Raw genomic sequence first — 46485 nt, forward strand, 5'->3', positions numbered from 1 at the left:
TGGGAACCCTTCGGACGTCGCGAGAAGGAGTCCGTCGGCGGAGACCACCACGGTGTGGGACACCCCTGGGGTGTTGTCCACGAAGTTGGTGATCAACCAGTTGAGATTCTGTGCCGCCTGGCTCATCGGACTCAACTAACGCTCCTGCTGGTAACTGGGGCCGAAGCCTTGGTGGTTGTTCCCGTGGTTGTCCGTGCCGGCCTGACGCCCCTGCTGGATGCCGCGCCGGAGATTGGTCAACCGCCCACGCACATCGTCGGGCGAGCGCGAGACCTGGGGGCCGCCGGCCTGGTTCGCCGGCTGCTGGGCGGCCGTGCCCGCCACGAGGTTCGCTCGCGGCACTCGGCGCGGCAGCCCGGAGGTGGTGACTCCGCCGGCTGCGGGCTGGCGCACCCGCTCGGCCTGCCGGCCGAGTTCGTCGTTGGGATTGGTCCGCCAGGGTGCGGAGGCACCGCCCTCGTTGCGGCCCTCTCCACGCCGCTGCTGCGGCGGTACGGAAGCCGCCGGGGCCCCGGTCGGCTGCTCGCCGCCGTGGGGACCCCGGAACCAGTCCGACTCCAGGGTGTCGAACAGCGGCGTACGGCCGTCACCGGGCGAGGACGCCGGCGGCAGCGGCTCCGAGCCGGCGCCGTACCCGTCGCTCTGTACGGCCGGGAACTGGGCCGTGTCCTGGGGCTGCTGGGGCCGAGGACCCTGTCCGGCGGGCGCCCCAGGCGGCTCCTGGCGCCGGAACTGCGCGGTGGTCTCCACGTCTTCGTGGCCGCGCGGCGCATCGGCGGCCTGGCGGTGGGCCTGGGCCGGCCAGTCGTCGCCCGAAGCGCCCGCTGCCCGCCGCGCGCCCCAACTGGTCCCCGGCTGCTGCGAGGTGGTGTCAGTGACCCCGGAACCGGGCCCGCCGGGCAGCTCGGCCGTGGGAGGACGGGGCGGGAGCTGTGGCTGGCGGCCACCCGCAGACGAGGCCCCCCTGGAGCCGCTGTCGCGGTGGGGCTGGGCGGGCCGGCCGTCGGCCTCACCGCGCGCCGGGGCGCTCTGGCCGCCGGTGGCCGGGGCTGGGCGACCCGCGTTGCCGGGGAGACCCGGGCCCCCTGCGGAACCGGACGGGCCGCCCGAGCGGAAGTCGTTACGGCCACCGGGGCCGCCGCCGCCCGGAAGGCCTGCGCTCCCCATGCCGGCTGCTGGGGCGCTGTCGCGGCTCGGCAGGGCGGGACGCGGGCCGCCGGGGACCTGGCCGCGCGGCGTCAGGCCCGCGAGCCGGCTCTGCGGAGTACCGGAGGCGCCACTGCCCGAGCCGCCCGCGGACGCACCCGCGCCCGGCTTGCCGCGACCCGGCTTGCCGCCGCCCTGGGCGACGTCCACCGGCAGCATGACGAGCGCGGTCGTACCGCCGGAGTCGGACGGCCGGAGCTGGATGCGGATGCCGTGCCGCAGGGAGAGCCGGCCGACCACGAACAGACCCATGCGCCGGGACACCGACACATCCACCGTCGGGGGGCTGGCCAGACGCTCGTTGATCGCCGCCAGGTCCTCGGGGGAGAGGCCGATACCCGTGTCGTGGATCTCGACCAGCACCCGCCCGTCGGGCAGCGCGTGACCGGTGACCTTGACCTTCGTCTGCGGCGAGGAGAAGGACGTTGCGTTCTCGAGCAGCTCGGCGAGCAGGTGTACAAGGTCGTTGACGACCCGGCCGGCCACCTCGGTCGCCGGGACGGCGCTCAGCTCGATCCGCTCGTACTGCTCCACCTCGGAGGCCGCGGCGCGCAGCACGTCGACCAGCGGGACCGGGCGGGTCCAGCGGCGGCCGGGCTCCTCGCCCGCGAGAACCAGGAGGTTCTCGCCGTTACGGCGCATACGGGTGGCCAGGTGGTCCAGCTTGAAGAGGCTGGAGAGCTGGTCCGGGTCGGCCTCGCGGCTCTCGAGTTCGGAGATGAGCGAGAGCTGACGCTGGATGAGGCCCTGGCTGCGGCGCGAGAGGTTGGTGAACATCGCGTTGACGTTGCCTCGCAGCAGCGCCTGCTCGGCGGCGAGGCGGACCGCTTCGCGGTGGACGTCGTCGAACGCCGCGGCCACCTGACCGATCTCGTCCCGGCTGTGCACACCGACGGATTCGACGGAGGTGTCCACATCCTGCGGGTCGGACTCCGAGAGCTGCTTGACCAGCTCGGGCAGTCGCTTCTGCGAGACCTCCTGCGCGGTGTCCTGCAGCCGGCGCAGCGAGCGGACCATGGAGCGGGCCACGACGAACGCGCCGACGAGCGAGACGCCGAGCACGAACAGGATCACAACACCGTTGAAGATCGCCTCGCGTTGGGCCTCGGAGCGCAGCTCGCGCGCCTTCTCCTCCATCTCGGAGAGAAGCGTCTGCTCGATGCGCGTCATCTCCTCGATCTTGGTGCTGTCCTGGTCGTACCAGTCCTTGTACGAGAGCTTCTCCGAGCCGATCGCGCCGTTGGTCCGCAGGACCCGGGCGGCATAGGTGTTCGCCTGGATGATGACGGCGTTGCCGTCCTCCAGACCGCGCAGCAGCTCATCCGAGCTGGACTTGCCCTTGTAGATCTGGGTGAACTGGGCGAGCGTCGAGTCCTCGCTCTGCTCGGCGGACCGGCCGAAGAGCCGGTCGTTGCGCGAGAGCTTCGGGCCCCCCTTGTGGGCCAGGCCCGCGCTGATGACCGCGCGCTGCATCGAGGCGTACTCCTTGGCGGAGGAGAACGCCGCGAGCGCGCGTGTGCTGCGGATCATCTCGGTGTTGCTCGTGGCCTGCGCCATGTCCTGGGAGAGCGACAGCAGCGAGGTGATCAGCTCGTTGTACTGGCTGACGGTCTGCGCGATGTACTCGCCGTCGTTGTACGCGCTCGCACGGATCGTCTTGATCTTCTCGAGCTGCCGCAGGATGTTGACCAGCGAGGAGTTCACACCCACCAGGGCCTCGCTGTCGGAGGCCTCGATCTCCTGGGTGGCCTCCCGGAACGCCTGCTTGGCGAGGTCGGTCTTCTCCCGCGGGTAGCCGACGTCGTCGTTCTTGACGTCCCCGGCGGCCAGCGGGCCGGCCGACTTGTCGCGTTCCTCCTGGAGCGCGGAGGCCAGCTCGGTCGCCTGCTTGGTCATCTCGGTCAGCAGCTTCATGTTGTCGAGCTGCTGCAGATCGTCCAGCGAGGTGCTGATACGCAGCGCGCCCAGCGTCGTCGCGGCGACGACGGGGAGGGCCAGCAGGGAGACCAGACGCGTGCTGATGCGCCAGTTGCGCAGGGCTACCCGGGAGCCCGGGCCGCTGGGCGTCTTGATCCTCGGCCGGTCCGCTGGCTCGCCGCTGCCCGATGCCGTGCCTGTGTGCGCGGCATGATCCGGGCCCTGGTCGGCCGGTGTGACACCGGTGCCCTGGACACGCTGGGGCGAGGAGCCGCGATCGGTTCCACCGCGCAGCTCCGGGTCCGCCGGAGCGCTGCCATCCCTCTTGAAACGTCCCTGCACTAGCGTCGCAACCTCTGGACCAGGCGTTCCTCCGCGTTCGCGGCGGAACGGTGTCGAGTCGTGGGGACAGCGCCCCCATGGCGGTCGTCAGTGACCGACGCGCCCCCCATGTGGTGTGGAGAGTGAATCCCCCGCCGCGCGGCGCTGCTCTGCGCCCCATGCGCGCCGGCTGAATCCTGCGGCGGTCCGTGGAATTCCAGCACAGTGGCGGATCTCCAACAAGGCCAGCGGGGTATGGCGTGAGGTATGTAACGCTATGTGTGGGGTGGATGACAGGACGTAGAAAGCAATGTCCGCGATAACGGACTTTTGAGGGCGAGTTGCGCACGGCGGAGGGGTGTCCCGGTCGCGGCAATCAGGCGTGGAACGTTCGCTTCAGTGCTGCAATGTCCGTTTCCGGTGTCCTGGGTGTGTGCCCGATATGGGCTTTATTTCAGGCGGTCCGTGATGAAACTCACACGTAGTAGGTGGCTTCTTCCATAACCCGGATGGGAAACGCGCGTCTAGCCTGACGCTTTACAGAAACCGTCAATACGACAACCACGAGGCTATTCACCGGTGAAGACGACGATGATGTTCCGCACCATAGCCAACCCACGCCGCACCACGCTGGCCCACCTCAAGGACGCCGAGGAGCTCCAGACCACTGGTGCCGAGGAGCTGGAGCACCGCGTCGATCTGCCCGTGCAGACCGCGAATCCGCGCCGCACCGTCCTCTCCGACGCTCCGCAGTAACCGCCCGGCGGCGCACGCGCCCCCCGGTGCCGGACGCAGGCAGGAGGCGCACGGGGGGGCTAGCCTGGAGTGTCAGTCTCCAGCAGTGATCAGTTAAGGCATCGCGTGCGCATCGCCAGGTTCTCCATCGACGGCAACGTCGCCTTCGGCGTCGTGGAAGGGGACGCTTCCACCGAAGGTGGTCCCGTCCTCGACATCATCAAGGGCCACCCCTTCGCGGACTTCGAGCGCTCCGGGCAGAAGGTCCCGCTGAGCAAGGTCCGGCTGCTCCCGCCCGTCCTGCCCAACAAGATCGTGGCCGTGGGGCGCAACTACGCCGAGCACGCCGCGGAGCTGGGCAACCAGGTACCTGACGTCCCGCTCATCTTCTTCAAGCCGTCCACCGCCGTGATCGGCCCTGGCGACCCCATCGCCTACCCGCCGTTCTCGAACGAGGTGCATTACGAGGCCGAGCTGGCCGTCGTGATCGGCCGGATGTGCCGGGATGTGCCGCGCGAGCGTGCCCAGGACGTGATCCTCGGGTACACCTGCGGCAACGACGTCACCGCACGCGACATCCAGCGCGCAGAGTCGCAGTGGGCGCGCGCCAAGGGCTTCGACACTTCGTGCCCGCTCGGTCCCTGGGTGGAGACCGAACTGGACCCCAGCGACCTGGGGATCATGTGCACCGTCAATGGCGACCAGCGTCAGCTGGGCCGTACCAGCGACATGGTCCACTCCATTGAAGACCTCATCGTGCACATCACCGAGGCGATGACCCTCCTGCCCGGCGACGTCATCCTCACGGGCACCCCGGCCGGGGTCGGCCCCCTCAGCGTCGGCGACGAGGTCGCCGTCACCATCGAAGGCATCGGCACTCTCACCAATAAGGTGATCAAGCGTGGCTAGCGCACCTGTACGCGTACGTTTCTGTCCCTCCCCGACCGGCAACCCCCACGTGGGTCTGGTCCGTACCGCCCTGTTCAACTGGGCGTTCGCCCGGCACCACGGCGGCACCCTCGTCTTCCGTATCGAGGACACCGACGTGGCCCGCGACTCGGAGGAGTCCTACCAGCAGCTGCTGGACGCGATGCGCTGGCTCGGATTCGACTGGGACGAGGGCCCCGAGGTCGGCGGCCCGCACGCGCCGTACCGCCAGTCGCAGCGGATGGACATCTACGCCGACGTCGCCCGCAAGCTCCAGGAGCACGGCTTCGCCTACGAGTGCTACTGCACCGCGGAGGAGCTGGAGGCCCGGCGTGAGGCGGCCCGTAAGGCGGGCAAGCCCTCCGGCTACGACGGCAAGTGCCGCGACCTCACCCCCGAGCAGATCGCGGCGTACAAGGCAGAAGGCCGCAGCCACATCGTGCGCTTCCGGATGCCCGACGAGCCGATCACCTTCACCGACCTGGTGCGCGGCGAGCTGACCTTCACGCCGGAGAACGTGCCGGACTACGGGCTCGTCCGGGCCAACGGCGCTCCGCTCTACACGCTGGTGAACCCCGTCGACGACGCGCTGATGGAGATCACGCATGTGCTGCGCGGTGAGGACCTGCTGTCCTCCACCCCGCGCCAGATCGCGCTGTACCGGGCCCTGGCCGAGATCGGCGTCGGTAACGGCACCATCCCGCGGTTCGCGCATCTGCCGTACGTCATGGGCGAGGGCAACAAGAAGCTCTCCAAGCGCGACCCGCAGTCCTCGCTCAACCTCTACCGCGAGCGCGGCTTCCTGCCCGAGGGTCTGCTCAACTACCTCTCGCTGCTCGGCTGGTCGCTCGCCGAGGACCGCGACATCTTCTCCATTGACGAGATGGTCGCCGCCTTCGACATCACCGATGTCAACGCCAACCCGGCGCGCTTCGACATCAAGAAGGCCGAGGCGATCAACGCGGTGCATCTGCGGAACCTGGAGCCCGAGGAGTTCGTACGCCGCCTGGTGCCGTACCTGCAGGCCGCTGACCTGCTCCCGGACGAGCCCACGGCCGAGCAGATGGAGCTGCTCGCCAAGGCCGCGCCGCTCACCCAGGAGCGGATGGTCGTGCTCGGTGAGGTCGTGGGCATGCTCGGCTTCCTCTTCGTCAAGCCGGAGGACTTCCGGATCGACGAGACCGACGCCGCCAAGGTCCTCACCGGCGACGCCAAGCCCGTGCTGGAGGCGAGTATCAAGGTTCTGGAGGCGCTGGACGACTACACGCCGGAGCCGATCCAGGCCGTGCTGCGCGAGGCCCTGGTCGACGGCCTGGGGCTCAAGCCCAAGCACGCCTTCACGCCGCTGCGGGTCGCCGTGACCGGCCGCCGGGTCTCCCCGCCGCTGTTTGAGTCGATGGAGCTGCTGGGCCGCGACGAGACGCTGCGCCGGCTGCGCGCCGCGCTGGCGTCCATCTCCGCGTAAGGTCCATGCCGCCTGGAGACCTCGTGGTCTCCAGGCGGCACGCGGCGATACCGGTTTTGGAGCGCCGTCCACCTTCGGGTAATGTTCTTCCTGCGCCGCCGAGCGGGCCGAAAGGCCGGCCGGGAGCGCGGGCCAAACAAAAACCCCCATGACGGGGTTGCGTTTTGGTGGGGTATGGTGTAATTGGCAGCACGACTGATTCTGGTTCAGTTAGTCTAGGTTCGAGTCCTGGTACCCCAGCAAGAGTCGCCGTTCGGCGGACTCTTGATCAAGAAGTGCCAAGCCCCCGTTGTGTAGCGGCCTAGCACGCTGCCCTCTCAAGGCAGTAGCGCCGGTTCGAATCCGGTCGGGGGTACTCTCTCGAGGACATGCGGCTTGATCGCATGGCTTCGAAAGATCAGGCCCCCGTTGTGTAGCGGCCTAGCACGCCGCCCTCTCAAGGCGGTAGCGCCGGTTCGAATCCGGTCGGGGGTACGGATCGTGGGAAGCCTCCCGAGCCACGCGACAGCAGTCGCACCGTGGCACTGTGCGGGAGGCTTTTTGCACGCCCCATGGGGTATGGGGTATTGGCAGCCTGGCTGATTCTGGCTCAGTTGGTCTAGGTTCGAGTCCTGGTACCCCAGCACAAGCCCCCGTTGTGTAGCGGCCTAGCACGCCGCCCTCTCAAGGCGGTAGCGCCGGTTCGAATCCGGTCGGGGGTACTCTCTGTCAACACACGGCTCCGCCGCGTGCACGTCAAAGCCTCTCTGCTCAGGCGAGGGGCTTTTCCGTTGTCCTCTTAGCTCTGTTCGCTCTGTTCGCGCTCGCTCGGTTCAGCGCCCCGGGTTGTCTGTGGCGGCTGATCCGCGGATGAGCCGCCACAGCCAACCCGGGCCTGTGTTCAGGAGCCGGCGCGGCGCAGGGCGTCCGTCAGCCGGGCAGCGGCGTCCATGACCGCCTGGGCGTGCATCCGGCCCGGGTGGCGGGTCAGCCGCTCGATCGGCCCGGAAACCGATACGGCGGCCACCACACGGTTCGACGGGCCGCGTACCGGCGCGGAGACCGAGGCCACGCCCGGCTCGCGCTCGCCGATCGACTGGGCCCAGCCACGGCGCCGTACGCCTGACAGTGCGGTCGCGGTGAAGCGGGCGCCCTGGAGGCCGCGGTGCAGCCGCTCAGGCTCCTCCCAGGCCATGAGGATCTGGGCCGAGGAGCCCGCCTTCATGGTCAGGGTGGAGCCGACCGGCACGGTGTCCCGCAGTCCGGACAGCCGTTCCGCTGCCGCCACACAGATGCGCATATCGCCCTGGCGCCGGTAGAGCTGGGCGCTCTCGCCGGTTACGTCGCGCAGATGCGTGAGAACGGGCCCGGCCGTGGCGAGCAGGCGGTCCTCGCCTGCCGCCGCTGCCAGTTCGGCGAGCCGGGGGCCCAGGATGAACCGGCCCTGCATGTCCCGCGCCACCATGCGGTGGTGCTCCAGGGCCACCGCGAGCCGGTGCGCCGTGGGACGGGCAAGACCGGTCGCGGCGACCAGACCGGCCAGGGTGGCCGGACCTGATTCGAGGGCGCTGAGAACCAGCGCTGCCTTGTCGAGTACGCCGACGCCGCTAGAGTTGTCCATGAAACGATACTCGCGTCTCACTTTGTGAAACGCAAGTTCAATTTTCCTGGAAAGCCGCCACCCTGTAGTGGCGGCCCCGCTCCCGGGACGGCATGCATGCGCCGCCTGGCACGGGGGGCCGGGCGGGGCCAGGACATTTCGAGCAGGGCCGGCGAAGCTGCCGGCCGGAGGGAAAGCGATGGGACGGACACTCGCGGAGAAGGTCTGGGACGATCATGTCGTCCGGCGCGCCGATGGCGAGCCTGACCTGCTCTTCATCGATCTGCACCTGCTGCATGAGGTGACCAGTCCGCAGGCTTTTGACGGGCTCCGTAAGAACGGTCGCCGGGTGCGGCGTACTGATCTCACCATCGCTACCGAGGATCACAACACCCCCACCCTTGACATCGACAAGCCGATCGCTGATCCCATCTCGCGTACGCAGTTGGAGACGCTGCGGAAGAACTGTGCGGAGTTCGGGGTGCGGCTGCATCCGCTGGGGGATGTGGAGCAGGGTGTGGTCCACGTGGTGGGACCGCAGCTGGGTCTGACCCAGCCCGGGACCACGGTGGTGTGCGGTGACAGCCACACCTCCACGCATGGCGCGTTCGGTGCGCTGGCCTTCGGTATCGGCACCAGTCAGGTCGAGCATGTGCTGGCGACCCAGACGCTGCCGATGGCGCCGTTCAAGACCATGGCGGTCACGGTGGAGGGTGAGCTGCCCGACGGGGTGACCGCGAAGGATCTGATTCTGGCGATCATCGCGCGGATCGGTACCGGTGGCGGTCAGGGCTATGTGATCGAGTACCGCGGCTCGGCGATTGAGAAGCTGTCGATGGAAGCGCGGATGACCATCTGCAACATGTCCATCGAGGCCGGCGCCCGGGCGGGCATGATCGCCCCGGACGAGACCACCTTCGCCTACCTCAAGGGCCGCGCCCACGCTCCCACGGGCCAGGACTGGGAGGAGGCTGTGGCGTACTGGAAGACGCTGCGCACCGATGAGGACGCGGTCTTCGACCACGAGGTGGTCATCGACGCCTCGACGCTTTCGCCGTTTGTGACCTGGGGCACCAACCCGGGCCAGGGCGCGCCGCTGTCGGCGTGCGTGCCCGACCCGGCCTCCTTTACTGATCCCAGTGAGCGGCTGGCGGCCGAGAAGGCCCTGGAATACATGGGTTTGACGGCGGGTCAGCCGCTGCGGGAGATCGGTGTCGACACCGTCTTCGTGGGCTCGTGCACCAACGGCCGGATCGAGGACCTGCGCTCCGCGGCCGCTGTGTTGCAGGGCCGCACGGTGGCCGAGGGGGTGCGGATGCTGGTCGTGCCCGGTTCGGTACGGGTGGCTCTGCAGGCTGTGGAGGAGGGCCTGGACAAAGTGTTCACCGACGCGGGCGCCGAATGGCGGCACGCCGGCTGCTCGATGTGCCTGGGCATGAACCCCGACCAGCTCGCCCCTGGTGAGCGCTCCGCCTCCACCTCCAACCGCAACTTCGAGGGCCGGCAGGGCAAGGGCGGCCGCACCCACCTGGTCTCCCCGCAGGTCGCCGCCGCAACCGCGGTCCTGGGACACCTGGCCTCCCCCGCCGACCTGTCCGACCTCGCTATCCCCGTGGGGGCCTGAAGATCATGGAAGCTTTCACCACACACACCGGCCGGGCCGTGCCTCTGCGCCGCAGCAATGTCGACACCGACCAGATCATCCCCGCGCACTGGCTGAAGAAGGTCACCCGCGACGGGTTCGAGGACGGTCTGTTCGAGGCCTGGCGCAAGGATCCGCAGTTCGTGCTGAACCGGCCCGAGCGCCAGGGGGCCACCGTCCTGGTCGCCGGCCCGGACTTCGGCACCGGCTCCTCGCGTGAGCACGCGGTGTGGGCGCTGCAGAACTACGGCTTCAAGGCCGTGATCTCCGCCCGCTTCGCCGACATCTTCCGCGGCAACTCACTCAAGAACGGCCTGCTCACAGTCGTCCTGCCGCAGGAGACCGTCGACCGGCTGTGGGAGCTGACCGAGGCCGACCCCACCGCACAGATCACCGTCGACCTGGTCGAACGCCAGGTCCGCGCCGAGGGCATCACCGCCGAGTTCGACCTCGACGAGAACGCCCGCTGGCGACTGCTGGAAGGCCTGGACGACATCAGCCTCACCCTGCAGAACGAAGACGCCATCGCGGCCTACGAAGCCGCCCGCCCCACCTTCAAACCACGCACCCAGCCAGTCTGAGCACCGGTACAGACCGGTTGAGGCCGGTCCCGCAAGACACTTGCATCACTGCGCCCCCCGCCGCACGGCAGGGGGCGCAGTGGCATATGGGGCTGGTGTTGAGACCCCATGAAGCGACAACTCGCCTCAGATGGCACAATCGGTGCATGGAACGCGATAGCCAACTCGAGCTCTATGAGGCCGTCGCGGACCGGCTCAAGGAGGCGCACAGCAGGGTGCGCTCCCTGCAAGTCCCGGAGGACGTGCGTATGGCGCTGTCCCGGAAGCTGCTGATCATCACCGCTGCTGCGAAGCACGATCTGGCCAGTGTGGCAAGGCGCCTGGAGCGCTTCATGAAGGACCTCGACGAAGGTCGTTTCCCCGAAGACGTCTGACGCCGACAGAACGTCGACTTCAGCTGCGCGACGGTCGAGTTCGTTGCGGCACAAGGGTGATTAGCCCGTTTCGTGTTTGATTTGCGGTATATATCCGCCTAGCGTGCGAAAACGCTTGAACACTGTGGTTCCGGCAATGTCTCCGAAGGGGAAGACGTGAACAAGGCGCAGCTCGTAGAAGCGATTGCCGACAAGATGGGCGGCCGCCAGCAAGCCGCCGAAGCCGTCGACGCGGTACTGGATGCGATCGTGCGTGCAGTTGTCGCCGGCGAACGGGTGTCGGTCACCGGTTTCGGTTCCTTCGAGAAGGTCGATCGTCCGGCGCGGTACGCCCGCAACCCGCAGACCGGTGAACGTGTCCGGGTGAGGAAGACCTCCGTACCCCGCTTCCGCGCGGGTCAGGGCTTCAAGGACCTGGTCAGCGGCACGAAGAAGCTCCCGCGGGGCGGCGAGGTCGCCGTCAAGAAGGCGCCCAAGGGCAGTCTGCAGGCAGCGGCTGCCAAGAAGGCGGCGAAGAAGGCCGCCAAGAAGGCGGCGCCCGCGCGGAAGGCGGCGGCCAAGAAGGTGGCCGCGAAGAAGGCCGCACCCGCCAAGAAGGCGGCGGCCAAGAAGGTGGCCGCGAAGAAGGCCGCACCCGCCAAGAAGGCCGCGGCGAAGAAGGCCACGGCCAAGAAGACGGCCCCGGCCAAGAAGGCTCCTGCGCGCAAGACGACCGCGCGCAAGACCACCGCCAAAAAGACGGCCGCGAAGAGGTGAGGCCTCACGCGCCGGGCCGGACTCCTCCAGGGAGCCCGGCCCGCGGTGTGTCCGGCCGCTGTTCTGCCTGAGCTGCCCGCAGAACTTCGCGGGTCACAGCGTCTGCAGCGTCACCAGGGCGATCCGGCGGGCCTCACCCTCGCCCTCCACCTCGATCCGTACCCGCTGCCCCGGCCGCAGCAGCCGCAGCCCGCCCGCGTCGAACGCGGCCGCGTCGAAGGGCAGCGGAGTTCCGTCGTCCAGCAGCACGCTGCCGGAGCGGGTCTCGGAGTCGTATGTGTAAGCGGTCGCCTGCATGGCCAGCAGCCTAGTCGCCTGTCCTGGACCTGCATTCTCGGCCTTGGGCCGTTCCGCGTGACTTATGCCCCTGAGTAGTGCGCAGGGTCCTCCAAGCCGGAGGCCCCACGCGCGAACGGCCCGTCCGCGCACAGCCGGGCCGTATAGGGGCCTACCCCCAGCGCCAGCGCCTCACGCAAGTCCTCGCCGGTGTCCACGTCCCGGCGTACGGAGCCGACCCCCTCCAACACGATCTCCCGCGCGCCCGAATCCCGGTGGCGCGCCCGCGACGCACCCCCGAAAGCAGGGGCCAGAAGCGCTCCCGGCAAAGCCGCCAGAAATGTCGTCCCGATTCTCGCGGCATCGGCCAGAAATGCCCGTGGGAAAGCGGATGACGCCGCCAGTACGCACTCCAGCTCGGCCGGCCGCAGCGCCGGCAGATCGGCCCCCAGAGCCGCGACTGCGGCCTCCGGGCGCTCGTTCCGTACGACCCGCGCCCCGTGTTCCAGCGCCGCGTTCAGCCCGGATTCGCCACGGTCTGTACGAGTGGGAGTCCCGGCCGGCCGCAGGTCAGGAGAGCGGCCCGCAGGCGTGCGCGGGATGGCGACAGGGGGAGCGTCCGACACGACACGCGCCCCCAGCGCCGCCAGTTCCGCCCCCGCCAGCGGGTCGTCCGTGACCACCACCACATCCCGCACGCCCGGGCAGGCCAGCGCGGCCGCCACCGTGTCCTGGGCGAACGCCAGGGCGAGGCCCGGCCGCAGGCCGTCCCCCACCGCCTGAGCCAGTCTGCTCTTGGCCCGCGCCAGGGGCTTGACCGGCACCACCAGGGACCACACCGGAGCCGCTTCTTCCCTTCGCATCGGCCTCATTCTCGCCCGCCACCACGGCTGCCCGGGACCTGCGGGGTTACGGTGTTCTCGACAGACCGGGGACCTGGGGCCACACTTGTGCGGCTGCCCGTCCGCAGCTCAGCAGGTCCCACAAGGAGGGTGTGCGAGTGTCCCGCCGCAGAATCGGCTTCTGGTACCGCCTGGCCGCGGTCATCGCGAAACCGCCGCTGGTGGTTCTGTTCAAGCGGGACTGGCGAGGAATGGAGCACATGCCAGCCGAGGGCGGATTTATCACCGCCGTCAACCACAACTCGTATCTCGATCCGCTCTCCTACGCGCATTTCCAGTACAACACCGGACGCGTCCCGCGATTCCTCGCGAAGGACGGCCTCTTCAAGGTGCCTGTCGCCGGCGCGATTCTCCGTGGCACCGGCCAGATCCCCGTCTACCGCGAGTCCAACGACGCCATAGACGCATTCCGGGCCGCGGTGCAGGCGATCGAGCGCGGCGAGTGCGTGGCCTTCTACCCCGAGGGCACCCTCACCCGCGACCCCGATCACTGGCCCATGCAGGGCAAGACGGGTGCGGCGCGGGTCGCGCTGCTCACCAAGGTGCCGGTGATCCCCGTCGCCCAGTGGGGCGCCAACCTCGCGGTGCCGCCGTACGCCAAGGAGAAGCGGCTGCGCCTGTTCCCCCGCAAGACGCTGCTGGTACAGGCCGGTCCGCCCGTGGATCTGTCCGAGTTCTACGGAATCGAGCCGACGGCGGAGGTGCTGCGCGCCGCCACCGACAAGATCATGGCGGCCGTTACCGAACTGCTTTCGGAGCTGCGGGGAGAGCCCGCGCCCGCGGTGCCGTACGACCACCGCCAGGCGCGCGCCGAGCAGCGCCGAAAGGCCCAGGAGGCCAAGCAGGCCGAGCAGCGGGGAGGCGCCAAGTGACGCGCTGCGCCGTGTACGGCACCGGGTCCTGGGGCACCGCGTTCGCGATGGTGCTTGCCGACGCCGGGTGCGAGGTGACCCTGTGGGGCCGCCGCGAGGAGCTGGCCGAGGCCATCAACACCGGCCGCACCAACCCCGACTATCTGCCGGGTGTCGAGCTGCCGGCCGCGGTACGGGCCACCACCGATCCCGCCGAGGCCGCCCGCGACGCCGAGTTCACCGTGCTCGCCGTGCCCTCCCAGACGCTGCGCGGCAACCTCGCCCAGTGGGCGCCGCTGTTGCCCGGGGACACCGTGCTCGTCAGCCTGATGAAGGGTGTCGAACTCGGCACCGCGAAGCGGATGAGCGAGGTCATCGAGGAGGTGGTGGTCAAACACGCCGCCCCTGGGAGCCCCCCTGACGATGTCAGGGAGCGGGTCGCGGTCCTCACCGGACCGAACCTCGCCAAGGAGATAGCCGCCCGGCAACCCGCCGCCGCAGTCGTCGCCTGCGCGGAGGAAGCCGTCGCCAAGCGACTCCAGACCGCCTGCCACACCCCGTACTTCCGCCCGTACACCAACACCGACGTTGTCGGCTGTGAGCTGGGCGGAGCGGTGAAGAACGTCATCGCCCTCGCGGTCGGTATCGCCGAAGGCATGGGCCTGGGGGACAACACCAAGGCCTCGCTCATGACCCGTGGTCTTGCCGAAACGACTCGCCTGGGGCTGGCGATGGGCGCGGACCCCCACACCTTCGCGGGCCTCGCGGGCATGGGCGACCTCATCGCCACCTGCTCCTCGCCGCTGTCCCGCAACCACACCTTCGGCACCAACCTCGGCCGCGGCATGACCCTGGAAGAGACCATCGCCGCCACCAAGCAGACCGCGGAAGGCGTCAAGTCCTGCCAGTCCGTGCTCGATCTGGCGCGCCGGCACGGGGTGGACATGCCGATCACCGAGACGGTCGTCAGCATTGTCCACGAGGGCAAGCCGCCGCTTGTCGCCGTCAAGGAGCTGATGTCGCGCAGCGCGAAGGCAGAGCGCCGGTGAACCCGGGGAACACCGCGGGCGGCTGCCGCACGGACGGTGCCGGGGCGAACTGCATCTTCCGGGGGACGACCCCCAAGACCCCCGCCGCAATGTTCGGTAGGGTCGACGCGACATGAGCAACGAGCCTTCTCCCCAGAGCCCTCAGCAGCGCCGCAAGCCGCGGGTCGCCGTCGTCTTCGGCGGCCGCAGCTCCGAGCACGCCATCTCCGTGGTCACCGCCGGTGCCGTGCTGCGTGCCATCGACCGCACCAAGTACGACGTGCTGCCGATCGGAATCACCGCCGAAGGCCGCTGGGCGCTGACCGCCGACGACCCCGACCGGATGGCGATCGCCGACCGGCAGCTGCCCAGCGTCGAGCATCTCGCCGATTCGGCCGAGGGCTCGGTGGTGCTCCCCTTCGATCCGGCCAACCGTGAGGTCGTCTACAGCGAGCCCGGCGCGGTGCCCAAGGCCCTGGGCGAGGTCGATGTGGTCTTCCCCGTGCTGCACGGCCCGTACGGCGAGGACGGCACCCTCCAGGGGCTCCTGGAGCTGGCCGGTGTGCCGTACGTCGGCTCCGGCGTGCTGGCGTCGGCTGTCGGCATGGACAAGGAGTACATGAAGCGGGTGTTCATCTCCTACGGGCTGCCCGTCGGCCCGTACGAGGTGATCCGGCCCCGCGAGTGGGAGCAGGGACCTGAAGGGGAGAAGGGGGCCGCTGCCCGTAAGAAGATCGTGGACTTCGCCGGCGAGCACGGCTGGCCGGTCTTCATCAAGCCCGCGCGCGCCGGATCGTCGATGGGCATCACCAAGGTCGACTCACTGGCGGGCCTGGACGCGGCGGTCGAGGAGGCCCGGCGCCACGACCCCAAGATCCTTGTGGAGTCGCTGCTGCGCGGCCGCGAGATCGAGTGCGGTGTGCTCGAGTTCGAGGACGGGCCGCGCGCGAGCGTCCCTGCCGAGATCCCGACCGTGACGAGTCACGACTTCTACGACTTCGAGGCCAAATACATCGACTCCGCCGCCGGGATCGTGCCCGCGCCGCTGACCCCGGAGCAGACGGCGCGCGTGCAGGAGCTGGCCGTCCGGGCCTTCGACGCGGCCTCCTGCGAGGGGCTGGTCCGTGCGGACTTCTTCCTGCTGGACAGCGGCGAGTTCGTGATCAACGAGATCAACACGATGCCGGGCTTCACGCCGATCTCGATGTACCCGCGGATGTGGCAGAAGAGCGGACTGAGCTACCCGGAGCTGGTGGACCGCCTCGTCGAGGCGGCCCTGCGCCGCTCCACGGGGCTGCGCTAGCCGGAGGCGAGCTCCAGACCCGCCCGGAGGCGGGCGAGCTCACAGAACGGTCGGCACGGTCTTCTTCACGGCGCCCGCGAGGTCGGTCAGCGCATCGACCTCGGGGGCGTATTTCCCGGGGACCGTCAGCTCGACGAACGCCTTGCGGTCGGTGGTCGTGAAGCGGTAGCCGTCATCCTGCTTCTCCAGCAGCCAGCTCACACCGTTCACTTCCGCCGCGTCCGCCGTCGGGTTGTAGTGTTCACTTCCGGGTGTCAGCACGTCCGGGCGCGGCACCCCGCAGCGCAGCCGTACGGGCGGATCGCCCCAGGCCGCGGTGAAGTCCGAGACGGGCCCCGCCTCATTGCGGCCGAGCCCGTCGACGGTCTTCGGCAGCTCCTTTACCAGCGCCCGGCACAGCGCCGCCGCCTGCGGCGAGGGCCCCGGAACCGGGCGATCGTCGCCGCCGTCCGTCATCGAGCAGCCGACAGCGGCCGCCGTGATCAGGACAGCGGCGGGCAGGCAGAGGAGCCGGCGAGGAAAAGCGCTCACCGGCCGAGCATAGACGGGGACTACAGATGCACCACCGGGCAGGTCAGGGTGCGTGTGATGCCGTCCACTTGCTGGACCTTGGCGACCACCATCCGACCCAGCTCGTCGACCGTGTCGGCCTGCGCGCGCACAATCACGTCGTATGGACCGGTCACGTCCTCCGCCTGGATCACCCCCGGGATCTTGGCAATCGTATCGGCGACGGTCGACGCTTTGCCGACCTCGGTCTGGATCAGGATGTACGCCTGTACCACGGAACCTCCAGGGCGGCCACGAGGATCATGTGGGGTGAAGAGACGCCACGGTACCGCGTTGTCGAGCGGCGCGGGGAGACCGCGCGGCCGATGGCGTTGCTCAGGGCGGCGTACCGGAACGACACGTTGACGGCAGTGCGAACGGCAGTGATACCGAAGTCGGCGCGCGAGCGCAGGCGCACCGGTTCGAGAGCACCGGTTCGAGATAGGGGCAGAGGATGAAGGGCACCGTGGGGGAGCTCGGCGAGTTCGGGCTCATCAGGGAGTTGACGTCCCGGCTCACCACCACCCCGGCCGTACGGCTCGGACCCGGTGACGACGCAGCGGTCGTGGCCGCACCGGACCGCAGGGTCGTGGCGAGTACGGATGTACTGCTGGAGGGACGGCACTTCCGTCGCGACTGGTCCACGGCCTATGACGTGGGCCGCAAGGCCGCCGCGCAGAACCTTGCCGACATCGCGGCCATGGGCGCCGTACCGACCGCGCTGCTGCTCGGCCTGGTGGTGCCCGCCGACCTCCCGGTGACCTGGGCGACCGAGCTGATGGACGGCATCCGGGACGAGTGCCAGGTGGCCGGCGCGGCAGTGGCCGGCGGCGATGTGGTGCGCGGTGACGCGATCACGGTGGCGATCACGGCGTTGGGCGACCTGCGCGACCAGGAGCCGGTCACCCGCTCCGGGGCTCAGCCGGGTGATGTGGTGGCGGTGACCGGCTGGCTCGGCTGGTCCGCGGCCGGGCATGCGGTGCTCTCGCGGGGCTTCCGCTCGCCGCGGGCCTTTGTGGAGGCACACCGGCGGCCCGAGCCGCCGTACGACGCGGGCCCCGCGGCCGCCCGGCTCGGCGCCACCGCGATGACGGATGTCAGCGACGGGCTCGTCGCCGACCTCGGGCACATCGCGGAGGCCGGCAAGGTCCGTATCGACATCCGTTCGGCCGCGATCGACATCCCCTCCCAGATGTCCGACATCGGGCAGGCGGTGGGCGTCGATCCGCTGACCTGGGTGCTGAACGGGGGCGAGGACCACGCGATCGTGGCGACGTTCCCGCCGGATGTGAAGCTTCCGGCGCGGTGGCGGGTGATCGGCGAGGTACGCAACCCGTCGGCGGCGCCGCAGGTGACGGTGGACGGCGCGCCCTGGGACAAGCCGGGCTGGGATCACTTCACGGCCGGCGAGGGCGGCCGGTAGCGCCTCGGCCGGCGTTGACCAGGTCGGCTAGATTCGGCGCCATGGCCATGTCCCAAGAGCCTTCCTCCGCCCCACCGCGCGTACTGACCGTCGCCGGATCCGACTCCGGTGGCGGCGCGGGCATCCAGGCCGATCTGAAGACGATGCTCGCTCTCGGCGTCCACGGCATGAGCGTGCTGACGGCTGTTACGGCGCAGAACTCGCGGGGTGTGCAGGGCGCGTGGCCGCTGCCCACGGATGCGGTACGGGCCCAGTTCCGCAGCGTCGTGGACGACATCGGCGTCCAGGCGGTGAAGACCGGCATGCTCGGCACGGCCGACCTCGTCGAGACCGTCGCGGAACTGCTGGCAGGGGTCCAGGTCCCGGTCGTGGTGGATCCGGTGGGCGTCTCCAAGCACGGTGACCCGCTCCTGGCTCCCTCGGCGCTCGACTCGGTCCGTACGAGGCTGCTGCCGGCCGCGACCGTGGCCACCCCGAACCTCGACGAGGTGATGCAGCTGACCGGGGTGCGGGTGCAGCGCGAGGAGGACATGCGCCGCGCCGCGGACGCGGTTTTGGGTTTCGGTCCGCGGTGGGCCCTGATCAAGGGCGGGCATCTGGCCGGGAACGCCGGCGGGGACAGCGCGGCGGACGCCGTGGATCTGCTGACGGACGGCAGCGAAGAGCACTGGCTGCGCGCCGCACGGTACGACAACCGGCACACCCACGGCACGGGCTGCACGCTGGCGAGCGCGATCGCCGCGCACATGGCGAAGGGGCAGGCGGTTCCGGAGGCGGTGGCCGCGGCCAAGGACTATGTGACGGGCGCGATCGCCGCGGGCTTTCCACTGGGCGGCGGGATCGGGCCGGTGGACCACGGCTGGCGATTCAGGCCCCAGGGCTCGTGATTCCGCACGTTCGGTCCGGGCTGCCGGCCGGGTGACCTCAAGGGTGGACAGCAGAAAACCGGCCCACCCAGAGATGGACCGGCTTCAGCAACCGACGGGCTGCGCTTAGCGCGAGACCTTGCCGGCCTTGATGCACGAGGTGCAGACGTTGAGCCGCTTCGGCGTCCGCCCGACCACAGCGCGCACCGTCTGGATGTTGGGGTTCCAACGACGGCGCGTGCGGCGGTGCGAGTGCGAAATGTTGTTGCCGAAGCCAGGGCCCTTGCCGCAGACGTCGCAGTTGGCAGCCACGGGTCACTCCAAAGACTTCAGATGCATTTACGGTGAGGCCCCGGTGTGCTGAGATCAATGGTGATCGGCGCTGTCAGGGGCGTGCCCGATTCTCGTCGGGCAACTGGAGCAGGATACAACGTCCGCTCACGTACAACGAAACTACCATGGCTGCCCAGGCCCCCATCCCGGGCCGCCCCGGGCCGGGGGACTACCCTGCGGGCATCCCGCCGCCACCCCCTGACCCGGTCCGAGGAGGACGTAGGTGCCGCACACCCTCGACGCCGCCACGGTACGCACCTGGTGCGGGCTGGCCCTCGAGGCGCTCGGGCAGAACCGCGAGGGGATCGACGCGATCAACGTCTATCCGGTCGCGGACGGGGACACCGGCACCAATCTGTACCTGACCGTGGAGTCGGCGGCCCGGGCGGTCGACGCGGTCTTCGCGGCCCATGACGCGGTCGCCGACGCCGTCGGCCCAACGCTCTCCGACGCCGTACGGGCCATGGCCCACGGCGCGCTGATCGGCGCCCGCGGCAACTCCGGCACCATCCTCGCCCAGCTGCTGCGCGGCATGGCGGAGATCCTGGCCGCCGGGGCGGAGGCGGACGGCTCGGACGAGGAACGCCTGCGGGCCGCGCTGCGGCGCGCGGCCGAGCTGGCGTACGAGGCTGTGGCGCATCCGGTCGAGGGCACGGTGCTGACCGTGGCGTCCGCCGCGGCGGACGCTGCCGAGCACGCGGCGGGCAGCGCCTCGGCGGTGGCGCACGCGGCACTCGAGGGGGCGCGCATCGCACTGGACGCGACCCCCGGCCAGCTGGCTGTCCTGCGCCGGGCGGGCGTGGTCGACGCGGGCGGCTGCGGGCTGGTGACGGTCCTGGGCGCCCTGGCCGAGGCGGTCTCGGGCAGGAGCCCGATGGGCCCTCTGACAGCCGCGCCCATGCGGCCCGCCCGAGGTGTCCACGGGCTGCTGATCAGCCCGTCGACGGGTGCGGACGGGGCGCAGAGCGACGGCGACGGCCTGTGTGCGGCAGCGGAGTCCACTACGCACGGCGTGGCCGCCGCGGTCGCCGCTGCCGCACATGGCGGGAGACCACCCGCATCGCGTACGGGCTCGCACCACCACGCCGTCGGGTCTCCCACGGCCGTCCGCCACGGCGTGCCCGGTGCATCAGGCGCCGGCCCCGGCGACCTCGGCGCCGCCTCCGGCCTTCCCGGCGAGGGAACAGGGCCCGCGTACGAGGTGATCTATCTCCTGGAGGCGGACGACGACTCCGTACGCGCCCTGCGCGAGCGGCTTGACGGGCTGGGGGACTCGCTCGTCGTCGTCGGGGGCGACGGGCTCTGGAACGTGCATGTGCACCTCGACGATGCGGGCGCGGCCGTCGAGGCGGGCATCGCGGCCGGTCGGCCGTACCGGATCCGTATCACGCACTTCGGGCACGCCGCCGCCCCTGAGACATGCGACGCCGGGGAGGCCTCGGAGGCACGTCCCGGCCAAGGTCCCGGGGAGGCCCGCCCGTACGCCCAGCGCGCCGTCGTCGCCGTCGTCCCCGGCGACGGGCTGGCCGAACTGTGCCGGGAGGCCGGCGCGACCGTGGTCACCGCGCGCCCCGGAGAGCCGCCCGCCAGCGGCGAGTTGGTGGAGGCGATCCGGCGCACCCACGCGCGCGAGGTGGTCCTGCTGCCGGGCGACGCCGACCTGCGGCACACGGCGGCAGCGGCGGCGGAGCAGGCGCGCACCGAGGGCGTACGGGTGGCGCTCATCCCGACCCGCTCCGCCGTACAAGGGATCGCCGCGCTCGCCGTGCACGAGCCCGACCGGCGGTTCGACGAGGACGTCGTCGCCATGACCTCGGCCGCCGGTGCCACCCGGCATGCGGAACTGGCCGTCGCCGAGCGGCAGTCCTGGACCATGGCCGGCGTCTGCCAGGCCGGGGATGTCCTCGGCCTGATCGACGGCGATGTCGCGGTGATCGGCTCCGACCTCGCCGAAACCGCGGCGACGGTGCTGGACCGGATGCTGGCCGCGGGCGGCGAGATGGTCACGCTGGTGCTCGGCGCGGGAGTCCCCGACAACATCGCGGAGCGCCTGGAGGCCCATGTGCGGGAAGGGCATCTGGCGGTCGACACGGTCGTCTACCGCGGCGGTCAGCCGTCCGTCCCGCTGATCATCGGCGTCGAGTGATCCGCTCATGTGAGTCGGGACACGCGTCATGTCACACCCATGGTGTGCAATGGAGTGCGTGCCCGCGCTGCATGAATCCCTGAAGAAGACGGTCGGCGGCAACACCGCGAAGGTGATGGCCGACCAGCTCGGCCTGCACACCGTGGGTGATCTGCTGCACCATTACCCGCGCCGGTACGCCGAGCGCGGCGAGCTGACGCGGCTCGCCGACCTCCCGCTGGACGAGCACGTCACCGTCGTCGCCCAGGTCGCCAAGGCGGCGAAGAAGACGTTCAACCGCGGCCAGGGCGTACGCCTGGAGGTCGTGGTCACCGACGGCAGCGGATCCCTGACCCTGGTCTTCTTCGGCCGCGCCGCCCACCACCACGAACGCGAGCTGCTGCCCGGCCGGCGCGGCATGTTCGCGGGCAAGGTCTCCGTCTTCAACCGCACCCGCCAGCTCGCCCACCCCGACTACGAGCTGCTGGACCGCGACAGCGGCGCGGATGCCGTGGACGCCTTCGCGGGCGCGCTGCTGCCGCTGTACCCCGCCTGCAAGCAGCTGCCGTCCTGGAAGATCGCCAAAGCGGTCGGCGCGCTCCTGGACACCTTCGAGGCCGACGGCTGGAAGGACCTGGTCGACCCGCTGCCGGACGGCCTGCGGGAAAACCGTGGGCTGGGCACCCTGCCGGAGGCGTTCCGCAAGGTGCACCGGCCGGGGACGAAGGCCGACATCGCCGATGCCCGCGCCCGGCTCAAGTGGGACGAGGCGTTCGTCCTCCAGGTCGCCCTGGCCCGGCGCCGGTACGCCGACGCGCAGCTGCCCGCCGTACCGCGCCGGCCGCGCCAGGGCGGCCTGCTGGACGCCTTCGACACCAAGCTGCCCTTCACCCTCACCGGGGGCCAGCAGAAGGTCTCCACCGAGATCTTCGACGACCTCGCCTCCGAGCACCCCATGCACCGCCTGCTGCAGGGCGAGGTCGGCTCGGGCAAGACCATGGTCGCCCTGCGCGCCATGCTGGCCGTCGTCGACGCGGGCGGCCAGGCCGCGATGCTCGCCCCGACCGAGGTGCTGGCCCAGCAGCACCACCGGTCGATCACCGAGATGATGGGCGAGCTCGCCGAGGGCGGCATGCTCGGCGGCGCGGAACAGGCCACCAAGGTGGTGCTGCTCACCGGCTCCATGGGCGTCGCGGCCCGCCGCAAGGCCCTGCTGGACCTGGCCACCGGCGAGGCCGGGATCGTCATCGGGACGCACGCCCTGATCGAGGACAAGGTCCAGTTCCACGATCTCGGCCTGGTCGTGGTCGACGAGCAGCACCGCTTCGGCGTCGAGCAGCGCGACGCCCTGCGGGCCAAGGCCGAGCGGCCCCCGCACCTGCTGGTGATGACGGCGACACCGATCCCGCGGACCGTCGCCATGACCGTCTTCGGCGATCTGGAGACCTCCGTCCTGGACCAACTGCCGGCCGGACGGTCCCCGATCGCCAGTCATGTCGTACCCGCCAAGGACAAGCCGCACTTCCTCACCAGGGCCTGGGAGCGGGTGCGCGAGGAGGTCGCCTCCGGCCACCAGGCGTACGTCGTATGCCCGCGCATCGGCGACGAGGAGGACGACAAGCCCGCCAAGAAGTCCGCGGAGGACGAGGCGGAGAAGCGGCCCCCGCTGGCCGTCCTGGACATCGCCGAGCAGCTCGCGAAGGGGCCGCTGCAGGGCCTGCGCGTCGAGGTCCTGCACGGCAGGATGCAGCCCGATGCCAAGGACGAGGTGATGCGCCGCTTCGCCGCGGGCGAGGTGGACGTCCTCGTCGCGACCACGGTCATCGAGGTCGGGGTGAACGTCCCCAACGCGACCGCGATGGTGATCATGGACGCGGACCGGTTCGGGGTCTCGCAGCTGCACCAGCTGCGCGGGCGCGTGGGCCGTGGCAGCGCCCCCGGACTGTGCCTGCTGGTCAGCGACATGCCCGCGGGGACCGCGGCCCGCGCCCGGCTGGACGCCGTCGCCGGCACCCTCGACGGCTTCGAGCTGTCGCGTATCGACCTGGAGCAGCGGCGCGAGGGCGATGTGCTGGGGCAGGCGCAGTCCGGCGTCCGCTCGTCCCTGCGGATGCTCGCCGTCATCGACGACGAGGACGTCATCGCGGCGGCGCGCGAGGAGGCCGCCGCGATCGTGGCCGCCGACCCCGAGCTGGCCGAACTCCCCGCTCTCCGTACGGCGTTGGACGCCCTTCTGGACGCCGGGCGCGAGCAGTACCTCGACAAGGGCTGAGCCCGCGTGGTTCCTCAGGCGTGCCGCATCAGGCCCGCACGCCGGGCGCGAGCAGTACCTCGACAAGGGCTGAGCCCGCGCGGTTCCTCAGGCGTGCCGCATCAGGCCCGCGCTCGCGGGTCCGCGCCACGTTGCGCATGTCGCAGACCAGGGGACAGTCGGCCCGGGACCGACGCCATATCGTGGGGAGCAGCGGGCCCTCACCCCCGGGCGCCCGCTGCTTCACCCCCACGACGAAGGACCGGATCCATGACCCGCCTGATCGCCGGAGCCGCCGGCGGACGCCGCCTGGCCGTCGCACCGGGCACCGGCACCCGGCCCACCTCCGACCGGGCGCGCGAGGGCCTCTTCTCCACCTGGGAGTCCCTTCTCGGCAGCCTGGCCGGGATGCGGGTGCTCGACCTGTACGGCGGTTCGGGCGCGGTCGGGCTGGAAGCGCTCTCCCGCGGCGCCGAGCACGTACTGCTTGTCGAGGCCGACGGCCGGGCCGCCCGGGTCATCCGGGACAACGTCCGCGCCATCGGCCTTCCGGGCGCCGAGCTCCGCACCGGCAAGGCCGAGCAGATCCTCGCCGGACCGGCCCCCGAAAAACCGTATGACGTGGTCTTTCTCGACCCGCCATATGCCGTGACCGACGACGATCTCCGCGAGATACTCCTCACACTCCGCGCCCAGGGCTGGCTCGCGGACGATGCCCTGGCCACCGTGGAGCGCAGCACCAGAGGCGGTGAATTCCGGTGGCCGGCCGGTTTCGAAGGACTGCGGGCGCGCCGCTACGGCGAGGGCACGCTTTGGTACGGTCGCGCCGCCTCGACGTGCACCGACGCGTCATGACCGGATCGGAGAGCGAGGAACCACTCTTGCGCCGCGCAGTCTGTCCGGGGTCCTTCGACCCTGTCACCAACGGACACCTCGACATCATCGCCCGCGCCTCCAAGCTGTACGACGTCGTGTACGTGGCGGTGATGATCAACACGTCCAAGCAGGGCCTGTTCACGGTCGAGGAGCGGATCGACCTCCTCCGTCAGGTCACCGCCGAGTACGGGAACGTTCAGGTGGAGGCCTTCCACGGCCTGCTCGTGGACTTCTGCAAGCAGCGGGACATCCCCGCCATCGTCAAGGGCCTGCGTGCGGTGAGCGACTTCGACTACGAACTCCAGATGGCCCAGATGAACAACGGCCTCTCCGGCGTCGAAACGCTGTTCGTTCCCACCAACCCCACCTACAGCTTCCTCTCCTCCAGCCTGGTCAAGGAAGTCGCGGCCTGGGGTGGCGACGTCTCCCACCTGGTGCCGCCGGTGGTGCTCGAAGCCCTCAACAAGCGCCTCACCCGCCCTGACGCTTCCTGATGGGCCGTCAGTAGGTGTCATGGCGGGGTCGACTGGCCGTACAGTCGACCCGACCGACCGATCCAGGTAGAGAGTGGCGAGCCAAGGTGGACGTGCAACAGAAGCTCGACGAGATCGTCGACACCGTCGGCAGTGCCCGGTCCATGCCCATGTCGGCCTCCTGCGTGGTCAATCGCGCGGAGCTGCTGGCCAAGCTGGAAGAGGTCCGGGCGGCGCTCCCCGGCTCGCTCGCCCAGGCCCAGCAGCTGCTTGGCGGGCGCGACCAGATGGTCGAGGAGGCGCAGCGCGAGGCCGGCCGGATCATCGAGACGGCGCGCGCCGAGCGCGAGACGCTGATCTCCGGCACCGAGATCGCCCGCCAGGCCCAGGAGGAGGCCGACCGGATCCTGGCCGAGGCCCGCCGCGAGGCCGAGGAGATCCGCGGCGAGGCCGACGACTACGTCGACAGCAAGCTCGCCAACTTCGAGGTGGTCCTCACCAAGACCCTTGGTTCGGTCGACCGGGGCCGCGAGAAGCTGCTCGGCCGGGGCCCGGGCCTGGACGAGCAGGGGTATGTGGACGAGGACGCCCCCGAGCGCAGCGGCGACCCCGAGACCCTGCGGCAGCGCGCGGACGCCTACGTCGACGCCAAGCTCAGCGCCTTCGAGGCCGTGCTCTCCAAGACCCTGGAAGCCGTCGGCCGCGGCCGGCAGAAGCTGCACGGCCGGCAGGCGACGGACGAGCTGGGTGTGCTGGCGGCCCAGGACGGCGCCATGCAGGCCACGCAGACCAGCGACGCCGAGTACCTCGCAGGCCTCGCCGACCCGCAGCAGCTCGTACCGCAGCAGCAGCCGGTCGTTCAGCAGCAGCCGGTCGTCCCTCAGCAGCAGCCCGAGGTGGTGGCGCAGCAGGACTACTACGCCCCCGGCATGCAGCCCGCGCACCTCCAGACCGCGAGCTACCAGCAGGACCCCTACGCCTACCAGGGGCACCCGCAGCAGGAGGCGTACTTCTACCAGCAGGACGCGTACGGCTACCAGATGGGGTACGACCCGAACGCCGGCTACGCGCCACATCAGCCTCACCAGCCACAGCAGCAGCAGCCGGGGGCCGCACTCGACGAGACCAGCCTCTTCGACACCAGCATGATCGACCTCGACCAGCTGCGAGTACCTCCCGGGCGAAGCTTCGGGGGAGAACAAGGCCGCTGACCGCAGCCCTGCCCAGGAGCGGATTGGGCCCACGGCGGCCCGTCCAGTATCCTGGCTCTTCGGTCGCGCGTACGTCCGCGATCGTGGCTGCCCGCTTCCTCTCGATGCCGGGCGGCCCGTACCGCAGCGTAGAAAGCAGGAAGCCCTGAACGCCCGCCTCGACCACCGCAACCCGCTCGTGTTCGACACGCACGAGCTGGGTCGGCGTCCTGGTGCGCTGCAGCGGCTTTCCCGCGTCGTCCCGGCGCCCGACCACCTCGGCATCGAGGTCATCGGGGTGTCCGCGGGCGCGACCGTGGAGCTGGAACTCCGCCTGGAGTCGGTCATGGAAGGGGTGCTCGTCACAGGCACCGCCCGTGCGCCGCTGACAGGTGAGTGCGTAAGGTGTCTGGAGCCGCTGGAGCGCGAGCTCGAAGCGGACTTCCAGGAGATGTTCTCCTACCCCGACGCCGATGACCGGAGCCGTCACGCGGAGTCCGGCGACGACGCCGAGGACGAGGACATGCTCTTCCTCGAGGACGACGGCCTGTTCGACCTCGAGCCCGTGCTGCGCGACGCGGTGGTGCTGTCGCTGCCGCTGCAGCCGGTGTGCCGGGAGGACTGCCCCGGACTGTGCTCCGAGTGCGGGGCGCGGCTCGCGGACGACCCGGACCACCACCACGAAGCCGTCGACACCCGTTGGGCGGCACTGCAGGGACTCGCCGATTCACTCAAGGGCGGCGAGAAGGACAACGTGAGCGGCGCCGAAGTGGGCGTCGACGAGAAGCAGGAGAAGTAGCCGTGGCCGTTCCGAAGCGGAAGATGTCGCGCAGCAACACGCGTCACCGCCGGTCGCAGTGGAAGGCTGCGGTCCCCACCCTGGTGGCGTGCGAGCGCTGCCACGAGCCCAAGCAGCAGCACATCGCGTGCCCGAGCTGCGGCACCTACAACCGCCGCCAGGTCCTCGAGGTCTGATCGGCGGGTGAGAGGCTCCATGTCAGACGCCAGCACGCCGAAGAAGTCGGCGCAGGCGGACAAGGCCTCGTCCCACACGCTCCTGGAAGGGCGGCTCGGGTACCAGCTCGAGTCCGCCCTTCTGGTGCGTGCGCTGACCCACCGCTCCTACGCGTACGAGAACGGCGGGCTGCCCACGAACGAGCGCCTGGAGTTCCTCGGGGACTCCGTGCTCGGTCTGGTGGTCACCGACACGCTGTACCGCACCCACCCCGACCTGCCCGAGGGCCAACTGGCCAAGCTGCGGGCCGCGGTGGTCAACTCGCGCGCGCTGGCGGAGGTCGGCCGCAGCCTCGACCTCGGCGCTTTCATCCGGCTCGGCCGGGGCGAAGAGGGCACGGGCGGCCGGGACAAGGCATCGATCCTGGCCGACACCCTGGAAGCGGTGATCGGCGCTGTCTACATCGACAAGGGTCTCGAGGCGGCCGCGGAACTGGTGCACCGGCTCTTCGACCCGCTGATCGAGAAGTCCTCGAACCTCGGTGCCGGCCTGGACTGGAAGACCAGCCTCCAGGAGTTGACCGCGACCGAAGGGCTGGGCGTGCCCGAGTATCTGGTCACCGAGACCGGACCGGACCACGAGAAGACCTTCACGGCTGCCGCCCGCGTCGGTGGTGTCGCGTACGGCACCGGCACCGGCCGCAGCAAGAAGGAAGCCGAGCAGCAGGCGGCGGAGGCCGCCTGGCGTGCGATCCGCTCAGCCGCCGACGCGGCTGCCGCGACCACGGCGGAAACAGCGGCCGCCGATGAGGCGGCCGGCGGCGCGTCCGCAACGACGGACAGCGCGTCCGCCGAGCGCGCGCCCCAGTAGCCGCGCGGCGCCGGGCGCGCGACACCGTAGTCCGGCGCCCGTGCGTGCGCCCCTGCGCCGCAGGTTCGCACCTGCGGCGTGTTTCCTTATCCGGGCCCGCCCCTGCGAAGGGGCGGTGCGGCGGGACAATGAACCCGCGCTGAGCGCGAGAGCCGAAGGGCGGTGCCCGCGCGCCCAGCACACCGAACCCTTCCGGAGGAGCCCGTGCCAGAACTGCCCGAGGTCGAGGTCGTACGGCGCGGTCTCGAGCGCTGGGTCAGCGGCCGTACCGTCGCCGAGGTCCAGGTCCTGCACACTCGCGCGGTCCGCCGCCACGTGGCCGGAGCCACCGACTTCGCCGACCGGCTCATCGGCCGTCGCTTTGGCCCCGCCTGCCGCCGCGGCAAGTACCTCTGGCTGCCGCTGGAGAGTCCGACCGGGTCGGCGTCTACGGTCCTCGCGGCCGCCACGCCCGGGCTCCCCGCTCCGGACGGGATCTCGCTGCTGGGCCACCTCGGCATGAGCGGTCAGCTGCTCGTCCAGCGGCACGACGCTCCCGACGAGCCGCACCTGCGGATCCGTGTCCGCTTCACCGACACGTTGACATCAGCTGACGGCCCGGCCGGCCACACCGAGCTGCGCTTCGTCGACCAGCGGACCTTCGGAGGGCTGTCGCTGCACGACCACGCGCCCGGTGACAAGGACGGCCTTCCGGACGCCATCGCGCACATCGCCCGCGACCCCCTGGACCCGCACTTCGACGAGGCGGCCTTCCACGCGGCGCTGCGCCGCCGGCGTACGACCGTCAAGCGAGCGCTGCTCGACCAGACGCTCATCAGCGGGGTCGGCAACATCTACGCCGACGAGGCGCTGTGGCGCTCGAGACTGCACTACGACCGGCCGACGGCGACCCTCACGCGCGCCCGCAGCGCCGAACTTCTCGAGCACATACGCGAGGTCATGGCCGCCGCGCTCGCCGTCGGCGGCACCAGCTTCGACAGCCTCTACGTCAATGTGAACGGCGAGTCCGGGTACTTCGAGCGGTCCCTGGACGTCTATGGCCGTGCGGACGAACCCTGCCGTCGCTGCGGTACCTCGATCAGGCGTCGCCCCTGGATGAACCGGTCCAGCTACTACTGCCCGCGCTGCCAGCGTCCTCCGGCGCGCCGCGTCCTGGCCGCTCGCTGAACGCGGCCCGGCGCGGGTAAGCCACACACCGGTCGTAATTGCATATATTCGTCGAGGTTTGTCCGTTAGGGGACTCCTTGTGTGTATATGCGGAGGCGATGGTGACGGAGGCGCCCACGGTGGCCGGTCTTGAGCAGCCGATGACGGCGGACAGCGTCGTGCCGCCGACGCCGCCGGCGAGTGCGGAGAGCCCGGCACCGGCCTCCGTCACGGGAGTGCTCAGTGCCCGCGTGTACTGGTCCCGGCCGCGGACCTGGCCCCGCGAGTTGCTGCTGCTCGCCGTCCACTGGGTGGCCTCCCGGCTGGTGATGCTCGCGCTGCTCCGCCAGGGCCACGGCGACATCGCCCGCGAGGTCCATGTGCTCTACAGCCGGTGGGACGGGCAGCTGCGCGACGGCAGCTTCCCGGTCGGCGATGTCACCTGGCAGTACCCGCCCGGCGCGGCGCTGGTGATGATGGCCCCCGGCCTGGTGCCCCTCCTCACCTATCTGCAGGGCTTCGTACTGCTCCTGCTGGTCGCCGACGCCGTGACGCTGGTGGCCCTGGCCCGGGCCGCGTACGGACGCCTGAACCGCTCTCTGGCGGGCGCCTGGGTCTGGGCGCTCGGCCTGCCGCTGCTGCTGAGCCTGCCGTACGCCCGCTACGACGTGCTTGTCACCGCCCTTGCGGTGATCGCCCTGCTCGCGCTCTCCGAGCGTCCCCGCCTCGGCGGCGCGCTGGCCGGCCTCGCCGCGGTGATCAAGGTGTGGCCGGTTCTGACCCTGCTGGGCTCCGCGCGCGGCCGGACCACCCGGCAGTCCTGGCTTGCGATGGCCGCTGCCGCCGGAGCCCTCCTCGTGCTGCTGGCCACGGCCTTCCGAGGTGCGTTCGACTTCCTCCTCGCGCAGCGCGGCCGTGGAGTGGAGATCGAGTCGATGGGCGGCGCCTTGCTGCATGTGGCGCGACTGCTCGGCTGGCCGGGGGAGATCAAGTTCCAGTACGGCTCACTGGAGTTCGTCGGCCCGTACGTCTCCTCGGTGGCGAGGGGATCACTGCTGCTCACCGGCGTGGCCTTCGCCTGGCTGCTGCTGTGGCGGCTGCGCGCCCGCCGCTGGACCGAGGCCACCCCGTACGACGCCGCGCTCGCCGCGGTATTGCTGTTCACCACCACCAGCCGGGTGATCAGCCCGCAGTACCTGGTCTGGCTGATCGGGCTGGCGGCGGTGTGCCTGACCGCCAGACGGACGACCCAGCGGCCGGTCGCGGGTCTGCTGCTGCTCGCGGCCGCGGTGACCACGGTCGACTATCCGCTGTTCTTCGGGGCGGTGCTCAACAGTTCCTGGCAGGGCACCGGGGTCGTGGTGCTGCGGAACCTGCTGCTGCTGGCGGCGACACTGGTGTCCTGCGCGCGGCTGTGGCGGGCCTCGGTGCCCCGCCGCCGTCCCCGGGCGGACGGCTCTGTGGCGACGCAGCCCGCGGCCGCCCTGGAGCAGCCGGCGGCCGGTCTGGAGCGGGCTTGAGGAACCGGCTCAGAAACCGAAGTCCTCCGTCCACCAGGGGCCGCCCTGGCCGAAGTGCACACCGATCCCCATGGTCCTGTAGTCGCAGTTGAGGATGTTGGCCCGGTGGCCCGGACTGCTCATCCAGGTGTCCATCACCTGCGCCGGGCTGCCCTGCCCGCGGGCGATGTTCTCCGCCGCGAGGCCGCTGATGCCCCGGTCCGAGGCGCGCTCCCAGGGGGTGGCGCCGTCCGGGGTGATGTGGCTGAAGAAGCCCCGCTCCGCCATGTCCTGGCTGAAGTCCTCCGCGAGGCCGGACAGTTCCGTATCGCGGGTCACAGGGCCGCAGCCCGCCTTCTTCCGCTCCTTGTTGACCAGGGCGAGCACCTTGTCCCCGGCGGCGGTCTCCGCGTCCGCGGGAGCCTTGGGGGCCTTGGGGGCCTTGGGCGCCTTGGTGGTCGGCGCCGGCTTCTGCGGCGCCGGGCCGGCCGTACGGGAGGGAGGTGGTGTGCTCTGGCCGCCCGCAGGCGCCGAGGGCTCTGCCGACGGTGTGGCGGAGCGCTGGGAGGGGAGGGCGGTGGGGGAGTGCGGAGGCTCCGTATTTCCGCCGACGGACGGTGAGCCGCTGCCTGCCGGGGTCGTCGAGGGCGTGCCCTGCGGCTGCAGGTCCGGCAGGTCGGCGGCCTTGGCCGGGCCGCCGGAACCGGCGCCCGGGGAGAGGTCGAAGTTGCCGCCGCCGCCGGGGAGCAGCCCGGAGGCCATCGCGACCGCTCCGAACGCCATGGCGGCCGACGCGCCCAGCAAACCCGTCCGGACGGGTGGCGCCTTGCGGCGCGGGGCCTTGTGCCTGCCCGTGGACGCCCAGGCCGGCAGTGGCTGGGGGGAAGAGCGTCGGTGGCGGCCCATCGCTGTGATCCTCCACATGCTCAACGCGCCTCACTCGGAAGGGTGAGGTTGCTCTGTGACTGGGACTGTACGCCATAACGCATGGGGCCGGAGTGATGCTTGAGCAATTGGCCAGTTAACGTGCACACATGAACGAGATCGTCCGGCTGACCGCCTGGGTGCGCGGCCGAGTGCAGGGCGTCGGCTTTCGATGGTTCACAAGAGCAAACGCACTGCAGATCGGCGGGCTGTCCGGCTTCGCCTCGAACCTGGACGACGGGCGGGTTCAGGTGGTCGCCGAGGGGCCCCGGCGCAACTGCGAGCGACTGCTGGAGTGGCTGTGCCACGGCGACACGCCCGGGCGGGTTGATGGTGTGACGGAGATCTGGAACACACCACGGGGCGGGTACGACAGCTTCGCCATCCGCTGAACGGGGGAACGCCCGGGCCGCGCGAACGGGTGACCGGCGGGGCCGTGGGTTTTGCCGCTGTCACATGCGCGACCGTGGCATGACCAGGTGGTTGCCAAGAACGCGGAGGCGTGCAAGGCTGCGGCACAGCAGTGATGATCTCCACGCCCCGCGGGATCACCTGGAGAGAGCAGCGCCGCGCATTCCTCGCGCCGCGCGCCCCCAGGTCGCCCGACGATACGGGGTGTGATCGTGTTGACCGTCCAACTTTTTGGTGAGACGCTGGAATCCCCGCGACACCCGCCCTGTTTGACATTGAGAACAACGGTGATGGCAGACACCGCGGGTGCGATATTCCCTCACGACCCACACCGCTTCGGTCGGTCACTCATTGTGGAGGACCATCCATCATGGCAAAGGCGCTTCTCGGTTACGTCGGTGGCTCCGACCCGCGACTTCTCGCCGAGATGCGACGGCTCCAGCAGCGTGTCCAAGACCTCGAGTCCGAGCTCGTACGGATTCAGGCCGAGAATGAGGCGCTGACAGCCGCCGCGCACCACGAGTCGCTTCTCGAAAGCATCGACATCGACGTACCCAAGGCGGAGCCTGCGCTCACCTGACCTCGCACGCCGGACGATCTTCGGCTCCACGCGGTCAGGCTGTACGTCAGCCGCTACGAGAATCTGCAAGGGACGCCTCGGCGTCCCTTTTTCTTGCCCGTCCACCCCGGTCCGTGGATCTCTCCTCCCTTACGACTGATGTGCCCTCCGTATCCCCGTGCGAAACGCTCGGTGAACGGCAGAAGGGGGCGGCGCGCCGGAGTCACGCGCGCCAAGGGCGGCGGCGGGCGAGGGGCGGGAGGTAGAGTCCCACGGCGTGCACCTCAAGAGCCTGACCCTGCGCGGGTTCAAATCCTTCGCCTCGGCGACGACGCTGCGCTTCGAGCCCGGTATCACCTGCGTCGTCGGCCCCAACGGCTCGGGCAAATCCAATGTCGTGGACGCGCTGTCCTGGGTGATGGGCGAGCAGGGTGCCAAGTCGCTGCGCGGCGGCAAGATGGAGGACGTCATCTTCGCCGGCACCACCGGGCGGCCACCGCTCGGCCGCGCAGAGGTGTCCCTGACCATCGACAACTCCGACGGCGCTCTGCCCATCGAGTACGCCGAGGTCACGATCACGCGGACCATGTTCCGCAACGGCGGCAGCGAGTACCAGCTCAACGGCGACACCTGCCGGCTCCTGGACATCCAGGAACTGCTGTCCGACTCCGGCATCGGCCGCGAGATGCACGTCATCGTCGGCCAGGGCCAGCTGGACTCCGTACTGCACGCCGACCCTCTGGGGCGCCGGGCCTTCATCGAGGAGGCCGCCGGGGTCCTCAAGCACCGCAAGCGCAAGGAGAAGGCGCTGCGGAAGCTGGACGCGATGCAGGCCAACCTCGCCCGGGTCCAGGACCTCACCGACGAGCTGCGGCGGCAGCTCAAGCCGCTGGGGCGGCAGGCGGCCGTGGCCCGGCGGGCCGCCGTCATCCAGGCCGATCTGCGCGACGCGCGGCTGCGGCTCCTCGCCGACGACCTGGTCACCCTGCGGGCGGCGCTGCGCGCCGAGGTTGCCGACGAGGCCGCGCTCAAGGAGCGCAAGGAGGTCGCGGAGGGAGAGCTGCGGGCAGCCCTGCAGCGCGAGGCCGCGCTGGAGGAGCAGGTGCGGGCCCTTACGCCGCGGCTTCAGCGAGCCCAGCAGACGTGGTACGAGCTGTCGCAGCTGGCGGAGCGTGTACGCGGCACGATCAGCCTCGCCGACGCCCGGGTCAAGAGCGCCACCGCCGCCCCGCCGGAGGATCGACGCGGCCGTGACCCCGAGGACATGGAGCGCGAGGCGGCTCGTATCCGCGAGCAGGAGGCGGAGCTGGAGGCCGCGCTGGAGGCCGCGCAGCGGGCGCTGGACGACACCGTCGCCCACCGGGCCGAACTGGAGCGCGAGTTGGCGCACGAGGAGCGGCGGCTGAAGGACGCCGCGCGCGCGATCGCCGACCGCCGCGAGAGCCTGGCGCGGCTGCACGGCCAGGTCAATGCGGCCCGCAGCCGGGCCGGTTCGGCCCAGGCCGAAATCGACCGGCTGGCACAGGCGCGTGACGAGGCGCAGGAGCGCGCCGTCACCGCGCAGGAGGAGTACGAACAGCTCAAGGCCGAGGTCGACGGACTCGACGCGGGTGACGCGGAGTTGGCGGAGCGGCTCGAGCAGGCGAAGCGCGAGCTGGCCGAGGCCGAGGGTGAACTGAGCGCCGCGCGGGAGGCCGCCACCGCTGTGGAGCGCAAGCGGGCTGCGACCTCCGCCCGCCATGACGCGCTGGCCCTGGGGCTGCGCCGCAAAGACGGCACGGGTGCCCTGCTCGGGGCCGCCGACCGGCTCACCGGCCTGCTCGGCCCCGCGGCCGAACTCCTCACGGTCGCTCCCGGCTTCGAGGCCCCGGTGGCCGCCGCGCTGGGGGTCGCCGCGGATGCGATCGCCGTCAGCGAGCCCGCCACCGCGGCCGACGCGCTGCGCCTGCTGCGCAAGCAGGATGCGGGCCGGGCGGCACTGCTGGTGGGTGGCGCGCCGTCGCAGCAGCAGGCGGGAGGGGACCGGTCCCGGGCTGCCGGGGCAGGAGCGGCGGCCGGGGGACACCCGTACGCCGCCGAGCTTGTGAGCGGGCCGGACGAGCTCATGCCCGCCGTACGCAGGCTCCTGCGCGACATCGTCGTCGTGGGGACCTTGGAGGATGCCGAAGACCTGGTCGCCGCGCACCCTGAGCTCACCGCCGTCACCGCCGAGGGCGATGTGCTGGGCGCGCACTTCGCTCACGGCGGCTCCGCCGGCGCGCCGAGCCTGCTGGAGGTGCACGCCTCGGTCGACGAGGCCGCCGCAGAGCTGGAGGAGCTGGCCGTACGGTGCGAGGAGCTGGCCGAGGCGCAGCACCGCGCGGCGGAGCGCCGTAGGGCGTGCGCGGCGCACGTGGAGGAGCTGGCGAAGCAGCGGAGCGCCGCCGACCGGGAGAAGTCCACGGTCGCCCAGTCACTCGGCCGGCTCGCCGGGCAGGCGCGCGCCGCCGCCGGCGAGGCCGAGCGGACGACAGCGGCCGCGGCGAAGGCGCAGGAGGCGCTGCTCCGGGCGACGGAAGAAGCCGAGGAGCTCGCCGAGCGGCTGCGGGTCGCCGAGGAGGCGCCCGTTGACGATGAGCCGGACACCCAGCTGCGCGACCGGCTCGCCGCCGACGGGGCCAACGCCCGGCAGACGGAGATGGAGGCGCGCCTTCAGCTGCGTACGCACGAGGAGCGTGCCAAGGCGCTCGCCGGACGGGCGGACTCGCTCGACCGGGCGGCGCGCGCGGAGCGCGAGGCGCGGGCGCGCGCCGAGCAGCGGCGCGCCCGGCTGCGGCACGAGGCGGCGGTCGCGTCGGCTGTCGCGGAGGGCGCCCGGCAGCTGCTCGCGCACGTCGAGGTGTCGCTCGTACGGGCCGAGGAGGAGCGGGCCGCCGCCGAGCTGGCCAAGGGGGAGCGGGAGGCCGAGCTGGTCGCCGAACGCAACCGCGGGCGGGAGCTGAAGGACGAGCTGGACAAGCTCACGGACTCGGTGCACCGGGGCGAGGTGCTGGGGGCGGAGAAGCGGCTGCGGATCGAGCAGCTGGAGACCAGGGCGCTGGAGGAGCTCGGCGTCGAGCCGTCGGTGCTGATCGCGGAGTACGGGCCGGACCAGCTCGTACCGCCCTCCCCGCCCGCCGAGGGTGAGGAACTGCCCGAGGACCCGGAACATCCGCGCAACCAGCCGGTGCCGTACGTGCGCGCCCAGCAGGAGAAGCGGCTCAAGGCGGCGGAGCGGGCGTACCAGCAGCTCGGCAAGGTCAATCCGCTCGCACTGGAGGAGTTCGCGGCACTGGAGGAGCGCCACAAGTTCCTGTCCGAGCAGCTCGAGGACCTGAAGAAGACCCGCGCCGACCTGCTGCGGGTCGTCAAGGAGGTCGACGAGCGGGTGGAGCAGGTGTTCACGGAGGCATACCGGGACACGGCCCGCGAGTTCGAGGGCGTGTTCTCCCGGCTCTTCCCGGGCGGCGAGGGGCGGCTGATTCTGACCGACCCCGACAACATGCTCACCACGGGCGTCGACGTGGAGGCCCGGCCGCCGGGCAAGAAGGTCAAGCGTCTGTCGCTGCTGTCGGGCGGCGAACGCTCCCTGACGGCCGTGGCCATGCTGGTGTCGATCTTCAAGGCGCGGCCGAGCCCGTTCTATGTGATGGACGAGGTCGAGGCGGCGCTGGACGACACCAACCTTCAGCGGCTGATCCGGATCATGCAGGAGCTCCAGGAGAGCTCGCAGCTGATCGTGATCACCCATCAGAAGCGGACCATGGAGGTCGCGGACGCCCTCTATGGCGTGTCCATGCAGGGAGACGGGGTCTCCAAGGTCATCAGCCAGCGCCTGCGCTAAGACCACCTTCATTTCAGCAACTTCAAGTCTTGAACTCTAGGTGAGATCCACTTGGGCGAAACAACTTCGTAACCCCCTATTGACTTCGGGATTTGAAGACATAGGCTCTGGCGCATTGCTTTTACCTTCACGTATCGCGGCTCTGACGTCGTACGACTACGCGAAGCGCCAACCCCCGAACGCCCGCCGTCGCGGCCGGGCCAAGGAGAACTCGATGAGCACCACCGTGCAGTCACCGGCGGCCGAGGGCCGCAAGGCAGGTCCGGAGCGCCTCGGCCACGTCATTTTCATTACGGCCGCCGCCGCGATGGGTGGCTTCCTCTTCGGCTACGACAGTTCCGTGATCAACGGCGCGGTCGAAGCCATCCGTGGCCGTTTCGAGATCGGCTCCTCCGCACTCGCCCAGGTCATCGCCGCCGCTCTGATCGGCTGCGCCGTCGGCGCCGCGACCGCCGGCCGCCTTGCCGACCGCATCGGCCGTATCCGCGTCATGCAGATAGCCGCTGTGCTCTTCACGCTCAGTGCGGTCGGGTCGGCGGTCCCGTTCGCCCTGTGGGACCTCGCCATGTGGCGCGTACTGGGCGGTGTCGCCATCGGTATGGCCTCGGTCATCGGCCCGGCCTACATCGCCGAGGTCGCCCCGCCCGCGTACCGCGGCCGCCTCGCGTCCTTCCAGCAGGCCGCGATCGTCATCGGCATCGCCGTCTCCCAGCTGGTCAACTGGGGCGTCCTCGAACTCGCCGGCGGCGACCAGCGCGGGCGGCTGGCCGGGCTCGAGGCCTGGCAGTGGATGCTCGGCGTCATGGTCGTCCCCGCCGTGCTGTACGGGGTGCTGTCGTACCTGATCCCCGAGTCGCCCCGCTACCTGATCTCCGTCGGTCGCGTCGACGCTGCCAAGCAGGTCCTCGCCGACGTCGAGGGCCCCAAGGTGGACCTCGACGTCCGCGTCAGCGAGATCGAGACCGCTATGCGCAGCGAGCACAAGTCGGCCTTCAAGGACCTGCTCGGCGGGCGGTTCGGGCTGCTCCCGATCGTCTGGGTCGGCATCGGCCTCTCGGTCTTCCAGCAGCTCGTCGGCATCAACGTGATCTTCTACTACTCGTCCTCGCTGTGGCAGTCCGTCGGCATCGACCCGAGCAGCTCGTTCTTCTACGCGTTCACCACCTCGATCATCAACATCGTCGGCACCGTGATCGCGATGATCTTCGTCGACCGCATCGGCCGCAAGCCGCTGGCCCTCATCGGCTCCGTCGGCATGGCGGTCTCCCTGGGCCTCGCCGCCTGGGCCTTCTCTGCCAAGACAGGCACCGGCCAGAACATCTCGATGCCCGACCTGCAGGCCACCGTCGCGCTCTTCGCCGCGCACGCCTTCGTGCTCTTCTTCGCCCTCTCCTGGGGCGTGGTGGTCTGGGTGCTGCTCGGCGAGATGTTCCCCAACCGGATCCGTGCCGCCGGTCTGGGCGTCGCCGCCTCGGCCCAGTGGGTCGCCAACTGGCTGATCACCGTCACCTTCCCGAGTCTGTCCGACTGGAACCTCTCCGGTGCCTACCTGATCTACACGATCTTCGCCGCGCTCTCGATCCCCTTCATCCTCAAGTGGGTGCCGGAGACCAAGGGCAAGGCGTTGGAGGAGATGGGCTAATCCCCCCGCTGCCCCGCTCCTCGCAGCAGGTCACTGCCCCGGCTCACCCGTCGAGCCGGGGCAGTACCTTTTGCGCGCATGGACGCGGGCTGCGCCGGCCCGCGCCGACCGGGATACCGCCGCAGAGGCCCGCAGTGGCCGCAGCGGGTCGTGCAGCGGCGTGCCGCGCAGTCGGCGCGACCGCGGCGCACGGCGGGAGGCACTGGCCATCCGGAGCCCGTGGCCGATACTGGGTCCGTTATGGAATTCGTCATCCTTGCTGTAGTCATCGCCCTGGTCGCGGTCGCCGCGATCAGCGGCCTCGTGGTCAGCGGCCGCCGCAAGAAGCAGCTGCCGCCCGAGCCGCCGAGCGCACCGACCATCACCGCTCCGCCCGCCGAGCCGCACGTCGGCGAGGAGGCCGAGGCGCCGAGCGACGAAGCCCGCCGCACCATCGAAGAAGTCGGCCTGCCCGAGACGGCGGCCGCCGAAGCTCCGCCTGCCGAGGCGGCCGCCGTACCGCCGCCCGCTCCCGCGATCGAGGTTCCCGAGCCGACGGCCGGCCGCCTCGTACGGCTGCGCGCCCGCCTCTCCCGTTCCCAGACGTCCCTGGGCAAGGGGCTGCTCACCCTGCTCTCCCGGGAGCACCTCGACGACGAGACCTGGGAGGAGATCGAGGACACGCTCCTCACCGCCGATGTCGGCGTCGCGCCGACGCAGGAGCTGGTCGAGAGCCTGCGCGAGCGCGTCCGGGTGCTCGGCACCCGAACCCCCGAGGAACTGCGCGGCCTGCTGCGCGAGGAACTGCTCCGGCTGGTCGGCACCGACCTCGACCGGTCCCTGCGGACCGACGGCGGCATGGAGGTGCCGGGCATCGTCATGGTCGTCGGCGTCAACGGCACCGGAAAGACCACCACGACCGGCAAGCTCGCGCGGGTGCTCGTCGCCGACGGGCGCAGCGTGGTGCTCGGCGCGGCCGACACCTTCCGCGCCGCCGCCACGGACCAGCTGCAGACCTGGGGCGACCGGGTCGGGGCGCGTACGGTCCGCGGGCCGGAGGGAGGCGACCCGGCGTCGGTCGCCTACGACGCGGTCAAGGAGGGCATCAGCGAGGGCGCGGACGTCGTCCTCATCGACACCGCCGGCCGGCTGCACACCAAGGCCGGGCTCATGGACGAGCTGGGCAAGGTCAAGCGGGTCGTGGAGAAGCACGGGCCGGTGGACGAGGTGCTGCTCGTCCTGGACGCGACCACGGGCCAGAACGGCCTGATCCAGGCGCGGGTGTTCGCGGAGGTCGTGGACATCACCGGCATCGTGCTGACGAAGCTGGACGGCACCGCGAAGGGCGGCATCGTCGTCTCGGTGCAGCGCGAGCTGGGCGTGCCGGTAAAGCTGGTCGGCCTCGGCGAGGGCGCGGACGACCTGGCGCCGTTCGAGCCGGAGGCCTTCGTCGACGCGCTCATCGGCGAGTAGGCGTAGCCACGTAACGCAGCCCCGCCGCGCACGGTGCGGCGGGGCTCGTGCCGTCGGCAGGCTCGAGGGGGCTGAAGGGCGTTCAGACAGCCGAGCGGTGACACACGTACGCGAGGGTGCCGAGCAGCAGCCGGGCCTGCGGGGGGCGCCCTGCCGCCTCCAGCGTGGGCGGCCGCAGCCAGCGCATCGGCCCGAGGCCGCCCAGATCCGAGGGCGGAGCGGCGATGTACGCACCGTCGCCGAGCCCCCGCAGATCGAGCTCGGCGTCGTCCCACCCCATGCGGTACAGCAGCTGGGGAAGCTCGGCGGCGGCTCCCGGGGCGACGAAGAACAGCGCGCGTGCGTTCGGGGCCGCGGCCACCGGGCCGAGGGGAACGCCCATCCGCTCCAGCCGGACGAGAGCGTGCCGGCCGGCGTTCTCGCCGACCTCGATCACATCGAAGGAACGGCCCACCGGCAGGAGCACCGCCGCCCCTGGAAGCTCGGCCCAGGCGGCCGCCACCTCGTCGAGCGTGGCCCCGGCCTTCACCTCGCACGCGAAGTCGAGCGGATGGGCACCGGGGGCCTGGCAGTCGGGCGTCCCGCAGGAGCACTCCCCGACGGCGCCACCGTCACCGGCGGCGCGCTTGGCCCGGGCTCCGGGGACCACATCCCAGCCCCACAGGCCCGTGTACTCCGCCACCACCGTGCACTCGGACTGACGGCCGCGCCTCCGTGAGCCGGACCGCATGTCGAGGATGCCGCCGATCGTGAAGCCCATGCCCCCTCCAACGGGTCGCTTCGCCGATGGTTACGTCATGGAGTCTGGCCGTAACCGTCCGTCGCCACCCAGTCACGCGAGTGGCGTAGTGTGGCGCTACGGGTGGCGCGCAGTGGCACGTGCGCCCTCGTACGCATCTCTCCGCTCATTGGCCGTTGTCCCGTGTCAAGTGAATCGCGAAGAGCCGTGGAGGAGTTCATTCGAAGGGGTGGCGAATGGTGGCGTTTCGCAGCACGGCCTCGCCGGAGCAGTGATCGTAGGATTACTTTCAGTGCACGAACCCTCGGATGCCGTAGCCGCTCATGGGTATGCCGGAGGCATGACGCATCGTCTGTTGGCCGGGCAGGGCGGCAGTTCACCGGACAGGAGCCGTAACGGACGGCATCCTGGAGGCGGTTCGCGCGCGGGCATTCAGTTCGGGAATGGGGGCGTTCCAGTGGGCGGCGACGTCGGTAGTGGTACCAACGCTGAGAAGCGCCGCAACGAGGAGTTGCGTTCGTGGTTCGTGCGCAGCGGTTGGTCCAAGGGCGAGCTGGCCCGCCAAGTGAACCGGCGCGCTCGCCAGATGGGCGCCCACCACATCAGCACGGACACCTCCCGGGTGCGCCGCTGGCTCGACGGTGAGCAGCCGCGTGAGCCGATCCCGCGCATCCTCTCCGAGCTGTTCTCCGAGCGCTTCGGCTGTGTCGTGGCGGTCGAGCAGCTCGGTCTGCGTCCCGCCCACCAGTCACCGTCGGTGTCCGGCGTCGACCTGCCCTGGGCGGGGCCGCAAACCGTCACCCTGATCAGCGAGTTCTCGCGCAGCGACCTGATGCTGGCGCGGCGCGGCTTCCTCGGTACCTCGCTGGCCCTCGCCGCCGGCCCCTCCCTCATCGAGCCGATGCAGCGGTGGCTGGTGCCGAACCCGGCGGCCGGCTCGTTGGAAGTCCCTCCGGTGCCGCCACAGGACCGCTCCCGGCGCGGCAGCCGGCTCTCCGGGCCGGAGTTGGAGCAGCTGGAGGTCACCACCGTGATGTTCCGGCGGTGGGACGCTCAGTGCGGTGGCGGCTTGCGCCGCAAGGCGGTCGTCGGCCAACTCCACGAGGTCACCGACCTGTTGCAGGAGTACCAGACGTCGGAGGTCACCAGGCGGCTGTTCAGGGTCGCCGCAGAGCTCGCCGAGCTGGCCGGCTGGATGAGCTACGACGTCGGTCTCCAGCCCACCGCGCAGAAGTACTTCGTCCTGGCCCTGCACGCGGCGAAGGAGGCCGGTGACAAGCCGCTCGGCTCGTACATCCTGTCCAATATGAGCCGCCAGATGATCCACCTGGGGCGGCCGGACGACGCCCTGGAGCTGATCCACCTCGCGCAGTACGGTGGCCGCGACTGCTCGACCCCGCGCACCCAGGCGATGCTGTATGCGATGGAGGCCCGCGCGTACGCCAACATGGGCCAGCCCAACAAGTGCCACCGGGCGGCGCGGATGGCCGAGGAGACCTTCGCCGAGCTCAGTGCCTCGGACGGCGACCCGGACTGGATCCGCTTCTTCTCCGAGGCCGAGCTGAACGGGGAGAACGCCCACTCGTACCGGGATCTCGCCTATGTGGCCGGGCGCAGCCCGACCTATGCCTCGCTCGCCGAGCCGGTGATGCGCAAGGCCGTCGACCTTTTCGGGCACGACGAGGAGCACCAGCGTTCGTATGCGCTGAATCTCATCGGCATGGCCACCGTCCATCTGCTCAAGAAGGAGCCCGAGCAGTGCGCGGCGCTGGCCGAGCAGGCACTCGGCGTCGCCAAGCGGGTGCGCTCGGAGCGGGTGAACAACCGGCTCCGCAAGACCGTGGACATTGCCGTACGCGATTTCGGCGGGGTGGCGGAGGTCGTCCACCTCACTGATCAACTGGCCCAGTCGCTGCCGGATTCCGCCGAGGTCGCGCACGCCGTCTGACCCGTGCCGGCACCGCCGCTGCGGGCGGCCCCCGTCCCCGGCTGTGGCGCCCTTCCATCAAGCCCCGACTCGGCTCCCCCGACTCCGGTCAACCGGAAGGACGCCGCGGCCGGTCCCCGTTGTCCACGGCAGAGTAGCCGGGCCCTGCGCGGCCCACCGGCCGTTCATCCGCGCGTAACACAGGAAGGCCGTTCGTCACTGCGGTGAAACACCGAGCGGCACCGACTGAAACTCCCCTGCGTCAATCTCGTGGCGAAAACCGGCCCACATCCACTACCCGCACGGGCCGTCGCTTTCGAGGAGACGTCGAATTGAATGGCGCAGATACCGCATTCGTATTGATCAGTGCCGCGCTCGTGATGCTCATGACACCGGGCCTGGCCTTCTTCTACGGCGGCATGGTGCGGGTGAAGAGCGCCCTCAACATGCTCATGATGTCCTTCGTCGCCCTCGGCATCGTCAGCGTCCTGTGGGTGCTGTACGGCTACTCGCTGGCCTTCGGCGATGACCTCGGCGGCGGGTTGCTCGGCAACCTCGATCACATCGGGTTCCAGGGCATCACCATCGAGACGCTGACGGGCGGCAAGGAAGGCATCCCGGTCTTCGCGTTCGCGCTCTTCCAGCTGATGTTCGCGGTGATCACTCCCGCGCTCATGAGCGGTGCGCTCGCGGACCGCGTGAAGTTCAGCGCCTGGGCCCTGTTCATCGCGCTGTGGGTCTCCGTCGTGTACTTCCCGGTGGCGCACTGGGTCTGGCAGGCCGATGGCTGGCTGTTCAAGCTCGGCGTGATCGACTTCGCGGGCGGTACGGCCGTGCACATCAACGCCGGCATCGGCGGGCTCGCCGCCGTCCTGGTCGTCGGCAAGCGGATCGGCTTCAAGAAGGACCCGATGCGGCCGCACAGCCTGCCGCTGGTGATGCTGGGCGCCGGTCTGCTGTGGTTCGGCTGGTTCGGTTTCAACGCCGGTTCTGCCCTCGCCGCCAACGGCACCGCCGCCAACATGGCCATGAACACCCAGGTCGCCACCGGTGCCGCGATGCTCGGCTGGCTGGCGTACGAGCGGATCCGGCACGGCGCGTTCACCACTCTGGGCGCCGCCTCCGGCGCGGTCGCCGGCCTGGTCGCCATCACCCCCTCCGGTGCGCAGGTCAACGCCCTCGGGGCGATCCTCATCGGTGTCGTCGCCGGTGTCGTCTGCTCCTGGGCGGTGGGCCTGAAGTACAAGCTCGGCTACGACGACTCCCTCGACGTGGTCGGTGTCCACCTCGTCGGCGGTGTCATCGGCACCCTGCTCGTGGGCGTCCTCGCCATCAACGGCGTCGGCGGCCTGGACCAGCTGACCAAGCAGGCCATCGGTGCCTTCTCGGTCATGGGCTTCTCCTTCGTCGCCTCCTGGATCCTGGCCAGGCTCGTTGACGTCACGATCGGCTTCCGGGCCAGCGAGGACGACGAGGTTTCGGGCGTCGACCAGGCCTTCCACGCCGAGACGGCGTACGACTTCAGCTCGGTGGGGGGCGCGTCGGCCGGCCGTAGTACGGCCCCGGCCCACGGCCGGGACGAGAGGACGGTCGCGGCCGCTCCGCAGACCGTGCAGAACAAGAAGGTGGACGCATGAAGCTCATCACGGCGGTCGTGAAGCCGCACCGGCTCGACGAGATCAAGGAGGCCCTGCAGGCCTTCGGCATCCAGGGCCTGACCGTCACCGAGGCCAGCGGCTACGGGCGGCAGCGCGGCCACACCGAGGTGTACCGCGGTGCCGAGTACACCGTCGACCTGGTGCCGAAGGTCCGGATCGAGGTGCTGGTCGAGGACGCGGACGCGGAGCAGCTGATCGAGGTGATCGTCAAGGCGGCCCGCACCGGCAAGATCGGCGACGGCAAGGTGTGGAGCGTTCCGGTCGAGACGGCCGTGCGCGTACGGACCGGCGAGCGCGGCCCCGACGCGCTCTGACCACAGAAGGAAGCTGGGAGCCCGGGTGACGGAGCGCGTCGAGGACACGGTCGACGAGGTCGAGCACACATCCGGCACGGCCGGCCCGGAGCCCAGGGGCTATGCGGCGGCCCGGCTGCGACTCCTGCAGGAGGAGTCGCAGTCCGGGCCGCAGCGCCGTGCCGGCCTGGCGCGGCTCACCGACGAGTGGCTGGCAGCGCTGCTGCGCGGCGCCGCCGAGGCGACCGGCACGGCCGGGGTCGCCCTCGTCGCCGTCGGAGGCTACGGCCGCGGCGAGCTGTCCCCGCGCAGCGACCTCGACCTGCTGCTCCTGCACGACGACAAGGCCGACGCCGGGGCGGTCGCCTCGCTCGCGGACCAGGTCTGGTACCCGGTCTGGGACCTGGGGCTGGCCTTGGACCACTCCGTCCGCACGCCCGCCGAGGCGCGGAAGACGGCGGGCGACGACCTCAAGGTGCAGCTCGGGCTGCTGGACGCCCGGCACATCGCGGGGGACGCCACGCTGACGGCGAGCCTGCGCACGGCCGTACTGGCCGACTGGCGCAACCAGGCGCCGAGGCGGCTGCCGGAACTCCACGAGCTCTGCCAGGAGCGCGCCCAGCGCCAGGGCGAGCTGCAGTTCTTGCTGGAGCCGGATCTGAAAGAGGCGCGGGGCGGGCTGCGTGACCTGACCGCGCTGCGGGCCGTCGCTGCCTCCTGGCTCGCGGACGCGCCCCGCGAGGGCCTGGAGCAGGCGCGCACCCGGCTGCTCGACGTACGGGACGCGCTGCACCTGGCCACCGGGCGGGCCACCGACCGGCTGGCCCTCCAGGAGCAGGACCAGGTGGCCGAGGACCTCGGCCTGCTGGACGCGGACGCCCTGCTGCGCCAGGTGTACGAGTCCGCGCGCACCGTGTCGTACGCCGCCGACGTCACCTGGCGAGAGGTGCACCGGGTCCTGCGGTCACGTGCCACGCGGCCACGGCTGCGCGGGCTCCTCGGAGGACGCCCGGGGCGCACGCCGGGGGAGTACGGCGCCGAGCGCACCCCGCTCGCCGAGGGCGTCGTGGAGCAGGACGGCGAGGTGGTGCTCGCCCGTACCGCGCGCCCCGAGCGCGACCCCGTACTCCCCCTGCGGGCGGCGGCCGCCGCCGCTCAGGCCGGCCTGCCGCTCTCGCTGCACGCCGTGCGGCGCATGGCGGTGGCCGCGCGCCCCCTGCCCGTGCCGTGGCCGGCCGAGGCCCAAGAGGAGCTCGTCACCTTGCTCGGCGCGGGCCGCACCACGGTGCCGGTGTGGGAGGCGCTGGAGGCCGAGGGCCTGATCACGCGGCTGCTGCCGGACTGGGAGCGCGTCCGCTGCCGCCCGCAGCGCAACGCCGTCCACCGCTGGACCGTCGACCGGCACCTCGTCGAGACCGCCGTCCGGGCCTCGGCGCTGACCCGGCGCGTCGGCCGCCCCGACCTGCTGCTGGTCGCCGCCCTGCTGCACGACATCGGCAAGGGCTGGCCCGGTGACCACTCGGTCGCCGGTGAGGTCATCGCCCGCGATGTGGCCGCCCGGATCGGCTTCGACCGCGACGATGTGAATGTCATCGCCACGCTCGTCCGCCACCACCTGCTGCTCGTCGAGACCGCGACCCGGCGCGACCTGGACGACCCGGCGACCGTCCGGTCGGTCGCCGAAGCCGTCGGCGGCACCGGCACCCTCGAACTGCTGCATGCGCTGACCGAGGCCGACGCGCTCGCCACCGGCCCCGCCGCCTGGAGCGCCTGGCGCGCTTCGCTCGTGGACGACCTGGTGAAACGCGTCACGGCTGTCTTCGCCGGCGAGCCGGCGGTGGTGCAGAGCACATTCGGCGAGCCGACGGCCGAGGAGGAGCGGCTGGCTTTGGAGGCCGTACGCACCGGCGCGCCTGTCGTGGCGCTGCACGCGCGGACGGAACCGCGGACGGCCACGCAGCAGGAGCTTCCGGAAGCCGAGGCGCACAGCGATCCGGACTCCGGCCGGGAACCCGTCGGTGTCGAGCTGCTGATCGCCGTACCGGACCAGTCCGGCGTCCTGCCCGCGGCGGCCGGTGTGCTCGCGCTGCACCGGCTGACCGTACGCGCTGCCGATCTGAGCGCTGTGGAGCTGCCCGAGGCTCTGGCGTCCGAGGGGACGGGTCAGGGTGAGGTCCTGCTGGTGAGCTGGCGGGTGGCGGCCGAGTACGGCTCCCTGCCGCAGGCCGCGCGACTGCGTAACGACCTGGTGCGTGCCCTGGACGGCTCTCTCGACATCTCCGCTCGGCTCGCGGAGCGCGAAGCCGCCTATCCGCGCCGCCGCGGCGTGCAGGCACCGCCGCCCAGGGTGACCGTGGCCGCGGCCGGCTCCCGGCGTGCCACAGTGATCGAGGTACGGGCCCAGGACGCCCCCGGACTGCTGCACCGGATCGGCCGCGCGCTGGAGACGACCGGGGTACGGGTGCGCAGCGCCCACGTCAGCACGCTCGGCGCGAACGCCGTGGACGCCTTCTACGTCACCGACCTGGACGGCGCTCCGCTGCCCGACACACAGGCCGCGGAACTCGCCCAGGCCGTGGAGAGCGCCCTGCGCTAGCCA

At 70.9% G+C, this 46485-nt stretch carries 40 protein-coding genes, 5 tRNA genes and 1 pseudogene; 36 read left to right on the top strand and 10 right to left on the bottom strand.

What is annotated here, in order from left to right:
- Window positions 1-126 (bottom strand): roadblock/LC7 domain-containing protein (locus ACY34J_RS23180; protein ID WP_462728577.1); only part of this gene is annotated, 126 nt, incomplete at its 3' end.
- Between the two features lie 9 nt (window positions 127-135).
- On the bottom strand, window positions 136-3465 hold the full coding sequence (locus ACY34J_RS23185; RefSeq protein WP_462728543.1) for a sensor histidine kinase: 3330 nt from the start codon (window positions 3463-3465) through the stop codon (window positions 136-138).
- 558 nt (window positions 3466-4023) lie between these two features.
- Here ACY34J_RS23185 and ACY34J_RS23190 point away from each other — a divergent pair.
- From ACY34J_RS23190 to ACY34J_RS23225, 8 genes are all read left to right on the top strand, one after another.
- Complete coding sequence (locus ACY34J_RS23190) at window positions 4024-4200, top strand: hypothetical protein (RefSeq protein WP_462728544.1); 177 nt, start codon at window positions 4024-4026, stop codon at window positions 4198-4200.
- 105 nt (window positions 4201-4305) lie between these two features.
- Complete coding sequence (locus ACY34J_RS23195) at window positions 4306-5088, top strand: fumarylacetoacetate hydrolase family protein (protein ID WP_462728545.1); 783 nt, start codon at window positions 4306-4308, stop codon at window positions 5086-5088.
- Entirely contained in the window at window positions 5081-6571 is a 1491-nt protein-coding gene (gene gltX, locus ACY34J_RS23200) for a glutamate--tRNA ligase (protein ID WP_462728546.1), read from the top strand. Before ACY34J_RS23195 ends, gltX begins: the two co-directional genes overlap by 8 nt.
- A gap of 168 nt (window positions 6572-6739) precedes the next feature.
- A tRNA-Gln gene (locus ACY34J_RS23205) sits at window positions 6740-6811 on the top strand.
- A 42-nt stretch (window positions 6812-6853) separates the two neighbouring features.
- Window positions 6854-6926, top strand: a tRNA-Glu gene (locus ACY34J_RS23210).
- A 46-nt stretch (window positions 6927-6972) separates the two neighbouring features.
- A tRNA-Glu gene (locus ACY34J_RS23215) sits at window positions 6973-7045 on the top strand.
- Window positions 7046-7123: 78 nt separating this feature from the next.
- Window positions 7124-7194 (top strand) — tRNA-Gln (locus ACY34J_RS23220).
- A 5-nt stretch (window positions 7195-7199) separates the two neighbouring features.
- Window positions 7200-7272: transfer RNA gene (locus ACY34J_RS23225), tRNA-Glu, on the top strand.
- Between the two features lie 179 nt (window positions 7273-7451).
- On the opposite strand, the gene ndgR is transcribed toward ACY34J_RS23225, so the two are convergent.
- Window positions 7452-8171 carry an IclR family transcriptional regulator NdgR gene (ndgR, locus tag ACY34J_RS23230; protein WP_462728547.1) on the bottom strand — a complete coding sequence of 240 codons (720 nt, stop codon included), beginning with the start codon at window positions 8169-8171 and terminating at the stop codon, window positions 7452-7454.
- A 178-nt stretch (window positions 8172-8349) separates the two neighbouring features.
- Between ndgR and leuC the strand changes: the two genes are divergently transcribed.
- The 4 genes from leuC (at window position 8350) to ACY34J_RS23250 (ending at window position 11503) form a co-directional block, all read left to right on the top strand.
- Window positions 8350-9774, top strand: coding sequence for a 3-isopropylmalate dehydratase large subunit (gene leuC, locus ACY34J_RS23235; RefSeq protein ID WP_462728548.1), 1425 nt, complete (start codon window positions 8350-8352; stop codon window positions 9772-9774).
- A 5-nt stretch (window positions 9775-9779) separates the two neighbouring features.
- Entirely contained in the window at window positions 9780-10373 is a 594-nt protein-coding gene (gene leuD / locus ACY34J_RS23240; protein WP_462728549.1) for a 3-isopropylmalate dehydratase small subunit, read from the top strand.
- 146 nt (window positions 10374-10519) lie between these two features.
- Window positions 10520-10747 carry an SCO5555 family protein gene (locus tag ACY34J_RS23245; protein ID WP_462728550.1) on the top strand — a complete coding sequence of 76 codons (228 nt, stop codon included), beginning with the start codon at window positions 10520-10522 and terminating at the stop codon, window positions 10745-10747.
- Between the two features lie 156 nt (window positions 10748-10903).
- Complete coding sequence (locus tag ACY34J_RS23250; protein WP_462728551.1) at window positions 10904-11503, top strand: HU family DNA-binding protein; 600 nt, start codon at window positions 10904-10906, stop codon at window positions 11501-11503.
- Window positions 11504-11596: 93 nt separating this feature from the next.
- Here ACY34J_RS23250 and ACY34J_RS23255 read toward each other — a convergent pair whose 3' ends face one another.
- Both ACY34J_RS23255 and cofC read right to left on the bottom strand, forming a co-directional pair.
- Window positions 11597-11800: a hypothetical protein gene (locus tag ACY34J_RS23255; protein ID WP_462728552.1), complete on the bottom strand. Its 204-nt coding sequence runs from the start codon at window positions 11798-11800 to the stop codon at window positions 11597-11599.
- A gap of 62 nt (window positions 11801-11862) precedes the next feature.
- Window positions 11863-12651 carry a 2-phospho-L-lactate guanylyltransferase gene (cofC, locus tag ACY34J_RS23260; protein WP_462728553.1) on the bottom strand — a complete coding sequence of 263 codons (789 nt, stop codon included), beginning with the start codon at window positions 12649-12651 and terminating at the stop codon, window positions 11863-11865.
- A 128-nt stretch (window positions 12652-12779) separates the two neighbouring features.
- On the opposite strand from cofC, the gene ACY34J_RS23265 reads away from it, so the two are divergent.
- The 3 genes from ACY34J_RS23265 (at window position 12780) to ACY34J_RS23275 (ending at window position 15863) form a co-directional block, all read left to right on the top strand.
- Complete coding sequence (locus ACY34J_RS23265) at window positions 12780-13553, top strand: lysophospholipid acyltransferase family protein (RefSeq protein WP_462728554.1); 774 nt, start codon at window positions 12780-12782, stop codon at window positions 13551-13553.
- Window positions 13550-14581, top strand: a complete 1032-nt coding sequence (locus ACY34J_RS23270) for an NAD(P)H-dependent glycerol-3-phosphate dehydrogenase (protein WP_462728555.1) — start codon at window positions 13550-13552, stop codon at window positions 14579-14581. Before ACY34J_RS23265 ends, ACY34J_RS23270 begins: the two co-directional genes overlap by 4 nt.
- 112 nt (window positions 14582-14693) lie before the next feature.
- A complete protein-coding gene (locus tag ACY34J_RS23275) occupies window positions 14694-15863 on the top strand; it encodes a D-alanine--D-alanine ligase family protein (RefSeq protein ID WP_462728556.1) in 1170 nt (389 codons plus the stop codon).
- Between the two features lie 39 nt (window positions 15864-15902).
- Here ACY34J_RS23275 and ACY34J_RS23280 read toward each other — a convergent pair whose 3' ends face one another.
- Window positions 15903-16394, bottom strand: a complete 492-nt coding sequence (locus ACY34J_RS23280; protein WP_462728557.1) for a DUF3515 domain-containing protein — start codon at window positions 16392-16394, stop codon at window positions 15903-15905.
- A gap of 20 nt (window positions 16395-16414) precedes the next feature.
- Window positions 16415-16648, bottom strand: a complete 234-nt coding sequence (locus ACY34J_RS23285) for an Lrp/AsnC family transcriptional regulator (RefSeq protein ID WP_030496958.1) — start codon at window positions 16646-16648, stop codon at window positions 16415-16417.
- 218 nt (window positions 16649-16866) lie between these two features.
- Here ACY34J_RS23285 and ACY34J_RS23290 point away from each other — a divergent pair, with 218 nt between their 5' ends.
- On the top strand, window positions 16867-17835 hold the full coding sequence (locus ACY34J_RS23290; RefSeq protein ID WP_462728558.1) for a thiamine-phosphate kinase: 969 nt from the start codon (window positions 16867-16869) through the stop codon (window positions 17833-17835).
- A 47-nt stretch (window positions 17836-17882) separates the two neighbouring features.
- Window positions 17883-18722, top strand: coding sequence for a bifunctional hydroxymethylpyrimidine kinase/phosphomethylpyrimidine kinase (gene thiD / locus ACY34J_RS23295; RefSeq protein WP_462728578.1), 840 nt, complete (start codon window positions 17883-17885; stop codon window positions 18720-18722).
- A 180-nt stretch (window positions 18723-18902) separates the two neighbouring features.
- Here thiD and rpmB read toward each other — a convergent pair.
- Window positions 18903-19013, bottom strand: a pseudogene (gene rpmB, locus ACY34J_RS23300) (50S ribosomal protein L28); the annotation flags it as partial.
- A gap of 244 nt (window positions 19014-19257) precedes the next feature.
- On the opposite strand from rpmB, the gene ACY34J_RS23305 reads away from it, so the two are divergent.
- From ACY34J_RS23305 to ACY34J_RS23350, 10 genes are all read left to right on the top strand, one after another.
- Window positions 19258-21180, top strand: coding sequence for a DAK2 domain-containing protein (locus ACY34J_RS23305; protein ID WP_462728559.1), 1923 nt, complete (start codon window positions 19258-19260; stop codon window positions 21178-21180).
- Between the two features lie 49 nt (window positions 21181-21229).
- Window positions 21230-23431 (top strand): ATP-dependent DNA helicase RecG, encoded by a 2202-nt coding sequence (recG, locus tag ACY34J_RS23310; protein WP_462728560.1) that lies wholly within the window; start codon window positions 21230-21232, stop codon window positions 23429-23431.
- Window positions 23432-23680: 249 nt separating this feature from the next.
- Window positions 23681-24265: a 16S rRNA (guanine(966)-N(2))-methyltransferase RsmD gene (gene rsmD / locus ACY34J_RS23315; protein WP_462728561.1), complete on the top strand. Its 585-nt coding sequence runs from the start codon at window positions 23681-23683 to the stop codon at window positions 24263-24265.
- Window positions 24262-24780 carry a pantetheine-phosphate adenylyltransferase gene (gene coaD / locus ACY34J_RS23320; RefSeq protein WP_462728562.1) on the top strand — a complete coding sequence of 173 codons (519 nt, stop codon included), beginning with the start codon at window positions 24262-24264 and terminating at the stop codon, window positions 24778-24780. Before rsmD ends, coaD begins: the two co-directional genes overlap by 4 nt.
- An 86-nt stretch (window positions 24781-24866) precedes the next feature.
- A complete protein-coding gene (locus ACY34J_RS23325) occupies window positions 24867-25970 on the top strand; it encodes an ATP synthase F0 subunit B (RefSeq protein ID WP_462728563.1) in 1104 nt (367 codons plus the stop codon).
- A 145-nt stretch (window positions 25971-26115) separates the two neighbouring features.
- Window positions 26116-26748, top strand: a complete 633-nt coding sequence (locus tag ACY34J_RS23330) for a YceD family protein (protein ID WP_462728579.1) — start codon at window positions 26116-26118, stop codon at window positions 26746-26748.
- A gap of 2 nt (window positions 26749-26750) precedes the next feature.
- Window positions 26751-26924, top strand: coding sequence for a 50S ribosomal protein L32 (gene rpmF / locus ACY34J_RS23335; RefSeq protein ID WP_009714764.1), 174 nt, complete (start codon window positions 26751-26753; stop codon window positions 26922-26924).
- Between the two features lie 19 nt (window positions 26925-26943).
- Entirely contained in the window at window positions 26944-27774 is an 831-nt protein-coding gene (gene rnc / locus ACY34J_RS23340) for a ribonuclease III (RefSeq protein ID WP_462728564.1), read from the top strand.
- A 204-nt stretch (window positions 27775-27978) separates the two neighbouring features.
- Window positions 27979-28941: a bifunctional DNA-formamidopyrimidine glycosylase/DNA-(apurinic or apyrimidinic site) lyase gene (gene mutM, locus ACY34J_RS23345; protein ID WP_462728565.1), complete on the top strand. Its 963-nt coding sequence runs from the start codon at window positions 27979-27981 to the stop codon at window positions 28939-28941.
- A 98-nt stretch (window positions 28942-29039) separates the two neighbouring features.
- A complete protein-coding gene (locus ACY34J_RS23350) occupies window positions 29040-30440 on the top strand; it encodes a glycosyltransferase 87 family protein (protein ID WP_462728566.1) in 1401 nt (466 codons plus the stop codon).
- Between the two features lie 9 nt (window positions 30441-30449).
- Here the strand turns inward: ACY34J_RS23350 and ACY34J_RS23355 are convergent, their stop codons facing one another.
- On the bottom strand, window positions 30450-31325 hold the full coding sequence (locus ACY34J_RS23355) for a CAP domain-containing protein (protein WP_462728567.1): 876 nt from the start codon (window positions 31323-31325) through the stop codon (window positions 30450-30452).
- A gap of 128 nt (window positions 31326-31453) precedes the next feature.
- Here ACY34J_RS23355 and ACY34J_RS23360 point away from each other — a divergent pair, with 128 nt between their 5' ends.
- From ACY34J_RS23360 to ftsY, 5 genes are all read left to right on the top strand, one after another.
- Entirely contained in the window at window positions 31454-31735 is a 282-nt protein-coding gene (locus ACY34J_RS23360) for an acylphosphatase (RefSeq protein WP_462728568.1), read from the top strand.
- A 389-nt stretch (window positions 31736-32124) separates the two neighbouring features.
- Window positions 32125-32334, top strand: a complete 210-nt coding sequence (locus ACY34J_RS23365; protein WP_462728569.1) for a hypothetical protein — start codon at window positions 32125-32127, stop codon at window positions 32332-32334.
- 256 nt (window positions 32335-32590) lie between these two features.
- Complete coding sequence (gene smc, locus ACY34J_RS23370) at window positions 32591-36175, top strand: chromosome segregation protein SMC (RefSeq protein ID WP_462728570.1); 3585 nt, start codon at window positions 32591-32593, stop codon at window positions 36173-36175.
- A gap of 214 nt (window positions 36176-36389) precedes the next feature.
- A complete protein-coding gene (locus ACY34J_RS23375; RefSeq protein WP_462728571.1) occupies window positions 36390-37817 on the top strand; it encodes a sugar porter family MFS transporter in 1428 nt (475 codons plus the stop codon).
- Window positions 37818-38057: 240 nt separating this feature from the next.
- A complete protein-coding gene (gene ftsY / locus ACY34J_RS23380) occupies window positions 38058-39269 on the top strand; it encodes a signal recognition particle-docking protein FtsY (RefSeq protein WP_462728572.1) in 1212 nt (403 codons plus the stop codon).
- Window positions 39270-39351: 82 nt separating this feature from the next.
- Here ftsY and ACY34J_RS23385 read toward each other — a convergent pair whose 3' ends face one another.
- Entirely contained in the window at window positions 39352-40029 is a 678-nt protein-coding gene (locus tag ACY34J_RS23385) for a bifunctional DNA primase/polymerase (RefSeq protein WP_462728573.1), read from the bottom strand.
- A 436-nt stretch (window positions 40030-40465) separates the two neighbouring features.
- Between ACY34J_RS23385 and nsdA the strand changes: the two genes are divergently transcribed.
- The 4 genes from nsdA (at window position 40466) to ACY34J_RS23405 (ending at window position 46482) form a co-directional block, all read left to right on the top strand.
- Window positions 40466-41956 (top strand): transcriptional repressor NsdA, encoded by a 1491-nt coding sequence (gene nsdA, locus ACY34J_RS23390; RefSeq protein ID WP_462728574.1) that lies wholly within the window; start codon window positions 40466-40468, stop codon window positions 41954-41956.
- 311 nt (window positions 41957-42267) lie between these two features.
- A complete protein-coding gene (locus ACY34J_RS23395; RefSeq protein ID WP_462728575.1) occupies window positions 42268-43572 on the top strand; it encodes an ammonium transporter in 1305 nt (434 codons plus the stop codon).
- Window positions 43569-43907 carry a P-II family nitrogen regulator gene (locus ACY34J_RS23400; RefSeq protein WP_462728576.1) on the top strand — a complete coding sequence of 113 codons (339 nt, stop codon included), beginning with the start codon at window positions 43569-43571 and terminating at the stop codon, window positions 43905-43907. The genes ACY34J_RS23395 and ACY34J_RS23400 overlap by 4 nt, the downstream gene beginning before the upstream one ends.
- Window positions 43908-44022: 115 nt before the next feature.
- Window positions 44023-46482, top strand: coding sequence for a [protein-PII] uridylyltransferase (locus ACY34J_RS23405; RefSeq protein WP_462728580.1), 2460 nt, complete (start codon window positions 44023-44025; stop codon window positions 46480-46482).
- Window positions 46483-46485 lie beyond the last annotated feature (3 nt).

It is taken from the genome of Streptomyces sp. HSS9-12 (assembly GCF_054963655.1).

What these genes read in the sequence shown, in the direction of transcription:
- ACY34J_RS23365 (WP_462728569.1), top strand. Translation starts at nt 32,125, where the DNA reads ATGGCAAAGGCGCTTCTCGGTTACGTCGGTGGCTCCGACCCGCGACTT.
- ACY34J_RS23400 (WP_462728576.1), top strand. Translation starts at nt 43,569, where the DNA reads ATGAAGCTCATCACGGCGGTCGTGAAGCCGCACCGGCTCGACGAGATC.
- leuC (WP_462728548.1), top strand. Translation starts at nt 8,350, where the DNA reads ATGGGACGGACACTCGCGGAGAAGGTCTGGGACGATCATGTCGTCCGG.
- ACY34J_RS23245 (WP_462728550.1), top strand. Translation starts at nt 10,520, where the DNA reads ATGGAACGCGATAGCCAACTCGAGCTCTATGAGGCCGTCGCGGACCGG.
- cofC (WP_462728553.1), bottom strand. Translation starts at nt 12,651, where the DNA reads ATGAGGCCGATGCGAAGGGAAGAAGCGGCTCCGGTGTGGTCCCTGGTG.
- ACY34J_RS23290 (WP_462728558.1), top strand. Translation starts at nt 16,867, where the DNA reads ATGAAGGGCACCGTGGGGGAGCTCGGCGAGTTCGGGCTCATCAGGGAG.
- recG (WP_462728560.1), top strand. Translation starts at nt 21,230, where the DNA reads ATGGAGTGCGTGCCCGCGCTGCATGAATCCCTGAAGAAGACGGTCGGC.
- ACY34J_RS23355 (WP_462728567.1), bottom strand. Translation starts at nt 31,325, where the DNA reads ATGGGCCGCCACCGACGCTCTTCCCCCCAGCCACTGCCGGCCTGGGCG.
- ACY34J_RS23350 (WP_462728566.1), top strand. Translation starts at nt 29,040, where the DNA reads ATGGTGACGGAGGCGCCCACGGTGGCCGGTCTTGAGCAGCCGATGACG.
- ACY34J_RS23275 (WP_462728556.1), top strand. Translation starts at nt 14,694, where the DNA reads ATGAGCAACGAGCCTTCTCCCCAGAGCCCTCAGCAGCGCCGCAAGCCG.
- thiD (WP_462728578.1), top strand. Translation starts at nt 17,883, where the DNA reads ATGTCCCAAGAGCCTTCCTCCGCCCCACCGCGCGTACTGACCGTCGCC.
- rnc (WP_462728564.1), top strand. Translation starts at nt 26,944, where the DNA reads ATGTCAGACGCCAGCACGCCGAAGAAGTCGGCGCAGGCGGACAAGGCC.
- ACY34J_RS23375 (WP_462728571.1), top strand. Translation starts at nt 36,390, where the DNA reads ATGAGCACCACCGTGCAGTCACCGGCGGCCGAGGGCCGCAAGGCAGGT.
- ACY34J_RS23385 (WP_462728573.1), bottom strand. Translation starts at nt 40,029, where the DNA reads ATGGGCTTCACGATCGGCGGCATCCTCGACATGCGGTCCGGCTCACGG.
- leuD (WP_462728549.1), top strand. Translation starts at nt 9,780, where the DNA reads ATGGAAGCTTTCACCACACACACCGGCCGGGCCGTGCCTCTGCGCCGC.
- coaD (WP_462728562.1), top strand. Translation starts at nt 24,262, where the DNA reads ATGACCGGATCGGAGAGCGAGGAACCACTCTTGCGCCGCGCAGTCTGT.
- rsmD (WP_462728561.1), top strand. Translation starts at nt 23,681, where the DNA reads ATGACCCGCCTGATCGCCGGAGCCGCCGGCGGACGCCGCCTGGCCGTC.
- ndgR (WP_462728547.1), bottom strand. Translation starts at nt 8,171, where the DNA reads ATGGACAACTCTAGCGGCGTCGGCGTACTCGACAAGGCAGCGCTGGTT.
- ftsY (WP_462728572.1), top strand. Translation starts at nt 38,058, where the DNA reads ATGGAATTCGTCATCCTTGCTGTAGTCATCGCCCTGGTCGCGGTCGCC.
- ACY34J_RS23360 (WP_462728568.1), top strand. Translation starts at nt 31,454, where the DNA reads ATGAACGAGATCGTCCGGCTGACCGCCTGGGTGCGCGGCCGAGTGCAG.
- ACY34J_RS23255 (WP_462728552.1), bottom strand. Translation starts at nt 11,800, where the DNA reads ATGCAGGCGACCGCTTACACATACGACTCCGAGACCCGCTCCGGCAGC.